The following is a 56,628-nucleotide window of genomic DNA, read 5'->3' as shown; positions in this document are numbered from 1 at the left end:
TTTGCGTCCCGGCAGCCTCAATGCGCACTTCTGCCGGCGAGTAATATTGGCCGGAAGCGGAGCGGTAGGTTTCATGCACCACCATGCCCTGCGTGAACAACCCGGCAAAGGGCTCGCTGACACGGGTCAATCCGACTTTTTTCATGGCGCGGGTGAAAAAGCGCGAATAGAGCAGATGCAAAATCGCGTGTTCGATGCCGCCGATATATTGATCGACCGGAAGCCAATGATCGACAGCCCCGGGAGTGGTCGGCGATGTTGCGTTGGTCGGGTCGGTGAAGCGGGCGAAATACCACGAGGAATCGACGAATGTGTCCATCGTGTCGGTTTCTCGGCGCGCCGCCTTGCCGCAGTGCGGGCACGCCACGTGTTTCCATGTCGGATGCCGGTCGAGCGGGTTTCCCGGCACGTCGAAGGTAACATCTTCCGGCAGCGTCACGGGTAGCTGACTTTTGGGTACAGGCACGGTGCCGCAGGCGTCGCAATGTATGACGGGGATGGGGCATCCCCAATAGCGCTGGCGCGATATGCCCCAGTCGCGCAGCCGGTAATTGACCTTGCGTCTGGCCTGCGGTTCGCCAAACAGCATGCGTGCTTCAAGCCTGTTGGCGACATCGGCGAATGCGGCATCCGGGCTTAAGCCGTCAAGAAAGCGTGAATTGATGATGAGCCCGTCGCCGTCATAGGCGGTGTCGGTGATGACATAGCTCGCGGGGTCCTGATCCGGCGGGCAGACGACAGGCACATTGCCAAGCCCGTAGAGATTGGCGAAGTCCAGATCGCGCTGATCATGCGCCGGGCAGCCAAAAATTGCACCGGTGCCATAATCCATCAGCACGAAATTGGCGATATAGACCGGCAGGCTCCAGTTTTCATCAAAGGGATGGCGCACGCGCAGGCCGGTGTCGAAGCCCTTCTTTTCAGCGGTTTCAACGGCGGCCACGGATGTGCCGATGCGTTTGCATTCCTCGACGAAGAGACGGGCCTGTTCATTTTGTTCGGCAACGGCCCGGGCGATCGGATGATCGGCGGCGACCGCGATAAATTTCGCGCCGAACAGCGTGTCCGGCCGGGTGGTGTAGACTTCGATTTCGCGCGCCGCCGCATTCGATTCGAGAGCGAAACGAACAAGCAGCCCCTCGGATTTGCCGATCCAGTTCTTCTGCATCAGCCGGACTTTTTCCGGCCAGCGGTCGAGATCATCCAGCGCGCTAAGCAATTCTTCGGAATAGTCGCTGATTTTCAGGAACCACTGCGTCAGTTCGCGCTGTTCCACCACCGCGCCAGAACGCCAGCCGCGGCCATCGATCACCTGTTCATTGGCGAGCACGGTCTGATCGACCGGATCCCAGTTAACCTTTGATTTCTTGCGGTCGATGAGCCCGGCTTCCAGAAAATCGAGGAACATGCGCTGCTGATGCTTGTAATAGCTTGGGTCGCAGGTTGCGATTTCCCGTGACCAGTCCAGCGAAAGCCCCATGCTTTTGAGCTGGTTGCGCATGGTGGCGATATTGGCATAGGTCCATTTTGCGGGATGCGACTTATTCTGCATGGCGGCGTTTTCAGCCGGCATGCCGAACGCATCCCAACCCATCGGATGCAGCACGTTGAAGCCCCGCGCGCGCTTGAAACGCGCCACGACATCGCCCATGGCATAATTGCGCACATGGCCCATGTGAATGCGGCCGGACGGATAGGGAAACATTTCCAGTACGTAATATTTAGGACGAGGATCGTCGTTCCGGGTCAGAAATGTCTGGTTTCCGCTCCAATAGGCCTGCCATTTCTGTTCGGCTTCACGGGCATTGTAACGCTCGGATTTCATAGCTTTCATCGCGCTCTGGAATGAACTAAACAAGGGTGGAATTGTGCAGCACTTGGCATCAAATTGGGCCAATGGTCAAATGTTTTGCCGCATATTTTGCGAAATTGAGGCTATGTGATGAGTGATACGGATGTGTCCCCGCCCCAAGCAACCACGCCGCGCGCGCGCTGGCAGAAGGTTCGCGACCAGATAGACCGTGCCGCCGCCGATTGCGGACGCCGGTCCTCAGACGTGCAGCTCGTCTGTGTTTCGAAGACACATCCCACAGAGGCGATCCGGCCTGTTCTGGAAGCCGGACAACGTATTTTTGGCGAGAACCGCGTCCAGGAGGCGCAGGCCAAATGGCCGGAGCTGCGGGCCGATTATCCGGATATCGAACTGCATCTCATTGGTCCGCTGCAAACCAACAAGGTTGCCGCAGCGGTGAGCCTTTTCGATGTCATAGAAACGCTCGACAGGCCGAAGCTGGCGCAGGCGCTGGCTGAAGAAGGTCGGCGGCAGGGGCGTATGCCGCGGCTTTATGTTCAGGTGAACACCGGCGCCGAGCCGCAGAAGGCCGGAATTTTGCCGCAGGAGCTTGATGCATTTCTCGAAACATGCCGCGCCCTGAACCTGAATATAGACGGGCTGATGTGCATACCGCCGGTCTATGAACTGGCCTCCCCGCATTTTGCCATGCTGCGGATGATGGCGCAGCGTCACAATCTGCCGGTTCTGTCGATGGGCATGAGCGCGGATTTTGAACTGGCGATCCAGCTTGGCGCGACCCATGTGCGTGTCGGCAGCGCCATTTTTGGCGAAAGAGGCAGGCCCGCACCCTAATGCGTGCAATCGAGCCATTCGCTGGCATGGCGCATGCGCGCCTCAACGATGCCGGCCAGAATAACCTGATGCCGGCTGGGTCGGCTGGCGTGGCGCTGCAACGGGTTGGGCAGGCTCGTGGCCAGCAGCGCGGCCTGGCGCGGCGTCAGGGTGCGGGCGGAGACATGAAATTCGTGACGCGCCGCCGCCTCGATGCCGTAAATATGGTCGCCCCATTCGGCAATATTGAGATAAATCTCAAGAATGCGGCGTTTTCCCCAGACGAAATCGAGAATGAGCGCCAGCGGCATTTCGAGCAGCTTGCGCAGATAGGAGCGCCCCGGCCAGAGCATCATATTTTTTGCAACCTGCATGGTCAGCGTTGAAGCGCCGCGGTTGGGGCCATGCCTGTGGTCAAGCACGAGTTCCAGCGCTGTCCAGTCTATGCCGTGATGCTGGCAGAACTGGCCGTCTTCCGACATAATGACGGCGCGGATGACATTGGGCGAAATCTGATCCAGAGGTACATAATCACGTATAACAGGCTCGGATCGGATCATTCCCGCCCACATCAGTGTGGACACGGGGCGGAACAGAAATCCCCCAATTAAGGTTAAACCCCAGAATATCATCGCAATGAGCATTCCGAAGATGAATAACCTTTTAATATAGTGTAGAAAAATATACAAAATCAGATATCTTCTATTTGGTTTTGGACATTGATTTCAATATTCAATCGTGATCGGAACAAGATGCAAAGGCAAATCCGGCTGCCTTGCGAATTTCTGGAGCGCATATATGGCAGGGGATAACATGCAGCCATTCCAGTCCGCTTTGGCGAATACAACGCTCGCGGTCGACAAGAGCCTGAAGGATTTGCTGAAACCGCAAGTGCTGGACGGAGAAATCAGCCGCCCGCAGCGCTTGCTTGATGCCATGCGCTATTCCAGCCTGAACGCGGGCAAGCGGTTCCGGCCGTTTCTGGTGATTGAGTCGGCTCGTCTGTTCGGCATCGATGAACCCGGCGTCGTAAGGGTGGCTGCAGCGCTGGAAATGATCCATTGCTATTCCCTGATTCATGACGATCTCCCCGCAATGGACAATGACGATCTGCGTCGCGGCAAATTATCCCTGCACAAGGCATTTGACGAAGCAACAGCAATTCTTGCGGGGGACGCCCTGCTTACCTATGCGTTTGATGTTCTGGCTGATCCAGCAACCCACGCCGACGCGCATATCCGCACCCGTCTGGTGATGGATATGGCGCGCAGCGCCGGGCTGGGTGGCATGGTCGGCGGCCAGATGTTCGATCTGCTGGCGGAGGCGGCGGAGGTGCCGCTGGAGCGTGAGGATATCGAGCAGCTGCAGGCCATGAAGACCGGCGCACTGATTCATTATGCGGTGCAGGTTGGCGGTATTCTGGCGCAGTGCAGCGAAAAGAACCAGCAGACCCTTTCCGAATTTGGCCGTCTTCTCGGCGCTGCCTTTCAGGTGGCTGATGATATACTCGATGAAACCGGCGACGAAGCCGTTGTCGGCAAGAAGGTCGGCAAGGACAGTGGCCGCAACAAGGCGACGCTGGTTTCCCTGCTGGGGCTGGAAGAGAGCCGCAATATCTGCGCAACGCTGGCCAAACGCGCGAAGAAAGCCTTGCAGGGCCTCTCTTGCCCCGGTGATAAAACTGTGCTTCTTCAGGCTGTTGACTTTGTAATTTCACGCCAGTCCTGAGTTATGTCCTTTCTTTCCCTGCTGCGACGAAGCCGTTTCCTGAGGCACCTCTGGTTGCGACCGAGGCTGCTGGCCAGTGTTCTGATCGGTATAGCGGCTGTTTGGTCCATGCCGGCGGCCTGGCATCTGGCGACGCGGCTGCTTCTGGGCTGGAACATTGCCGCATGGCTCTATCTTGGCGTGACCGTTCGGTACATGATCGGCCTTCCGGAGGAGCATCGTCGTTCTGCCGCCATTGCCAGCGATGAAAGCCAGTTCGTCATCCTGTCCGCAGCGGTTTTTGCCTCGTTCTTCTCCATGGCGGCCATATTCGCCCAACTCGCCAATCTGAAGGATGTTCACGGTGAATTGCGCTTGATGCATATCGGGCTGGTTGTCGGGACCATCGTCAGCGCATGGCTGTTCATTCATTTCATGTTTGCCCAGCATTATGCGCACCTCTTTCTGCTGAAGAAGGATTATGTCGAGCGCGATTCACTGGAATCGACCGGAGGCTTGCGCTTTCCCGGAGCGCCGAAGCCGAAATTTTCAGACTTTCTCTATTTTTCTTTCGTTATTGCTTCGGCGGCTGCCACTTCGGATGTTGAAATCTGGTCATCGTCCATCCGGCGCACAGCGACGATTCATTCGATCATCTCATTCTTTTTCAATACGGCCATCATCAGCCTGCTGATGAATATTGGTGCGGGATTAGCGGGCTGAACCAAAGCGCCGTTCAATATAATTCTGCACGATGGTCTTGAATTCGCTGCCGATATTGGGTCCGCGCAGGGTCATGGCCTTCTGCCCGTCGATAAAGACCGGCGCGCTTGGCGCCTCACCGGTGCCGGGCAGGGAAATGCCGATATCGGCATGTTTGGATTCGCCGGGGCCGTTGACGATGCAGCCCATCACCGCGACGTTGAGATTTTCAACGCCGGCATATCTGCCCTTCCATTCTGGCATCGAGTCGCGGATATAGTCCTGGATGTCGCGCGCCAGTTCCTGAAAGACGGTTGAGGTTGTGCGTCCGCAGCCGGGGCAGGCGGCAACCAGCGGGACGAAAGTGCGAAAGCCCATGGTCTGTAGCAGTTCCTGCGCCACTTTCACTTCCAGAGTGCGATCGCCGTTGGGCTCCGGAGTGAGCGAGATGCGGATCGTGTCGCCGATGCCGTCCTGCATCAGCACGCCCAGCGCCGCCGAGGAGGCGACAATGCCCTTCGAGCCCATGCCGGCCTCCGTCAGTCCAAGATGCAGCGCATAATCGCTGCGCCGCGCCAGCATGCGGTAAACGGCGATAAGATCCTGCACCGCCGAAACCTTGGCCGAGAGAACGATCTTCGATCTGGGCAGGCCGATTTCCTCGGCGCGTTCGGCAGAGAGCAGGGCGGACTGAACCATGGCCTCGCGGGTCACGGCCCGGGCGTCGATCGGTTCTGCCGAAGCGGCATTTTCATCCATCAGCTTTGTGAGCAGTTCGCCGTCAAGCGAGCCCCAGTTGGCGCCGATGCGCACCGCCTTGTCATATCTGGCGGCGAGTTCGATGATGGTTGAAAATTGCCGGTCTTTCTTGTCCTTGAAGCCGACATTGCCGGGATTGATGCGATATTTGTCGAGCGCTTCGGCGCAGGCGGGGTTTTCGGCGAGCAATTTATGGCCGATATAATGAAAATCGCCGATGAGCGGCACCTGAACATTCATCTGGGCCAGCCGATCGCGGATATGCGGCACAGCGCGCGCAGCTTCATCGCGGTCAACGGTGATGCGCACAAGTTCCGAGCCAGCCCGCGCCAGCGCCGCCACCTGCCGCGCCGTGCCTTCGATATCGGCCGTGTCGGTATTGGTCATGCTTTGTACGACGATCGGCGCGCCACCCCCCACTTTTACTGAGCCGATCATCACCGGAACGGTGAGATGTCTGGCCTTTGCCGCGGCTTCAATGTGGTTTTTGGCGAAATCGGTCATAAAAATGTTCCCTTTCACGCTGTTAAATAGGTCAAGATGAGATGAAAGTCATCTGCGGACATTAGAATCTTGCGCTTCTCCATGGTGCGCCGCACAATAAACAGAATCGCAGCCTATTTGTCACTCAAGAGAGGTTTCATGACACTCACATCACGTATTGCCGTCATCACCGGTTCCACATCCGGCATAGGTCTGGCCTATGCGCGGGCCTTTGCCGCCGAAGGCGCGCATATCGTCATCAACGGTTTTGGCGAAGCGGCCGCCATCGAGGCCGAGCGCGCGCGGATCGAGGCTGACTTCAAGGTCAGATGTCTCTATTCGCCCGCGGATATGACCAAGCCTGCGGAAATTGCCGCGATGATCCATGAGGCGGAGGCCAGCCTTGGTTCCGTCGATATTCTGGTCAACAATGCCGGTATCCAGCATGTTGCGCCGATTGAGGATTTTCCCGTCGAGAAATGGGATCAGATCATCGCGATCAATCTGTCCTCGGCCTTTCACACCATCCGCGCCGCCGTACCGGGCATGAAGGCGCGCAAATGGGGCCGAATCATCAATACGGCTTCGGCGCATTCGCTGGTGGCCTCGCCGTTCAAATCGGCTTATGTCGCGGCCAAGCACGGCATTGCGGGCCTGACCAAGACAGCCGCGCTGGAACTTGCCACATTCGGCGTGACGGTGAACTGCATTTCGCCGGGCTATGTCTGGACGCCGCTGGTGGAAAAGCAGATTCCGGCAACGATGGAAGCGCGCCACATGACAAAGGAGCAGGTCATCAATGATGTGATGCTGCTGGCGCAGCCGACCAAGCAGTTTGTCACATCCGAGCAGGTGGCCGCGCTGGCGGTCTTTCTGTGTTCGGATTCGGCCTCGCAGATCACGGGCGCCAATCTGTCGATGGATGGCGGCTGGACTGCAGCATGACAAAACGCATCAATCTCGCCTTGCAGGGGGGCGGGTCGCACGGGGCCTATACCTGGGGCGTGCTGGATGCCCTGCTGGAGGATGCGCGCTTCACCTTTGACGGGATCAGCGGCACCTCCGCCGGCGCGATGAACGCCGTCAATCTGGCCGATGGCCTGCGTCGCGGCGGCGCTGAAGCCGCGCGCAAGCAACTGGCAACCTTCTGGCGGGCGATCAGCATTGATGGCGGCCTGCCAGATGGTCAGCGGGAAATGGCCGATTTCGTCACCAGCTATTGGGGCGGACTCGGCCAGATGACGGCAACCCTGTTCGATGCCGCCAGTCAGTTCATCTCGCCCTATAATTCCAACCCGTTCAATCTCAACCCTCTGCGCGATGTTCTTGCGAAGAGCGTGGATTTCGAGGCGTTGCGCAATACGGATTCGCTCAAATTGTTCATTGCCGCCACCAATGTGCACACGGGCAAGGTGCGCGTGTTTCGGCGCCCCGAACTGACGATCGACATGGTCATGGCCTCGGCCTGCCTGCCGATGATGTTCAAGGCGGTGGAAATTGACGGCGTGCCCTATTGGGACGGCGGCTTCATGGGCAATCCGGTGCTGTTTCCGTTTTTTACGGAAACTGAGACACAGGACGTTGTGCTGGTGCAGATCAACCCCATTTCACGCGATCAGACGCCGCAGACGGTCACGGAAATCATGGACCGTATGAACGAGATCACCTTCAATTCGGCTCTTTTGCAGGAATTCCGCGCGGTGGATTTTGTTGCGCGGCTGATCGATCAGGGGCGGCTGAAAGGCACGCACTACAAGAAGATCCGGATGCATCTGATCGAGGCCGACGACGAATTGAAGGCATTGGGCGCAGAATCGAAAATGAACGCCGATTATGATTTTCTGCTCAAGCTGTTCGGCATAGGACAACGCGCTGGCAAGGCGTTCATTGCCAAATATTACGACGATATCGGCAAGCGCGGCACCTTGCAGCTCAAGGAAACGCTGGTCTGAGTTCAAAAGGCCCAGACTGAGGTGGTCTTGATCTCGGCATCTTCCAGGGCGCGGGTGACAGGCACCTGATATTGAGCAATGGCGTGCAATTTGCCGCGCGCCAGATAGCTGCGCCCCGGATCGCCGATCAGCACCTGCGCGCCGCGCCGGTGCAACCCTTCGAGCCAGCCGGTGACGCGTTCCGCCATGTCCCGCTCATAGGATACATCCCCGGCCAGCACCACATCCCAGCCCTGATCGGACCCGATGAGATCGGCGCATCCAGCTTCGATGACAACCTTGTTGAGCCGGGCATTGAGATGTATCGCCTGTATGGCGAATTCATCGATGTCGCAGGCATATACCCGTGCTGCGCCCGCCATTTTTGCGGCAATGGCGACAAGGCCCGAGCCCGAGGCAAAATCGAGCACGACTCGTCCGCGCACGATTTCGGGATGATCGAGAATGTAACGGGCCAGAGCCTGTCCTCCGGCCCAGGCAAAGGCCCAGAATGGCGGCGGCAGGCCGATTTCTCCCAGTTCGTCCTCGGTTTTCTGCCAGAGCTCCGTCGCCTCATGCGCCAGATGCAGGCGAATCTCCGGCGCATGCGGCACGGTTTCGATGTGGGTATGGCTCTGAATGAAGGCGGCGGGATCGGCAATGGACATGGGGTGTGTCTAACATGCGCCTCGTCGGACAAGAAGCGCTTTGACGGCTTGCCTATGGCCGTCATTGCGGTCATCTTGCCGCCATGTCCTCGAAAATATTTGACCGCTTCGCCCCCTGGCTTTTTGTCTTCATCTGGTCCACTGGCTGGATCTCCGCGAAATTTGGCGCGCTTCATGCTGATCCGCTGACCTTTCTGAGTTTTCGCTTCGGCTTTGCGGCTGTCATCCTCTTTCTCATGGCGCTGGCGGCTGGCGCCAGATGGCCGGTCAATGCGGGCCAATGGCTGCATAATTGTGTGTGCGGCGTCTTGATTCACGCGCTTTATCTCTCGTCCGTCTGGTGGGCGGTGCGGCAGGGCGTGCCTGCGACCATTTCCGCTCTGCTGGCGGCGGTGCAGCCCATTTTGTCCACCTTGCTTGCGCCGGTTCTCCAGCGGGAAAAGGTTGGTCTTCTGCGCTGGTTCGGGGTGATTCTCGGCTTTTTCGGCTTGCTGATCGTGCTTTCGCCCAAATTACTGGGGTTATCCGGCATTGATTTTTCGGCGCTCCGCTTTCCCATTCTTGTCAATTGCCTTGGCATGGTCTCGGTGACGCTGGGCACATTTTATCAGAAGCGTTTCGTCAGGAATGCCGACCTGCGGGTCATGACAACGCTGCAATATATGGGCGCGCTGGGTTTTACCCTGCCTTTTGCCTTCCTGCTCGAGCCGATGCGCATCGATTGGACGCTGACGCTGACGCTGACCATGATCTGGTCGGTTCTGGCCCTGTCGCTCGGCGCCGTCTTCCTGCTGCTGCTGCTTATCCGCCATGGGGCGGTGTCGCGCGCAGCGGTGCTGATCTTTCTTGTACCGCCGACCGCAGCCGTTCAGGCCTATTTTCTGATCGGAGAAAATCTGGCGCCGATGCAATGGCTGGGCATGGTGGTGACCGCGACAGGCGTCGCTCTGGCAATCAGAAAATAAATTGCGACTTTCGCTTATGTTGCGCCGCAGCAAGGATCGGTTAAGCTGGTACGGCGCAGCAAGGGGAACGCAATGATGAGTGATCTGCTGGAACTGGGGAAAATTGCCGTCACCCGGGCGGAAGGCCTGCTGGAACAGGCGCGTGCGGCGGTCAAGGCGCGTCTCATGGCTGGCGGGCAATTGTCCGGCGACCGGATGGACGCCGAACAGCATGCCGTTCACGGCCTCGCCTGGCTGGCGACCTATGTGCAGGCGCTGCGTGAAATGCTGGCCTATGCCGGGCGCATGCGTGCCGAGGGGCGGTTTGGCGAGGTTGAAACTCTGCTCACCCGGATCGGCATGGGCGAATATCTGGCGCAGATCATCGGCGGCATCGCGATGAATCAGGGCGAGATCATCCGTCTGGCGGATTTTGGGTTGACGCCGGCGCAGGTGGCTGCCTTTCAGAATGATGCCATCGCCGAATTGATCCGCACCGGCAACGAGCCGGAAAACCGCGCCCGGCTTGCGGCGCTCATCGATGCGCATAATGCCAATACGACCATCGGCGATTCGGGTCTCGATGAGACCATGGAGGCCATACGCGAGGAGATGCGCCGGTTTGCGCTCGCCGAAGTGCTGCCGCACGCGCATGAATGGCATCTTGCCAATGAATATATTCCGCTTCACGTGATTTCCGCCCTGTCCGATCTTGGCATATTCGGCCTGACCATTCCCGAGGAATATGGCGGCATGGGCCTTGGCAAGGTGGCTATGTGCGTGGTCTCCGAGGAATTGTCGCGGGCGTTTATCGGCGTTGGTTCGCTGGGTACCCGCTCGGAGATTGCCGCTGAACTCATTCTGTGCGGCGGCACGCAGGAGCAGAAAAACAAATATCTGCCGCAGATCGCATCGGGCAAACTCCTGCCGACGGCGGTGTTCACCGAGCCCAATACCGGCTCTGATCTAGCGAGTCTGCGCACCCGCGCGGTGCGCGAGGGCGACAGCTACAAGATTTACGGCAACAAGACCTGGATCACCCATCCTGTCCGCGCCGATCTGATGACCTTGCTGGCGCGCACCAATCCGGATGAGCCGGGCTACAAGGGTCTGACCATGTTTCTGGCGGAAAAGCCGCGCGGCAGCGATGCTGACCCATTTCCGGCCGAGGGCATGAGCGGCGGCGAGATTGAGGTGCTTGGTTACCGTGGAATGAAGGAATATGAAATCGCCTTCGACGGTTTCCGTGTCGCGGCGCAGAATGTGCTGGGCGGCGTCGAGGGGCAAGGTTTCAAGCAACTGATGCAGACGTTCGAATCGGCGCGCATCCAGACGGCGGCGCGCGCGGTCGGCGTGGCCCAATCGGCTCTGGACCTCGGCCTGAAATATGCCCGTGAGCGCGTGCAGTTCGGCAAGGCGCTGATCAATTTTCCGCGCGTTGCCGACAAACTGGCGATGATGGCGGTGGAAATCCACATCGCCCGGCAGATCACCTATTTCGCCGGAAAAGCCAAGGACGAGGGCCGGCGCTGCGATATCGAGGCGGGCATGGCGAAATTGCTGGCGGCGCGCGTCGCCTGGGCCGCTGCCGACAATGCGCTGCAAATTCACGGCGGCAACGGCTTTGCGCTGGAATATCCGGTATCGCGTGTGTTGTGCGACGCGCGCATTCTCAATATTTTCGAAGGCGCCGGGGAAATTCAGGCGCAGGTCATTGCCCGCCGCCTGCTGGAGAACTGATTTTTTTGGCGACATTTCCGGCGGGCTGCGATAGGCCTTGGCTATGCAGGCTGAAGAGCATATCGCCGATATTCTGGTGCCGGTCGCGGTGGATAATGCCTATTCCTACCGCGTTCCGGCAGGACTTGATCTGTCTGCCGGTGATTTTGTCCGCGTGCCGCTGGGGCCTCGCGAGGCGACCGGCATTGTCTGGACCTTGCGGCAGGGGCGCGGCGATAATCTGAAGGCCGTCCTTGCGCGCCACGATTATCCGCCGCTGCCGCAGTCTCTGCGCGCCTTCATCGAATGGGTGGCCAACTGGACGCTCGCGCCGCGCGGCTTGGCGCTGCGCATGGCGATCCGCGTGCTCGACCATGCTGCGCCGGAACGGGTGCGCCTTGGCCTGCGCCTCGCCGGGCCGTCGCCCAGACGCCTCACCGCCGCGCGCCAGAAGGTGCTTGAATGTTTCACCGCCGATGCGCTGATCGCCAAGGCTGATCTCGTGCAGCAGGCGGGATGTTCGGCGGCTGTTATCGATGGCCTGATCGATGAAGGCACGCTCCTGCCGTTGCCGATGCCGGAATCCGGCGTTGAGGAGCCGGATGCGGGTTTTGCCCAGCCGGTGCTTGAGCCGGCGCAGCAGCAGGCCGCCGATCATCTGCTGCGGCGCGTGGCGGAACGCAAATTTTCCGTCACCCTGCTGGAGGGCATCACCGGTTCGGGCAAGACGGAGGTCTATTTCGAGGCGGTGGCGCGTATCATTGCCGAAGGCGGACAGGTGCTGATCCTGATGCCGGAAATCGCGCTGACGTCGCAGTTTCTCAACCGGTTCATGCAGAGGTTTGGCGCGCCGCCTGTGGAATGGCATTCAGGCATTCCGGCGCGGCGGCGGGCGCGGATATGGTCGAGGGTGGCGGCCGGGGAGGCTCGTGTTGTTGTCGGTGCGCGCTCTGCGCTGTTCCTGCCCTTTCCCGATCTGCGCCTCATCATCGTCGATGAGGAGCATGAATCGGCCTACAAGCAGGAGGACGGCGTTTCCTATCATGCGCGCGACATGGCGGTGGTGCGCGGGCGCATCGAACAGGCTCTGGTCATTCTGGCCTCCGCGACGCCCTCGCTGGAAACGCAGGTCAATGCCCGGCAGAGCCGCTACGATCATCTGAAGCTGGAAAGCCGCTTTGGCGGGCGTCTTCTGCCGCAGCTCTCGGCCATCGACCTGCGCAGGGAGGGGCCTGCCCGTGGCCAGTGGATCGCGCCGCGTCTTGCGGCCGAAATCAGTGCGGCCATCGCACGCGGCGAACAGGCGCTGCTCTATCTTAACCGGCGCGGTTATGCGCCGCTCACCTTGTGCCGCGCCTGCGGCCACCGCTTTCAATGCCCGCAATGCTCGGCCTGGCTTGTGGAACACCGCTTCCGCCGGGCGCTGATGTGTCATCATTGCGGCCATGTCGAGCGGCGACCGGATATTTGTCCGGAATGCGATGCCGCCGATTCGCTTGCCGCCTGCGGGCCGGGCGTCGAGCGGCTGGCGGAGGAAGCAGCCAGCCATTTTCCGCAGGCGCGGATATTGGTGATGTCGTCCGACATTGCCGGCGGCGTCGAGCGTCTGCGTCAGGAAATGGCCGATATCGCGGCGGGCAGCTTCGATCTCATCATCGGTACGCAGCTTGTGGCAAAAGGCCATAATTTTCCGTTGCTTACGCTGGTGGGCGTCGTCGATGCCGATGTCGGTCTTGCCAATGGCGATCCGCGTGCTGCCGAGCGCACATTTCAGATTCTCGCGCAGGTGACCGGCCGCGCCGGGCGCGGCGCTCTGGCCGGGCGCGGTTTCATTCAGACCATGCAGCCCGATCACCCGGTTCTGCAGGCCATTCTGCACGGCGACCGCGAAGGCTTTTATGCCGCTGAGACGCAGATCCGTCTTGCCGGCGGTTTGCCGCCTTTCGGGCGGCTGGCGGCCATTATTGTCTCGGGCGAGGATCGTTCCGCAACTGAAAGCCACGCCAAGGCGCTGGCGCTCGCGGCGTCCGGCCTGCCGGATCAGGCGGGCTGGAGCCATGCGCCCAAAGACCCGGCGCATGTCGAGGTCTTCGGCCCGGCGGAGGCGATGGTGGCGATTGTGCGCGGGCGTCACCGCTTCCGCCTTCTGGTCAAGGCGACGCGCAAGGCCGATGTGCAGGGCTTTTTGCGCGCTGTGCTGGCGTCGGCGCCAAAGCCGCGCGGCTCGGTGCGGGTGGCGCTGGATGTCGATCCGCAAAGTTTTATGTGAAATTTGCAAAAATCGCGTAAGCTCCTGTCATGAAACAGGTGATTCTCTGCCTATTCCTGTTGCTGCCCGGCGTGGCGGCAGCGGACGAGTTTCAAAACTGCCTGCAGGATCTCAGGCCCGAGGCCGAGAGCAAGCATGTCAGCGCGGCAACATTCGATGCTGCCACTCAGACGCTGCAGCCCGATATGAAGGTGCTGGATAATCTCGATGCCCAGCCTGAATTCAAGATTCCCGTCTGGGATTACCTTGCCGGCCTCGTCGATGACGAGCGGGTGCGCGACGGCAAGGAGATGATGCATAAATGGGCCGGTACGCTGAACCGGGCGCAGCGCCGTTTCGGCGTGAGCAAATATGTCGTCACCGCTGTATGGGGGGTAGAGTCGGATTTTGGCCGTGCCATGGGCAAGCGCCCGCTTGTGCAATCGCTGGCGACGCTCGCCTGCTTCGGCCGGCGGCAATCGTATTTCCGCACCGAATTCATTGCCTTGCTGCGTATTCTCGATCAGGGCGGCATGGAGCCGGCGCAGCTGACCGGCTCATGGGCCGGCGCATTCGGGCAGACTCAGTTCATGCCCTCGACCTTTCTGCGCATGGCCGTCGACATGGAGGGCAAGGGGCACAAGGACATTGTCGCCTCGGTGCCCGATGCCCTGGGCTCAACCGCCAATTATCTGCATAAATCCGGTTGGAACCCGCATCTGCCCTGGGGTTTCGAGGTGATTTTGCCAAAGACATATCATGGGCCGAGCGGGCGAGGTCATAAACATTCAATGGCGTACTGGAAGCACAAGGGATTGCGCCGCGCCGATCACAGACCACTGGGCACGGGCATGGCCGGGCTGCTGCTTCCGGCTGGCTCCGATGGCCCGGCCTTTCTCGTAACCAAGAATTTTGACGCCATATATTCCTACAACGCCTCCGAATCCTATGCGCTCGCCATTGCGCATCTTTCGGACAGGTTGCGCGGCGGCGGCGGGTTTGTCACACCCTGGCCAACCGATGATCCGGGACTGTCGCGTGCCCAGCGCAAGGAGCTTCAGATCCTGCTCAGCCGCGCCGGTTACGATGTCGGCAATCCTGATGGCACGATTGGCGCTAAAACCCGGCAGGCTATTTCCGATTATCAATCGAAAAATGGAATGGATATTACCGGTCATCCCGGAATGCTGATCCTGCGGGCCTTGCGCAACTAGCTCGCGGATTTTTGTTTATACTTTCGTCTAGTTTTTTCGTCTATTGCGGATCGCCGCTCGTTTTTCCCGATTTTACACGCTAGATATCCGAAATATTGACGTATACACTTCTTCTGTACAAAAAGGACGAAAAGTCCGGCACCGGGTTTGGGAGGATTTCATGTGGTCTCAGGTTTATAATCCCTTGGGAAGCCCGCTTCTATCAACGATAGCAGCGGCCATTCCTGTCGTCTGTCTTCTGATTCTCATCGCTTCCGGAAAGATTCAGGCGCATATCGCGGCCCTGATCGCGCTGGCTGTCGGTCTTGTCGTCGCGACTGTGATTTTCACCATGCCCGCCGGTCTGGCGTTCCGCGCCGCAGGTCTGGGCGCGATCAGCGGTCTGTTTCCGATCGGCTGGATCATTCTGAACGTCATTTTCCTGTACCGGCTGACGGTGGAAAAAGGCTGGTTCGATATTCTGCAGCGCTCCATCGGCGGCATTACGCCTGACCGGCGCCTGCAACTGCTGCTTATCGCGTTCAGTTTCGGCGCATTTTTCGAAGGAGCCTCGGGCTTCGGTACACCGGTGGCTGTGACCGGCGCCATTCTGATGGGTCTTGGCTTCTCGCCTCTGGCGGCTGCGGGTCTCTCGCTCATCGCCAATACCGCGCCGGTGGCCTATGGTGCACTGGGCGCGCCGATTGCGGGCCTTGCGCAGGTGACGGGTTATGATCCCTTCGTGCTGGGCGCCATGGTTGGCCGCATCCTGCCGATCTTCTCTCTGATCGTGCCGTTCTGGCTGATCTGGGCTTTTGCCGGTTTCCGCGGCATGATTCAGATCTGGCCGGCTGTTCTGGTTGCGGGCATATCCTTCGCCATTCCGCAGTTCGTGATGTCGAATTTCCATGGTCCGACTCTGGTGGATATTGTCGCCTCGCTGATTTCAATGGCCTGCCTTATCGGCTTCCTGCAGATCTGGCAGCCGTCAGAACTCTGGCTTTCGCCTTCGCTTGGCGACCATGACACCTCGCATTCAACCGCTCCGGTGCCCGTGCCTTCGAAAGTGGCGGATGCTTCGGTAACGCAGGCGTGGCTGCCCTGGATCGTCCTCAGCCTCTGCGCCTTCGTATGGGGCACACAGACCTTCAAGGATATGGTCTATCCGGGCGGCAAATTCCCGAAATATCCGATCGAGGGTCTACACAACATGGTGGAAAAAGTGCCGCCGGTCGTGGCCAAGGCCAGCACGGAAGGCGCGGTTTTCCTGTTTAATATTCTCACCATGACAGGAACGGGCATCTTGCTCGCGGCGATTATCGCCGGCGTCATCATGCGCTTCTCGCCCATCCGTCTTGTGAAAGCCTATGTTGAAACCATCTGGGTGGTGCGCAACTCGCTGATCACCATCGCGGCCATGCTGGCCATCGGCTATCTCACCCGTTATTCGGGGCTTGACGCGACGCTCGGCCTGGCTTTCGCGCAGACCGGCGTGCTCTATCCGTTCTTCGGGACGTTGCTTGGCTGGCTCGGCGTGGCGCTGACAGGTTCCGATACGGCATCCAACGTGCTGTTCGGCGGATTGCAGAAGGTCACGTCGCAGCAGCTGGGCCTTTCGCCCATCCTGATGGGGGCCGCCAACTCTGCAGGCGGCGTCATGGGCAAGATGATCGATGCGCAGTCCATCGTCGTGGCTTCAACCGCGACCGGCTGGTACGGCCACGAAGGCACCATTCTGCGCTTCGTGTTCAAGCACTCCATCATTCTGGCCTGCCTCGTCGGGCTGGTGGTGATGCTTTACGCCTATGTCTTCACCGGTATTGTTCTGCAATAGCTGGCGGGCCTGCCTGAATAGAAAAACCCCGCTTCACAGGCGGGGTTTTTATTTTGTCAGAACCGCGGATTGGCCAGTGCTCTGGCGTGCTCATCCGCCGCAACGGGCGAGAATTTACCGGTTTCGGGGTCAAGAACCCGCAGTCGCCCGGTCATGACGTCAAAGTAAGCTCCGTGCAGATGCAACCGTCCGCGCTCGTTCAGGGTGCGCACGCATGGGAAGGTGAGAAGATTTTCGAGCGTCTGGCGCACGGACGCCTCGCCGAGGCGCTCCACATATTCCTCCATCGCCTCGCCGTCGCGCATCGGCATGGCCTTGGCGGTGGAACTGATCAGAGTCATCCATTTGCCGATGAAATCGCCCGGCGACAGCGGCCGCTGATAGGGATCGAGGTCGCTTTCCACATAGGCTTTCACGCCGCCGCATTTGCCGTGGCCCATGACCACGATATGCTCGACGCGCAGACCCATGACGGCGAATTCCAATGCAGCCGATGTGCCGTGATAATCATCGTTCGGGGCATAGGGCGGCATGATGTTGGCGACATTGCGCACCACGAACAGTTCGCCGGGATGCACATCGAAGATGACTTCCGGCGAAACACGTGAATCGCAGCAGCCGACGAGCATGATGCGCGGCTTTTGTCCACTTTCGGCCAGTTCGCGGAAACGCTGCTGCTCCCGGGAAAAGCTGGAGCCGAGAAATGACTGATATCCCTCGATAAGACGTTGCGGGAAGGTTTGCTCGGTCATCAACCTCTCCTTTCTGATTAGCCGGATCAGCTTGCGCCAAAGGACCTATGGTGCTGCACTGCAAAAGTGATTAAGTTGCAATCCGGTTTGAGGCAAGGAGTAAATGATGGTTCATCGTCCCCGCCGCTCGGCTCTTTATATGCCCGGCTCCAATGCGCGCGCGCTAGAAAAAGCCCGTACGCTTGACGCGGATGTCGTGATTCTCGATCTGGAGGATGCTGTTGCGCCGGATTCAAAGGAATTGGCCCGGGCGCAGGTCTGTGCGGCGGTGAAGGCTGGCGGCTTTGGGCGGCGCGAGGTGGTCGTGCGCATCAACGCCCTGTCCGGACCATGGGGAGCCGCTGATCTTGCCGCTGCAGCGCAATGCGGCGCAGCGGCCATTCTCGTGCCCAAGGTTTCCATACCGGGCGATGTCATGGTCTGCGCCCGCCTGCTGCGCGAACAGGGCGCGCCGGAAAGTCTGCGGCTATGGGCCATGATGGAGACACCGCTCGCGATGCTCAATGCCGGCGCCATTGCTGCCGTGGCACAGGATCCGCAATCTCGCCTCAGTGTTTTTGTGCTTGGCACCAATGATCTTGCCAAAGAAACCCGGGCCAGGCTGATGCCGGGCCGGGCGCCGATGCTGCCCTGGCTGCAGACTGTGCTGGCCGCAGCCCGGGCACATGGGCTTGATGTGCTTGATGGCGTCTTCAATGATCTAGCGGACGAAGCCGGCTATTTAGCCGAATGCGAACAGGGCCGCGATCTCGGCATGGATGGAAAAACCCTGATTCATCCCAATCAGATCGGCCCGTGCAACGCGGTTTTTGCACCTTCGCCGGAAGACGTGGCGCGCGCGCGCGACATCATCTCGGTGTTCGACCTGCCGGAAAACGCCAGCAAGGGCGCTGTTCAGCTCAACGGGCGGATGGTTGAACGGCTGCATGCGGATATGGCCCAGCGGGTACTTTCCATTGCCGAGGCCATTTCCGCAGCCTGATCTCAGGGCTTTTTGGCGCGCGCCATGCCTTCCAGCACCAGCTTCTGGGCATAGGCCGCGTCGCGCCAGCCTTTGAGCTTCACCCATTTGTTGGGCTCGAGATCCTTGTAATGCTCGAAGAAATGTTCGATCTGCTTGAGGGTGATTTCCGGCAGGTCGGTGTAGTTGTTGACGTTTTCATAGCGTCTGGTCAGCTTGCTGGAGGGTACGGCCACCAGCTTTTCGTCGCCGCCCGATTCATCTTCCATCAGCAGCACGCCGACGATACGGCAACTCATCACCGCGCCCGGCACGATGGCGCGCGTGTTGGCGATGATCACGTCGCAGGGGTCGCCGTCATCCGACAGTGTGTGCGGGATAAAGCCATAATTGCCGGGATAGCGCATGGACGTGTAGAGAAAGCGGTCGACGACCAGCGCGCCGGATTCCTTGTCCATTTCATATTTGATCGGCTCGCCGCCGATCGGCACTTCAATCACGACATTGACTTCTTGCGGCGCATTCTTGCCGATCGACAGTGCATTGAGGTTCATTACCAGCTCCGGGGATGATCAGATGCGAGATGAGTAGCGACCGTTATTGATTCATGCAACCCCAACAAGGGACTAAGACGGTTGCCTTGAGGCAGGAATCGCATTTTGGCTGGTTGAGAAGCAGGTTTCAGGGCGGATTGAATGCAAAGGCAAGGCGCAGACGACGTTCGCCAGCGAACATTTCATGAGCTTTCTGGACAATCTGTCCGCCCATGTGGAGATAGAAGCCGATAGCGCGCTCGTTGTCGGCGAGGGCCCAGACAATAAAATTATCCAGCCCGTTGTCGGCAAGGTCGCGCCGGGTCATTTCGAAAAGGCGGCGCCCAAAACCGAGCCCCTGAAATTCGGGCGCGAGATAAAGCTCGAAGATTTCTCCCGTGAACGGCGTTCCGCCAAGCCGGTTGCGGCCATATGAGGCGTAACCGCAGATGGTTTCGTCAAAATCCAAAACACTGATACGGGAGCCCTGCGCGATGGCGGAATACCACCAGTTGGGTCCGCGCCGCGCCAGCATTTTTTCAAGTTCGCGGCCCGGAATTATGCCCGAGTAAGCCTCCCGCCAGGCCGCATCATGTACGGTGGCGATATCTTCCGCGTCCTTGAGCCGGGCGCGCCGGATGATGGTAACGGAGGCGACCATAACAGAATGGTAGTTCGGTCCTGCCACTTTTTGCAAGTGCTCTTTTGCAGCCTCAGCCCAAAAGAAATTTGACCGTCAGCGCCGCGCCGGCAACGATCACGAAAATGCGGATGATATATTGTGGAATGAGGCGGGCCAATACGACGCCGTAATATCCGGCAATGCTGGACGAAACCATGATCACCAGCGCGCTTTTCCACAGCGTGATGCCCCAGATGATGAACAGAACCACCGAAAACAGCTGCACGAAACCGGCCCAGACATTTTTCGCCGCATTGATGAAGTGATAGTCGTCCGGCTCGGAAAGCGACAGCGAGGCCAGCATCATCACGCCCATGCCCGCGCCGAAATAGCCGCCATAGATGGAGACAACAGCCTCCAGAATGCGCGAGACAAGCCCCATGTGATGGGCGCCCTTGGTCATATTATGGCTGAAATGCCGAATCTGCGGCGAAAAGGCAAACAGAAGCGTGGCCAGACCAAGAAAATAAGGCACCAAGGCCTTGAAGGCGCTGGCTGGCGTCATGACAAGAAGCAGCGCGCCTGCCGCTCCGCCTATCGATCCGGCCACACCGAGCAGGGCATAGCGGCGCCAGTTCTGCCGCACTTCCGGCAGATAACCGGCCACGCTGGCGATATTGGCGGGAGAAAGGCCGACGGCGCTGGTCGCGTTGGCGACCAGCGGCGGGACTCCGGTGAAAACCAGTGCCGCGAAGGTGAAAAATGTGCCCCCGCCGGCTATGGCGTTGAGAGTGCCGGCCAGTGCTCCCGCAACGGCCAGCAGGCAAAAGTCAAACAGCGACATCAGATTTCGTCCGGCTCCAGATCATATTGTCATTGCGCCAATCTAGCGGCTGGAATGACGATGACCAGAGGCTTTCGTCTTCTGTGTACGGTCGAGCGGCTTCTGGTCGCGCGGTTGCTGCTGTCTCGGGCGCTGGTCCGGCCGTTTGGCATGGCCGCTCGGGCGGCCCGGCTTGTGCGCGGGCTTGGGCGAGGCATCAGCGGGCGCCGATGCGGCGGCGGACGGCCCCAGCGGATTTTCCACCACGGGGACGCTCTGTCGTGTCAGGCGCTCGATATCACGCAGATAGGCGCGCTCGTCGCGGCTGCAGAAGGAAATGGCCTGGCCATCGGCGCCAGCGCGCGCCGTGCGGCCGATGCGGTGGACATAGGATTCAGGCACATTCGGCAGATCGAAGTTGACGATATGCGTCACGCCGTCGATATCGATGCCGCGCGCGGCAATATCCGTAGCCACGAGCAGGCGCGACTGGCCGTTGCGAAAGGCCAGCAGCGCGCGTTCCCGCTGATTTTGCGATTTATTGCCGTGAATGGCGTCGGCCGGGTGGCCGGCGGCATTGAGATTGCGCACGATGCGGTCGGCGCCGTGCTTGGTGCGGCTGAAGACGAGCGTGCGCGGCATGTCTATCGCGCCCAGCAGATGATGCAGAAGCGTCTGCTTATGGCCCTGCTCGCAGAATATCACGCTCTGGTCGATGCGCTCCACTGTCGAGGAGACGGGTGTCACCGTGACGCGGGCCGGGTCTTTCAGCAACTGGCCTGAAAGATCGGCCATTTCGCGCGGCATTGTGGCCGAGAAGAACAGGTTCTGGCGCTGCTTGGGCAGGTGGGTGAGCAATTTGCGGATATCATGGATGAAGCCCATGTCGAGCATCTGGTCGGCTTCGTCGAGCACGAAGATCTCAACCTCGCTCAGGTTGACAGCGCGCTGATTGACCAGATCAAGCAGGCGTCCGGGCGTCGCGACGACGATATCGACGCCGTTCTGCATCTGGCGGATCTGGCGGCCGATCGGCATTCCGCCGAAGATCACGGCAGCCGTCAGCGGCAGGTGGCGGCCATAGGTGCGGAAGCTGGCCTCGATCTGGCTAGCCAGTTCGCGCGTCGGCGAGAGAATCAGGGCGCGGCAGGCCTTTGGCCCGGCACGGCGCGGTTTGACGCTCATGTGATTGAGGATGGGCAGAGCAAAGGCGGCAGTCTTGCCGGTGCCGGTCTGGGCCAGACCGAGGAGGTCGCGGCCCTTGAGTATTTCCGGAATGGCCTGTGCCTGGATGGGGGTGGGCGTGGTGTAGGATTCTCCGGCCAGAGCCTTGAGGATGGGGGCTATCAGGCCGATCGTATCAAAATTTTTCAAAATATTCTCTTCTTGTGAGCGTGCATGGACAAGGACGCGCCAAAACCATCCCCGATCCAAGAATCTGTCCGGATTCTCGGTCAGTGACGAATTCTGCGTGAGGAAACGTCGTGAGGGCGTGCAACGCATGCGGGCTGGCAGAAACCTTCGTTTCCGTCACGCGGCCCGGACCGCCTTTATAAGGCACGCTTGGCTATGAGCCGTTTAACCGATGATGTCAATGATTTGCTGCGCGGCAAATGAAATAATCCTCACGCCCGCCGGAGGCGGCGTTAAGGGATGCGGCATTTTCATCTGAAAATTGGAGCGGGCGAAGGGGCTCGAACCCTCGACCCCGACCTTGGCAAGGTCGTGCTCTACCACTGAGCTACACCCGCATCCGGCTGCCTGACGGCAACTGCGCAGCTATATGCCGCAACTCCTCGCAGATTGCAACAGTTCGAAATGATTTTTATAAAGTTTTTGTTGCGGGGCCTGAGGCCTTACCGCTAAAGCATCAGAAAATAACGTATTTTCAAGGGGCTCCCATGCCGGCCAACACACAGGATCTTTTCAAATTCCTCGATGAATTGCACATCGTCCATGAGACAATCGCGCACGAGCCGCTCTTCACTGTGGAGGATTCCCGCGCCGTTCACGCGGCCATGCCGGGCGGACACAGCAAAAACCTGCTGGTCAAGGACAAGAAAAGCCGGATTTTTCTGCTGGTTGCCGATGCCGATGCGCGCATCAACCTCAAGACGATCCATGAAAAGATCGGCGCTTCCGGCCGCGTGTCCTTTTGCAGTGCCGAAGTGATGAATGAGCTTCTTGGCGTCCAGCCGGGATCGGTGACGCCATTTGGCGTGATCAATGATAAGGATCATCAGGTGACGCTGGTGCTTGAAGCCAGCATGATGCAGCACGAGCGGCTCAATTTCCATCCGCTCGTCAATACGATGACGACGGGGATTGCCCGCGCCGATCTTGTCAGATTTGCCCGCGCAACCGGACATGAGCCGATGATTCTGGCTTTTGCCGATGCAGAAATTACCGCCGAGGCTTGAGATTTCGGTGGTGCCGTTCCATCTTAAAGAAGAGAGGCGCTGCCAAAGCGCCGGTGTGAAAGGTATGAAATGACGGATTTTCCCGCTCCGGCCAATGGTCATGTCAAAGCCACGACAACAGCCGCCTTTCGTGCTGATGTTCTGACCGAGTCGATGAAGCAGCCTGTCCTGGTTGATTTCTGGGCGCCATGGTGTGGCCCGTGCAAGCAGCTGACGCCTGTTCTGGAGCGCGTTGTCCAGGCTGCCGGCGGCAAGGTCAAGCTGGTGACCATGAATATCGACGAGCATCCGCAGATTGCCGGACAGCTTGGCGTGCAGTCCATTCCGGCGGTATTTGCGTTTCAGAAGGGCCAGCCGGTGGATGGTTTCATGGGCGCCCTGCCGGAAAGTCAGGTCAGGGCGTTCATCGAACGTCTAGTCGGCCCGCTCTCCGCCGATGTCGATGCGCTGCTGGCAGAGGCTGATGCTGCGCTGGCGTCCGGCGATCTGGCACAGGCTGGCGAAAAATACAGCGGCGTATTGGTCGAGGACGAAGCCAATATCAAGGCGCTGGGCGGTCTTGCGCGTACCTATATCGCCATGGGCGAGCCTGAACAGGCAGCCAATGTGCTCAAGCTTGTACCTGCGGGGAAGGAGAACGATCCCCTGATCACGGCTGTCAAAGCGGCACTTGATCTGGCGGCCAAAGCTGCTGAACTTGGCGACCTTGCCGGTTTGGAGCGGGAAATTGCCGCCAATCCGGACAATTATCAGGCGCGGTTCGATCTGGCGCTTGGCCTGAACGCGCTGGGGCGCCGTGACGAGGCCGTGGATCATCTCCTCCATATCATCCGGCGCGACCGCAGCTGGAACGAGGATGGCGCGCGCAAGCAGCTGATCCAGTTCTTCGAGAGCTGGGGTCCCATGGATCCCGCTTCGGTCGCCGGGCGGCGCAAGCTTTCCGTGGTTCTTTTTTCCTGAGCATGTTGGAAGCTGGGGTTCACTCATGATCAACGTTCCATATCAGGGCCCGCAGGATCTGCCGGATGTGATCCCCTTGTTTCCGCTGGGGGGAGCCTTGCTTCTGCCGCGCGGACAATTGCCGCTGAATGTCTTTGAACCACGCTACATGACCATGGTCGACGACGTGCTGCGCTCGCATCGTCTGATCGGCATGATCCAGCCGCAGGATGACGAGGGTGGTTCGGGTCTTTATGAAACAGGATGTGTGGGGCGTATAACCCAGCTTCAGGAAACGGGCGATGGCCGCTACAATCTGACGCTCACGGGCGTGGCCCGGTTTCAGTTGCGCGAGGAAATGGCGGCTTTGACACCCTATCGTCAGGGCCGTGTGGATTATACCTCGTTCTCGGGCGATTTTCAGGAGGCGGATGACACTCTTGTCGATCGCGACGGTGTTTTGCGTGCGTTGCGGCAGTTTGCCAAAGCCAATCGTCTGCGTATCGACTGGAAGGACATCAACGAGGCGCCGAACGAAGCGCTGGTCAATGCGCTGGCGATGATGAGCCCTTTCGGCATCAAGGAAAAGCAGGCCCTGCTTGAGGCCGGAGATCTGAAAACCCGCGCCGATGTGCTGATCGCCATTACGGAAATGGATCTGGCACGCGGCACGACACCGCATTCGACAATGCAATGACAGATCCGGCAATGACAGACCTGCCCCCCACCACGCCGGAGACGGGCATTGATCCCCGCCTGCTGGAAATTCTGGTCTGTCCGCTGAGCGGCGATGTCCTGAAATATGATCCGGTGCGTCAGGAGCTTGTTTCGCCGCGGGCGCGCCTCGCTTATCCCATCCGCGACGGCATCCCGATCATGATTCCCGCCGAGGCCCGCGTTCTTGAGGGCTAGGACGGCGGGACTCTGATGTTTCGCGTCTCATGACGCCTTGCGTCAAAGCGGTTCCCCGCGCAGCAACGCCGGCACATCGCCGGTCAGGCCCGCGGCCTGACTGATGAATGCGCGCTTCAGTCTGGGCATCCGGTTGACAAGCCCGAGACCCAGATCCCGTATGAGGCGCACCGGCAGGATATCATTGGAAAACAGGCGGTAGATCAGGTCGCAGGCCGTGCCCATCCGCACTGCATCGAAGCGCCGCGCCTGTTGATAGGCGGCCAGAATATCGGCACTGCCGGGATCAAGACCGAGCCGCATTCTGGCGACTATCAGTTCGGCAAGGCAGGCCACATCCCTGAGGCCGAGATTGAGACCCTGTCCGGCAATGGGGTGGATGACATGGGCGGCATCGCCGACAAGAGCAAGGCGCGGCGCAATGAACGATCTGGCCCATTGCAGATTGAGCGGGAAAGCCTTTGGCCGTTCCGCCAGCCTGAGTGCGCCAAAGCGCAGCGTGAACCTGCGCTCGAGTTCGGCCATGAAATCTTCTGCATCCAGTGCGAGGAGCGCGCGCGCATGGGCACGCCGGTCGCTCCAGACAATGGAGGCTCGGTTGCCGGTCAGCGGCAGGATGGCAAAGGGTCCGTCGGGCAGGAAATGCTCTTCTGCGCGGCCTTCATGCGGGCGTTCGAGCGCGATGGTGGCGACAATGCCCGTCTGGTCGTAGCTGTGACGGGTCACAGGGATGCGGGCGAACTCGCGCAGGCGTGAGGCGGCGCCATCGGCCGCGATAAGAAGCCGGGCGCTGATCACCCCGCTCTCCGTTTCAATTTCGATGAATTCCGGCTTAGCGGTGAATTGCCGCAATTTCTGCGCGACCAGAATCACGCCTTCCTCCCGGCAACGGGCGAGCAGCGCGTCCCGCAATTCGTCGTTGCGGATCATGCAGGCGAAGGGCTCATCCCCCTGTGGCGCGTCAAACTGCAGGAAAACCGGGCGCACCGGATCATCAAGGCGCGAATCGGTGCAGACCATCTGCAAGATGGGCTGTACATCCGTCAGAAGCGGCCAGACATGCAGCGCTTCCATCATTCTGCGAGGGCCTGCCGCCAGCGCGGATGCGCGTCCCGTGTCGTCGTGAGCTGCCTGATTCAGGCGCGGATCGAATATCCGGACATCGACCGCCGGTCCCAGCGCGCTCTTGACGGCGAGGGCAAGAGTCAATCCGGCAATGCCCGCGCCGCCAATAGCTATATCGCAGGTGGAAGAGACGGATTCGCGCCGATTTTGCATGTGACCTCGGAAATTGTTTCATATGATCTGTGCCATCATATTTGACCGGCTGCAACGAGGCGCTGCGCCGCAGACAGGAATTTGACCATGCAGAAACGCGTTGCCCTGATCACCGGCGCATCCGGCGGCATCGGTGCCGATATAGCGCGGGTGCTGGCAAAATCGGGCTATCATCTGGTGCTCGTGGCGCGCCGCCGCAATGCACTTGAGGGGCTTGCCCGCGAACTTGCCTTCACACCGGTGCTGGTGATCGCCGTCGATCTGGCGCAGGCGGGTGCGGCCGCGGAAATACGGGCGCAGGTAGCGGCATCGGGGCTGAAGATCGATCTGCTGGTGAACAATGCCGGTTTTGGCCTGCTTGGCTCGGCCGCCCGCCTCGACCGTGACGAGCAACTGGAGATGATCGATGTCAATATCCGTGCGCTGACCGACCTGACGCTGATATTTCTTCCTGATCTTATCGAAAAACGGGGTGAGATCTTGAATGTTGCCTCTGTTGCCGCCTTCGTGCCCGGCCCCGGCATGGCGGTTTATTATGCCAGCAAGGCCTTTGTCCTGTCCTTTTCCGAAGGGCTCGCGCATGAACTGCGCCACCAGAATGTGCGCGTCTGTGTGCTCTGTCCCGGGCCTGTCCATACCGAATTTCAGGCACGGGCCGGATTTTCTGCAGCGTTACCAAAAATTTACCATAATTTGACATCCTTTGACGTTGCCAGCCAGGCTGTCCGCGGCTTGCGCAGCGGCCGTCTTCTGGTCATTCCCGGTTTCGTCAACCGGCAGGCCGTGAGACTGGTGCGGTTCCTGCCCCGCCAATGGAGCGCGAGGCTGGTTGGCCGGCTGCAGTCAGGCCGATTGAAGGGATAGGGTGGTTTTCATGGCGGCGCCGATACTCGTTGTTGTGCATCAGGAAAATTCCAGCGCCGGACGGCTGGGACGGCTGCTTGCGGGCATGGGTCACTGTCTGGACATGCGTTGCCCGCGTTTTGGCGATCCGCTGCCGCAAAGTCTCGCGCATCATGCCGGCGCCATTATTTTCGGCGGGCCGATGAGCGTGAACGACCGCGACGAATATCTGCGCCGGGAGATCGACTGGATCGGCGTGCCGCTGCGCGAAAACAAGCCCTTTCTCGGCATCTGTCTTGGGGCGCAGATGCTGGCACGCCATCTGGGCGAGCGCGTCGGCCCGCACAAGGATAATGCGGTGGAGGCCGGATATTATCCCATCTATTCGACAGAAGCGGGCGAGGAACTGGCGCGCGATTGCGGCGCGGCTTTGCCGGATCATGTTTATCACTGGCATGGCGAGGGCTTCAGCGTGCCGCAGGGCGCGAGTCTGCTGGCGCGCGGCGATGAATTTCCCAATCAGGCTTTTCAATATGGCGCAAAGGCGTTCGGGCTGCAGTTTCACCCGGAAGTCACCTATGCCATGATGTGCCGGTGGGTGGTGATGGGCGGTGCGCGGCTTTCAAGCCCGCTGGCCAAGCCGGCCCAGCAGCATCTCGCCGATTGGTTTGTGCATGACGCTGCTGTGGCGCGCTGGAGCCGGGCTTTTCTTGCACATTGGCTCGGCGCGCCCGCCGGGGCCGGGGCCTAAGATTTTTCGCGGGGGCGAAGGGCGATGGCCAATTCCTCCAGCCCGCGGATCGTGACATCGCGCTGTGCAAAAGGTATGGCGATGCCGGCCTCCCGCATCCGGTTGAATATGGTGTAGTGCAGGTCGCTCTTGACCAGAGCCGCGGTCAGCACGTCGTCGACGAAGCAGATCAGCTGGAAATGCAGCGCCGAATCGCCAAATCTGGCAAACATCACCAGCGGCACCGGAATGGCCAGCACCATGTCGTGATCCTTGGCGCAGGAAATGAGCAGCGCGCGGACCTGTTCCGGATCGCAGTCATAGGGTGCGTTTACATCGATGGTGATGCGCCCCACCCTGTCGGTGCGCACCCAGTTCTTGACGACACCTGAAACAATATTGGAATTGGGCATGATGACCGTGGCGCGGTCGAAGGTTTCAATTTCGGTTGACCGGACATTGATGCGCCGGACGAAGCCCTGTTCCTCGCCCACGACGATCCAGTCGCCGACGCGGATGGCCCGCTCCCACAGCAGAATGAGGCCGGAGACGAAATTGCTGACGATGGATTGCAGGCCGAAACCGATACCCACAGACAAGGCACCGGCAACAATGGCAAATTTGTCGAAGCTGAGCCCGATATGCGAGAGCGCAACAGCGGCGGCTATGGTCACCCCCACATAGCCGAGGCTGGTGCGGATGGAATTGCGCAGGCCGATGTCGAGTTGGGTGTGAGGCAGGAATTTGGCATCCAGCCAGCGCTGCACGGCGCGCGTGGCCACAAAGCCGATCAGAAACAGCAGGATGGCGACAATAATGGTGGAAAGCGAAATATTGACGTCGCCCACCTTGAAGCCGAAGAAGGCGGCGCGAAGATAGCCTACCATGTCGTCCGACTGGATGCCCCAGGGCGCCAGCACCAGCATTCCGGCTGTGGCCATGACCGTGACGCGCAGCAATCCGGCCAGAAGGATGGCGATCTGGTCAAGGCTGTCGCGGCGGATGCCGACACTGGCAATGATCGACCGGCTGACGCGCGATTCGGATTGTGCCGCCGCGCTTATGCCTTCATCGATCAGCGCAAGAATCAGATAGAGCATGCTGCCGATACCGCTGATCCAGACGACCTGATCGATCAGAAAAGCAGCGAAGGCGACATAGCCGACAACAACCGCCAGAAGGACGGTTGCAATCATCGTCCATGCCAGAAGCCGCAGCAGGCCGTAATAGTCGCGGTCCGGACCGGCTGTTCCGTTTTTCTCGTTGAGTTCGTTGCCCTGCGGCGCGATGCTGCGCAGCGTCGCGGCCATGGACAGGGTTACGGCCACCGCGCCGCAGGCGCGCGTCGCCACCGAAAGCGGCAGGGTTGCGGCAATCACGTCGTTTATGGCCTCCAGCATCTTGGCACTGGAAACGATGGCCGCCACAATGGCGGCAAGCTGGGCAATGCGCAGGCTGTTGGCGCTGGACAGATCCAGCAGCCGCCAGTTCGGCCGTTTGGGCGCAAGCAGCGCCCGCGCCATGGCGAAGGTGATGGCGATGCGCGTCACGCCTTCATACAGGCTACGGCTGATCGGCATGATCCGGGGAGTCAGCAATTCATAAACGTCAAAAATCAGCAGAAGCCCGCTCACCAGCCCTATCGGCACGGCCGCGGTGACAATGGCGATGCCCAGCGCGGCTGTCACTTTTCGCAGGCGGGAGGGATTGGTCGCATCAGCATCCCGGTTGACCACATGCGCCGCCACCCGCATCAGTGGCCGGTATATCACAATGGCCGCTATGATCAGCGCAGCCAGAAAAATCAGTTCTATGAAGGAGAGCCGCCCGAGTGCGGTGCTGGCCCAGTCCGAACTCACTGTCTTGAAAGCGACAATGTCCAGCGGCAATTCCTTGGCCACGCGCAGCCACAGGTTGGGGCTTAATATGCTGGAATTGCGCGCCAGCAGCGCATAGGTGAACAGATTGTGACGCCGCACCCCGATCTGGGCTTTAAGCTGCTCGGCCTGCACCTCGAGCAAGCGGCTCTTGCGCACGGTTTCGTCGATCTGGTTGAACAGCTTTTCCTGATCGTTGCGTTCAGCGGTGACGCCGGGGCTTTCGGGCGGGTCTTTCTCGCCGGGCTTGGGCCCCAGCTGGTCGAGCCGGGATTTTATGGCAGCCAGTTTCGGGGTCAGTTCCTCGATAACGCTTTGTATCTTGGCGGCGGGCGCGTCAATCTGGGTGCGCAGATTGGCAAGCTCGGTGTCGGAGAGATCCTTGCGTTGCAGGCTTGCCTCGATCTGCTCGATGGCGAGGCGTGCGGTATCGATACGGTTCTGGACGGGGTCGGGCGCGGTCTGGGCAAAGACGCTGGCCGAAATCATGCAAAGTATCAGGCCAATGCAAATTTTCAGTCTCATCCCGTGGCGTCCTCGTAGCTGATTCGCGGCTTTAGTGTTGAGCATCACATTGGGGTTGCAATAGGGCGCGCGATGCACCATGACCTCATAGTGGCAATAGATGGTCAGAATGAGATTTTTATGCTCCGGACTCAATCGGATTTTATCAAACTGCGCGAGCAATTTGTCTGGCAGATCCCGAAATTTTACAATATCGCCGTCGATAGCTGCGATTCCTGGGCCGAAACGGAGCCGGAGCGTCCGGCCATCATCGAGGTGGATGCTGCTGGCGCGGTGAAAGTTCATAGCTATTTTGAACTCAGAGCCCGGTCCAATCGTCTTGCGGCAGCGCTGCGCCGCCGCAATCTGCGGCAGGGCGAGCGGGTGGCGATTCTGCTGCCGCAGACGCAGGCGGCGGCGGTCGCGCATTTCGCCATTTATAAGCTTGGCGCCATTGCCGTGCCGCTGGCCTCCGTTTTTGGTGTTGACGCGCTGGAATTCCGGCTGGCGGATGCCGGCGTGCGGGCCGTCATCACGCATGCGTCGGGCGCCGCGAAGCTGCGGCAACTGCGGGCGCGCCTTCCCGAACTGGAAATTATCATTTCAACGGATGGGCCCGATCATGCCGCCGGTGTGGAAGGTCTCGACGAGATCATGGCCACCGAGAGCGATTCTTTTTCGCCGGTGCGGACTCTGGCCGATGATCCGGCCCTGATGATCTACACATCCGGAACCACGGGCCAGCCCAAGGGCGCACTGCACGGGCACCGGGTCCTGCTCGGCCATTTGCCGGGCTTTCAGGTGAGCCATGAGGGCTTTCCGCAAAAGAACGATCTGATGTGGACCCCGGCAGACTGGGCCTGGGCCGGCGGCCTGCTCAATGCGCTGCTGCCCTCGCTGCATTTTGGCGTGACTGTCGTTGCCCGCAAATTCGATAAGTTCGACCCGGAAGAGGCTTTTGCGCTGATGGAGCGCCTTGGCGTGCGCAACGCCTTCATTCCGCCAACCGCAGTGCGGATGATGCGGGCCGTCGAGCGCCCCCGCGAGAAATATGATTTGTCTTTGCGCAGCATCGGCTCAGCCGGAGAAAGCCTCGGCGCCGAGCCGCTCATCTGGGGGCGCGAGGCGCTTGGGCTCACCATCAATGAATTTTACGGCCAGACCGAATGCAATTATGTGCTCGGTTCCTGCGGCGCCATGGGCATCGTCAGGCCGGGCGCAATCGGCAAGGCCCTGCCGGGGCATGATGTGGCCGTCATCCGCTTGGATGGTTCGCTCTGCGCGCCGGACGAACCCGGCATCATAGCTATCCGGCGGCCGGACCCGGTGATGTTCCTCGGCTATTGGCGGCAGGAGCAGGCCACACGCGCCAAATTCATCGGCGACTGGCTGGTGACTGGCGATCAGGGCCGGCAGGATGCGGACGGCTATGTGCGGTTTTTCGGCCGTGACGACGACGTGATCACTTCTGCCGGTTATCGTATCGGCCCCGGCGAGATCGAGGATTGCCTGATGCGCCATCCGGGCGTGCTCATGGCCGCGGTTGTCGGCAAGCCTGATGCATTGCGCACCGAGATCGTCAAGGCATTCTGCATTCTGCGCGACGGATTCACCCCGTCGCCAGAGCTGGCGGAGGATATTCGCGCCTTCGTGCGCGAGCGCCTGTCCGCGCATGAATATCCGCGCGAGATCAGCTTTGTGGATAGTCTGCCGCTGACCACCAGCGGTAAGGTCATCCGCCGTCTTTTGCGCGAACAGGCCTAGATATTGATCAGGAAGCCGTGTTTGAGCGGATCCTGCTCCTCAACGATAAACTGCGCCGTGCCGCTGTAGAAGGCGCGCCCTTCCACCCGCACATGCACGGCGGGAATCCCGTGAAAATCAGCCTGCCGGGTAATCGTGCCGGTGAAGCCCTCGCCTGTCGGACCAAATATGACGCGTGGTTCGCCGGTCTTTATGCGGCCTTTGAACATATCCAGAGCCATGCGGGCCGTGACGCCGGAACCTGTGGGCGAGCGGTCGATCTGCGTTTCGCCGAACAGGCAGAGATTGCGTGAAGGCTCGTGCGGGGCCGCGTCATCGGTGAGGATGACACCATAAAGGAACGAGAGATCGGGATCGGTGGGATGGGTCGGCGTGCAGGCGGCGCGCGCCGCCGCAAAGACCGCCTGCGCGGCCTTCACCAACACGGGCAGTTCCATTTCAAAACTCAGGCCAAGCTGCGCCGCCGGCAAAATGGCATAATAGGCGCCGCCGAAGGCGATATCACAGGTGATCTTGCCAAAGCCTGCCACGAAAAGCTCCAGATCGGCCTTATCAATAAAGGCTGCGACGCTCTCGAACGCCGTATGGGTGACAATCCCGTTGCTGAGCGTCGCATCCACCCGCACAAGTCCGCACGGCAGTTCAAGGCCGAATTGGGCGCTTTTGCCGTCATGTTGGACGAGGCCCTCGTCGATTGCCCAGCGTCCGATGGCGATGGTGGCGTGGCCGCACATGGTCGAATAGCCCGATGCATGGCAGAAAAGCGCCGCGACATCCGCGCCGGGCAGGCTCGGTCTCACCGGAATAACGCCATACATGCCGGCATGTCCGCGCGGCTCATGCATCAGCATGGTGCGCAGATAATCATAGCGCTGCGCCGCCTGCCGCCGTTTGTCGAGAATGGTGGCGCCCTCCAGTTCCGGGTAGCCGGAGCCGAATATCCGCACCGGCTCGCCCGCCGTATGCATGTCGGTGACGCTGATGAGCGGATCAGGACGACGGATGGCATGTGTCATGGTCAAAGCCTGTATTCGCCGGCGCAGATGCGCGCATGAATCTCGCCGGTCAGGGGGATGAAGGTCTTTTGCGCGCCATTGCTGACATAAAGCCTGTCGGCGATCATGGCCGGATCGAAGCCTTCCCTGACCAGTTCGACCTTGCGTTGCTTGAACGTGCCTGTGACCTCGACCTGGCCTGCAAGGCGGATGAACAGCGGCCGGGCATAATCGGGCAGGCTCCGGGCCAGATAGGCGTGGAAGGCGGCTGGATCGAAGGCTGAGTCATCCTGCGTGACCAGCAGAGCCATGCCGGCGCGCCCGTCCATGCCCGGCACGCTGACGCCATAGACATTGGCTTCGCGGATGCCGGGAAAGCTGGTTATGGCTTCCGCCACCTCGGAGGTGGCGACATTCTCGCCTTTCCAGCGATAGGTGTCGCCGATGCGGTCGATGAAATAGAAATAGCCATGCTTGTCCTGTTTCATCAGATCGCCGGAGCGGAACCAGGCATCGCCGGGCCTGAAGACATTGCGCAGGATCTTCTTGTCTGAGGCCGCCGAGTCGGCATAGCCCTCGAAGCGGGCCGCAGGCTTATCCGGATCATTGAGTATCTGGCCGATAATCTCGCCGACCTCTCCCGGCGCGCATTCGATGCAGAAGCCGGCGGCATCGCGCAGCGGCTGCTCGCGCTCCACATCGAAACGAACGATCTTGATGATGAATTTGCGTTTCAGCCAGGCCGGAATACGCCCTACCGCGCCCGGCTTCGAATCAAAATTGAATAGAACGACATTGCCTTCCGTCGCGGCATAGAATTCGCGGATTTCGGATATTGCGAAGCGGTTGCGGAAGGGCATCCACACATCCGGACGCAGGCCATTGCCATAGCACAGCCGGACATTATGGGCTTTGTCCTGCGGGCCGGGCGGAGTGTTGAGCAGATAGCGGCACAATTCGCCGATATAACAGAAAAGCGTGCATTTTTGACGGGCGATATCGGCCCAGAAGTCACGGGCCGAGAATTTCTCGCGGATGACGCAGCTGCCGCCCATGGTGAGTACGGCGCCGGGCGCGGTAATGCCGCCAACGGTGTGATAAAGCGGCAGGCAGTCATACATGCGGTCGCTGGCGCGCGCGCCGATGATGGCGGCATAGCCATGCATGGCCAGCAGCAGCCGGTAATGATTGATATTGGCCGCCTTGGGCAGGCCGGTGGTGCCGGACGTGTAGATATAGAGACATTTGTCGTTGATGTTCAGCGGCACGCGCTCGCCGGGGGCAAGATTTTCGGCCGAATGAGCGGCTAAAGCTGTCTCTATCCGCGGGTAGCCCTCTGCTTCTCCATGGACAAGAATGCGCACGTCCGGCTCCAGCAGCGCACGGGCGCTTTCAAGCTGGGGCAGCAGTTCCGCCGCGACAATCACGATCCGCGCTCTGACCGTATTGATGCAATGGGCGAGGGAATGCCCGACGAGATTGGTGTTGAGCAGGGCTGTTACGCCGCCGATCTTCGCCAGTCCGAGCCAGATGGAGAGATATTCCGGCCGGTTGGGCATCAGCAGGGCAACGACATCGCCCTTTTGCAGGTCTTGCGCGCGGCCCCAGCGGGCGTAGAGATTGGCGCGGGCATTCCAGTCGCGGTAGGTGAAGGACTCGCGTTCGCTGATCAGCGCCAGACGCTCGCCATAGGTTTGCGCCAGCTCTTCGGCCAGTTCGCGGATCGTGTGGTTAGGGTGCCTGACAATGGGTCTGGTGCGGCGCAACGCACCCGAAAAGCCGCGCAGATAGGCCCATTCGCTTGAAATTCTCGACAGAAGCGACAAGTGGCGGCCTCATGTTTGGATCAAACTCACTTCGTCGCCATCATAGCGCGACCGGAGCGGTTTCAAAATAGCTTGCATCAGGCCAGAAGGCCGCCGCTTTCCGGATTGAGCGGATTTCTGTGCAGGGCCTCGGCATCCGGCCTGTCGGTTGCCGGCTGGTCGTTGAAGGCCGCCCAGATCGCGGCGATGGTTTCCTCGGCGATATTTTGCACGATAAAGACGATGCGCGTGCGCCGGTCGGCATCCGGCCATTGCGCCAGACGCACCGGCGGATGAAAAATATGCTGGACGCCATGAATGACCACCGGCGCATCCGGATTGTCCGTCAGGCGGATGATGCCCTTGACGCGCAGCAGATTCGGCCCGTGCAGGGCTCGTAGCAATTCGAGGAAAATGTCGAGCCGGGCCGGATCAATGGCTTTCTCCGAAGTGAGGCAGAAGGCGCGGATCTCCGCATTATGGCGGTTGACGTCATGGTGGTGGTGATGCGGGTGCATCAGCTTTTCGGCATTGAGCCAGCGCCGCACATCGGGAATTTTCCGGTCCGGATCAAAGAGGCCGGCGCCGAACAGGTGGGACGGCGTTGCTTCGCCTCTGGCGGCGTCAAGCCGCGGCGCGGCGGGGTTGAGCGCTTCGAGTTCGGCGATAAGTTCGGGGCTGGCGGGGCCGATGTCGGTCTTGGTGAGGACGATGCGGTCGGCGACGGCAAGCTGCTTGCGGGCTTCCTTCTGCTGGCGCAGCGTTTCCAGTCCATTGGCGGCATCGATCACGGTCACCACCGAATCAAGCCGGAAATTGAGCATGAGAAGCGGATGGCTCATGATGGTGTGGAGGATGGGCGCGGGATCGGCGAGGCCGGTCGTCTCCAGAATGATGCGCTCCAGATCTGGCAATTCGCCAGACCGGCGGCGTTCGACCAGATTTTCCAGCGTATCGGCCAGATCGCCGCGGATGGTGCAGCACAGGCAGCCGGAGGAGAGCAGCATCATGTCGCCGCTCAGATTTTCGACGAACAGATGATCGAGCGGCACTTCGCCGAATTCGTTGATGATGACGAGCGTGCGGCTGAGGTTTTCGTCGGCCAGCAGGCGGTTGAGCAGCGTGGTCTTGCCCGCGCCGAGAAAGCCAGTGAGGAGAATGAGCGGGAGAGGCTGTGTCATGCGGGGCGCCGTGCCGGAGTCAGAATCGAGAGTATTATGCCGCACAGAACCATCAGGCCGCCCAGATATTGGGTCAGGCTGAGGATCTCATTCAGCAGCCAGCCGGAAAAGAGCGTGGAGATGATCGGCTCGAGGCAGAAGATCAGCCCGGCGGCGGTTGCGCCGAGCCGTGGCATCCCGACAAACTGAAAGACGATACCGATGGCTGCGCCCAGCGTTGCGGCACCCAGCGGCCAGAGCGCGGCCTCAAAATGCAGCAAAGGCGCGGGTCCGCCCAGCACGAGCGATGTTCCGATGGCGAAAGGCAGCATGATCACCTGAATCCAGAAAATCATCTTGAGGCCGCCGCCCGCCGGCGCGCGCGCGCCGAGAAAGAACTGGCTGGCTGCGGCAAGGCTTGCCGAACCCGCCAGCGCAAGGCCGCGCCAGTCGAGATTGGAGAAATTGGGGCCCACCGCCATGGCGATTCCGCTGAAGGTCAGCGCGCAGGCAAACCAGAGCAGAGGGCTAAGGCGCACATTTTCGATGAAGGGGCTGGCCAGAAGAATGACGAGCGGAAATGTATAGAACACCATTGCCGCCAGCCCGACAGGAATGAAGGCAATCGACGAGAGATAGGCGATGCTCACCAGCGCCGACACGAGGCCGAGCGCCAGAAGCCGGTTCCAGTCCTCGCGCTGCACCCGCACGGGAATTTTGCGATAGTGCAGATAAGAGCCAGCGAGAACAAGCGTGAACAGAACACGCACGGCAACCACGTCCGGCCCCGGCAGTCCAAGCCGCCCTGCAAGCCCCGCAAACGGCACATTCAGGCCAAAACAGACCGCCGCCGCCACAATCATGGCGACGCCTTCCGATTTACGGGCGGGAACAGCGATGGTCATTGGTTCACGAATGCGTCGGCAATTTGTGAACGGGCTTGCGGATTATCTTGACAGCCTTTTTGCCGGCCGTGGCATGCGCCGTTCTGGTCTGTACGGGCCGAGCCTTCGGTTCCGGCGCAGCGCCCGTCAGGCGCAGCGGCTTGGCGGCCGGATCGACGTGCAGCGGCGAATCGGAAACCGCGTCGGGGGCCGGTGGCGCATAGGCTGATGCCGTACTTGGTAAGGGCTTAATGGCGGGGTTTTCGGCAGACAGCACCTCGCCCGTCCAGCCTTGCGGCGGACCCAGATAGACCGAAACAGGCGTGAAGACGGGTTTCGGCAGCGACATGATTTCACTGGGCAGCGGATTTCCCGAACCTGCCTGTCCCTGCGCAACCGCTATCGGTGTGTCCATATCCTCGGTTTCCGCCGCGAGAATGGCATTTTTCGAACGCCGGGAGCAGGCAACGCCATGCATATCCGGCGGAGTGCCCGCAAGATCGGGAATCTGGCCGACCAGACTCTGGCTGTTGCCCTCATTGGCGAAACCGGCGTTGAACAGGCGCGCGGCCTTTTGCGTGCGTAATTTGGCAGTGGGCGAGCCCAGCACGACAGTGATCAGCTTATGGCCGTTCTGAGTTGCAGTGGCAACCACATTGAATCCGGATGCGCAGGTGAAGCCGGTTTTCATGCCATCCGCACCCGGATAGCGCCCCAGCAGGCCGTTATGGGTGGGAATCACTTTGCCGTCGAGATCCATCGCGCCGATGTCATAGAGATAGGAATATTGCGGAAAATCATGCAGCAGCGCCCGCGCCAGAATCGCGAGATCGCGCGCCGAGGAATAATGTTCCGGGTTTTGCAGGCCATTCGGATTGACGAAATGCGTGCTTCTGAGGTCGAGGCGCGCCGCCTGGCGGTTCATCTCGACGGCGAAATTGCCGACTGAACCCGAAATTGCCTCGGCAACGACCACGGCAATGTCATTGGCTGACTTGACCATGAGCATTTTCAGCGCATTTCCGAGTGTAAGTTCCGTGCCTGGTGCGAAACCCATTTTCGAGGGCGGCATCCGGCTGGCATAGGCCGAAACTTTCATCGGCGTGTCGAGGGTGAGATAACCATCGCGCACGGCGCTCAGCGCCACATAAACCGTCATTAGTTTTGTCAGCGAGGCGGGGTACCAGGGCTGTCCGGCTTCCTCGCTGGAGAGCACGGCCCCGGTATCGGCGTCGATCACGATGGAAGGCGTCGCCAGAGCGGCGGAACTCCAGAGCGCGGCTCCAAGCCCAACCATGCCAAGCCATCCGAATCGAAGACCAGTTTTCAATTTACTCATCCGTCTGCTGTGTCAGAACAAGGCCTGCGCCCGGCTGTTTCCAGCCTGCACCTTTCTTCTTTTACACTGTCTTTGGCAAGACGGCAAAACTAAGTCGCAATTTCACCCGGCGCAGATAAATATCAGCGCGGAGTTTGTAGGCTCCGGCCAGCGCGCCAAGCGCCCGGCAGGCGGGGAAAGGCAGCCTCCGCGCTGTTTCAGCCCGGACGGAAAGTGCCTAATTGGCGTGTCCGCCCGGATTGAGCGCCATGCGCAATTTTTCGACGGCGCGGTTCTCGATCTGCCTCACGCGTTCCTTGGAAATGCCGAGCTGCTCGCCCAGCACTTCCAGCGTCGGCGCCTCGTCGCGCAAACGGCGCTGCTTGAGAATGGTGAGTTCGCGCGGGTTGAGCTGCTTCAGCGCTTCATAAAGCGCCTTGTGGCGGCGGGCGGCGTCCATTGATTCGCCCAGCACTTCATCCTGCAGAGGCGCCTGATCGACAATGAAATCACCGCGCTCGCTGGCGCCGTCCTCGTCCGAGACCGGAGCGTTGAGCGAGATGTCCGAACCCGAGAGGCGGGCGTTCATCGATTCGACTTCGCGCGCTGGCACATGCAGCGCCGCGGCGATGGTGGCAAAAACCGAGCGCGCCTTTTCAGGCTCTGTCTGTTCTAGCTTGGCGCGAAGCCGGCGCAGGTTGAAAAACAAGGCCTTCTGGCTTGAGCTTGTGCCCGAGCGCACGATCGACCAGTTTTTCAGGATGAAATCCTGAATCGATGCACGGATCCACCAGGATGCATAGGTTGAAAACCGGACATCGCGCGACGGCTCGAAACGCATGGCCGCTTCCATCAGGCCGATATGTGCTTCCTGTACGAGATCGGCCATGGAGAGGCCGTAATTGCGGTAGCGCGCCGCCAGAGCGATAGCGAGACGGCTATGCGCGGCGGTCATCTGATGCAGGGCGTCCTTGTCCTGACTGGTTTTCCAGCGCATCGCAAGATCACGCTCGTCCTCACGCGCCAGATAGGGCGCATTCATTGCATTTTTGACGAAATGGCGGTCGAGATCGGATAATTGTGCTTTCATGGCGGCACCTCGCCATGGTTTACGCCGAAACGGTTTTATCGGATCAATACGCCTTTAGACTCATGCGATCACTATTCCGTGATGATCTTGTAGCTGGCGCCGGGTGTCAGCTGATTGATGTCATAAAGCCCGTTGAGCAGGCGAAAATGCTCTTCAGGCTTTTCGACGCCGGTCATTCTGGCGGTCATGCTGGCGAAATTGTCGCCCTGCGCCGCTTTGACGATGGTGATTTTCAGCGGCCGCACGGCGGCGGCTTCCTGCGGGGTTATGCGGCGGAAGCTGTTCATCGACGCGCTGAAGCGCTGATCCGTGTCGTTATCCAGTTTTCTGGTGGCGAAGATCAGGCGATAGACGTCGGTGTCAAACCGGATCACCGCCAGTTTGAACGTCCATCCGCTGTCCTGTGCCGTGGCGAAGACGGCGGGCAGGCCGTTGATGCGCCCCGAGGTGACGGACGCATCGTTGAGACCATCTACCCAGCCCGAGCGGACATAGGCTTCGAGACTTGTGCCGTCCGGCACCTGAATTGAGTCAAGGCGCAGCGAATCGGTGCCGCTGGCGCTCATGCCCAGAAGGGCCTGCGACGAATTCTCCAATATGAAGCCCGAAGGCGCCGAGAAGCTGAAATTCAGCTTGGGATGGATGAAACGGTTGTTGCGGATCACGCCTTCCGAAGGATCGTCGCCCCAGATGATCCCGTTGATGGCCGCGAGATAGGCGTCGCGTCCATCCTCGCCCGTGCCGGGCGGGCCGAACTGACGCGCCGTGGCGATAGCCTCGCGGATGCGCTCCGGCGTGGAAGGATGCGTGGACAATATATCGGGCCGGGCGACGGTGGCCGTCTGCCCGATCAGCGATGCGCGCAGGCTGGCCGAATGGCCGAGCGCCGTCAGGAAGCGTACCGCGCCATAGGGATCATAACCGGCCTTCGCCATGTTGTTGATGCCCATCCGGTCGGCCTCGAATTCCTGCGCACGGGAGAAGCTGGCCAGCGACAGGCGGCGGCTGGCCTGAACTTCCTGTCCCTTTTCGGGATTCTGGATAACGGCGGCGGCGCGGCTGACCAGCGCCGAATCCTTTTCAAGTTCGGCGCGCTGTGCGGCATGATGGGCGGTGACATGGGCAATTTCATGCGCCATGACCGCAGCCACTTCCGATGTGTCATTGGCCAGCGCCAGCAGGCCGCGCGTGATGTAAATGCGGCCGGACGGCAGGGCGAAGGCATTGACAACCGGCGAATTGAGCAGCGTCAGCTTGTAGGGCTCGGTCTTGACATCGCTGGCGTTGGCCAGCCGGTACAGCACGTCATTGAGCAGCCGTTCCGTCGGAGCGTATGAATATTCCCCGCCATACAGGGTTACGAGACGGCGGTGCTCCTGCTGCTCGGGAGTTTCAAAGCCGGTGGTGACCGGCGTGTTGCCGGGCAGCTGCACCGGTTTTGGCATCTTGCTGGCAGGGTTCATGCTGGCGCAGCCCGCCAGAATCAACGGCAGCACAAAAGCCAGGGCGCGCCATTGCCCCTGCCCGGATCGAAACAGAACTCTGTAGGCCATGCTTGATTTAATCATTGAACCCTGTGCGTCTTGATGTATCTATCCGATAAATTGACAAATTTTTCCAGCGTTAAGCGCAAATTTGTCGAAAGATGTTCCCGGCCCGGCTGATGGATGATCCGCAAATCGCGTGGTCATGCCGGAAACCGGTCCTGAAATCAGAGATTTGACGTGACAAAAACTGCACGAAAGCCGCATCCGGCGCTGAAAATGGTTCTCGAGATCGGCCCGCTGGTCCTTTTCCTGCTGGCCAATGCGCGCCCGGCGCTGTTTGCCCCGATCGCCGCACCGCTGCTGCCTGCGGCGCTGCTCAGCGGCGCCAGAAGCGGCATTTTCACGGCGACGCTGCTGCTGATGATCGGCGTGGCGGCGGCTTTCGTCGTATCGCTGATCGTCATGCGGCGCGTACCGGTCATGCCGCTGGTGACGGCCGTTGTCGTTACATTGTTCGGCCTGCTGACCTTTTATTTTCAGGATGCCGAATTCATCAAGATGAAACCAACATTTCTCGACGGCGCGTTCGGCCTGATCCTGCTGGGCGGGCTGGCCTTCGGGCGCCCGCTCCTGCCGGTGGTGCTCGACAGCGCCTTTGACCTGACCGATGAAGGCTGGCGCAAGCTGACATTGCGCTGGGGCTTGTTCTTTCTGGTTCTCGCCGGGCTGAACGAAATCGTATGGCGCACGCAATCCGACAATTTCTGGGTGAATTTCAAGGTCTACGGCACGATGGGCCTGACGTTCCTGTTCATTTTCTCGCAGATGCCGATGATCCAGCGGCATGATCCGAAAAAGGATCAGTGAAGCGCCTTGTAAATTTCCGGCTTCAGGGTCGCGTTCAGGCTCTCGGGTGTCAGCGGTCCGATGAATTTGTAGCTGATCGTGCCATCCGCCTTGATCACAAAGGTTTCCGGCACGCCATATACGCCAAAATCAATCGCTGTGCGTCCCGGCTCGTCCTTTCCAACCTTGTCGTAGGGGCGTCCGTTTTCGCTGAGAAACTGCAGGCTGTTGGCCGGTTTGTCCTTATAGGCGAGGCCATAGATTTTCAGGCCGGCCGCGCGCAATTCCGGATCGTCGGCAAGCTGCATCAGGCTGGCGTGCTCTTCCTGGCATGGCGCGCACCATGAGGCGAAAACATTGAGCACGGAGACGTGGCCGCTGGCGAGATCCGTATTGGAGAGGCCGTTGCCGTCTGCGGCCGGATCAAGCGGCGGCAGGCTGAACACCGGCACTTTCCTCCCGATCAGCGGCGACGGCAGGCGTGAGGGATCACCGGAGCCGAGCCGCACCAGAAACAATCCGGCCAGCGCCAGAAAAATCACGAGCGGCAAAAGCAGGAGGATGCGGGCAGGACTCATCTTATTCCTCAGTTTCGCCCGAAATCTCTTCGAGCGCGCGCTTCTGATGACGGTAATCGAGAATGACGCGGGCGATCATTGCCAGCACCACCGCAATCGTGAACAGATATGCCGCGAGAATGAAGCCGGAATGATCAGACACGCGCGTCTCCGTTGGCGGCGAGCATCGTGAGCCGGCGCACCTTGCGCCGCAGGATCTCGTTGCGAATGGACATCAGGTGCAGCGTGACGAACAGGAGCGTGAACGCCAGCGCCATCACAAGCAGCGCCTTGAGCATGGACACGTCGATGGTCGGCCCGCCCATGCGGAAAACGGATGCGGGCTGGTGCAGCGTGTTCCACCAATCGACCGAGAATTTGATGATGGGCAGGTTGATGGCGCCCACCAGCGTCAGGATGGATACAAGACGCGCCGCCTTGTTCTGATCCTCGATGGTCTGCCAGAGGGCGATCAGGCCCAGATAGAGCAGGAAGAGAATCAGCACGGAGGTCAGGCGCGCATCCCAGACCCAGTAAGTGCCCCACATCGGTTTGCCCCACAGCGAGCCGGTGACAAGACAGATCAGCGTAAAGCCCGCGCCCAGCGGTGCGCCCGCCTTCTGTGCCGCATCGGCCAGCGGATGACGCCAGACCAGCGTGCCCAGCGCCGCCAGCACCAGGCTGAAATAAATGAACGAGGCAAGCCAGGCCGCGGGCACATGCAGATACATGATGCTGACGGTCTCGCCCTGCTGATAGTCGGGCGGCGCCTTCCAGACCATGTAAAGGCCGATGGCGAAGCACAAAATCGTGGCCGCCGTCAGCGGCGCCAGCACTTTGCCGACGAGACGGTTGAAAAAGGCGGGATTGGCGATCGACCACATGAAGCTGGTTCTAGCGGGCTTGGCTTTATGATGCAATGCGGCAGATGCGCTTTGCAAACGGAGCAGGGAATGTTCTAGCGCTGGCGCAGCGCTGCGGCAGCGGCGAACGGCGCGCCGGCGATGGCGGCCAGACTCAGGGCGCCAAGGATGGCGAGCGGCGTGGTGAAGGCAATGGTGCCGCCAAGCGCGGCCTCCGCCGCTGAAACACCGAAGATCAGCACCGGAATGGTCAGCGGCAGCACAAGAACGGCCATGAGCAGCCCGCCGCGCCGCAGGCTGACCGTCAGAGCCGCGCCGATGGCACCGATCAGCGTCAGCGCCGGCGTGCCGACAAGCAATGTCAGCGGCAGGCTTGCGAGGCCTATGCCGTCCTGCGCCAGCATCAGGGCGAACAGCGGCGTGGCCAGCACGAGCGGCAGGGCCGTGCTCAGCCAGTGGGCGGCGCATTTGACGAGGACGACAAGTTCGAGCGGCAGGCTGGAGGTCATCAGCAGGTCAAGCGTGCCATCCTCCTCGTCGCTCTGGAAAAGCCGGTCAAGACCGAGCAGGGTGGCAAGCAGCGCCGCTATCCAGATCAGCGCCGGGCCGATTCGGGCCAGCAGGTTCATGTCCGGCCCAAGCGCGAAGGGGATGATGCTCACCAGAATCAGGAAAAAAACCAGACCGGTGGCGCTGCCGCCGCCGATCCGGCTCGCGACGCGCAGTTCATGCATGAACAGGGCGCGCACGGCTCTCATGGCTGGCCCCCCAGCGCGAGCTGGCGCGCGCTGAAGCCCAGATCGAGATGAGTCGCGGCAATGATCAGCCCGCCTTCACGCAGATGCCGCCCACAGATTGCGGCAAAAAGCGCCTGAGTCGCGGCATCGAGCGCCGTGGTCGGCTCATCCAGCATCCAGATCTCACGGCGCGCGACAAGAAGCCGCGCCAGAGCCACGCGCCGACGCTGCCCCGCAGAGAGATAGGCCACCGGTGCTTTTTCAACATGGGCAAGGCCAAGTTCCGCCAGCGCGGCCTTGGGGGGCAGATGCGCCGCGCCAAGCATCGCGGCCCAGAAATCCAGATTTTCTGCCGCCGTGAGGCTGGTTTTCATGCCGTCCTGATGGCCGATATAATGCGTCGATTCTGCCAGATTGGCATCTTTTGCGCCTTCCAGCCGGATTTTGCCGCGTGTGAACGGCAGGAAGCCCAGCGCGGCGCGGATCAGGCTGGATTTGCCGCTGCCGTTCGGCCCCGTCAGCGCCAGCGCCTCGCCGGCTTCAAGCGAGAAGCCGACCCCGGCAAACAGCCGGCGGTCGTTGCGCATAAGTTCCAGCTCTTCGGCCACTATCCGCAAGGCATGCTCCGCAAAGATTGATGAAACAATCGGCAATCAAGACTTTTGTTCGTGTAGCGGGTTTCATCGAAATTATCTATAAGGCCTTCAGCGCCGCAACTCATGAGGCTTGCGGCAGGATATTCACCCGATTGTGAAGGGATTGATAATGACCTCGCTCGACAGCTTCAAATGCCGCAGGAAACTCAAGGTTGGTGACAAGACCTATCATTATTTTTCGCTCAAGGCCGCGGAGAAGAATGGTCTGACCGGCATTTCCAGACTGCCCTTCTCGATGAAGGTGCTGCTGGAAAACCTGCTGCGTTTTGAAGATGGCCGCACCGTTACGAAGGCCGATGTCGAGGGCGTGGTGGAATGGCTCTCCAATAAGGGCAAGACGGAAAAGGAGATCGCCTTCCGTCCGGCGCGCGTGCTGATGCAGGATTTTACCGGCGTTCCCGCCGTTGTCGATCTGGCCGCCATGCGCGATGCCATGCTGACCCTCAAGGGCGATCCGGAAAAGATCAATCCTCTGGTGCCGGTCGATCTTGTCATCGACCATTCGGTGATTGTCGATGAATTCGGCAATTCAAAAGCCTTTGCCGCCAATGTGGTGCATGAATATGCGCGCAACGGCGAGCGTTACCGCTTCCTGAAATGGGGTCAGGATTCGTTCGACAATTTCCGCGTCGTGCCGCCCGGCACCGGCATCTGCCATCAGGTCAATCTTGAATATCTCGCCCAGACGGTGTGGACACGCACGGAGACCATCGCCAAGGGCCGCGGCAAGGGTACCAGCATCGAGGTTGCCTATCCCGACACGCTGGTGGGCACTGATTCGCACACGACCATGGTCAACGGCCTTGCCGTTCTGGGCTGGGGCGTCGGCGGCATCGAGGCGGAAGCCGCCATGCTCGGCCAGCCGCAATCCATGCTGCTGCCGGAAGTCATCGGCTTCAAGCTCACCGGCAAGCTCAAGGAAGGGCGCACCGCGACCGACCTTGTGCTCACCGTCACGCAGATGCTGCGCAAGAAGGGCGTCGTCAATAAATTCGTTGAGTTCTACGGCCCCGGCCTCAACAATCTCACGCTGGCCGACCGCGCGACCATTGCCAATATGGCGCCCGAATATGGCGCGACATGCGGCTTCTTCCCCATTGACGGCGAAACGCTGAATTATCTCACCAATTCCGGCCGCACCGAAGCGCGGATCGCGCTTGTCGAAAAATACGCCAAGGCACAGGGCATGTTCCGCCCGAGGAATGCCGAGGACCCGGTGTTCACGGATGTGCTGGAACTCAACCTTGCCGATGTGGTGCCGTCCATGGCCGGGCCCAAGCGTCCCGAAGGCCGCGTCAATCTGGAAGCTGTCGGCGCGGGCTTTGTCAGCGCGATGGAGACGGATTACAAGAAAATCGCCGAAATTTCGAAGAGGGTGAAGGTCGAGGGCAAGAATTTCGATCTCGGCCACGGCGATGTGGTGATTGCCGCCATCACCTCCTGCACCAACACCTCGAATCCGTCGGTGCTGATCGGCGCGGGCCTGCTGGCGCGCAATGCCGTGGCGCGCGGCCTCACCACCAAGCCCTGGGTGAAGACCTCGCTGGCCCCCGGAAGCCAGGTCGTTGCCGAATATCTGGCGAGCGCCGGTCTGCAGAAGGAACTGGACAGCCTCGGCTTCAATCTCGTGGGCTTCGGCTGCACCACCTGCATCGGCAATTCGGGGCCGCTGAACCCGGAGATTTCAAAGGCCATCAACGATAACGGCCTGATCGCCGCCGCTGTCCTTTCCGGCAACCGCAATTTCGAGGGCCGTGTCTCGCCGGACGTGCAGGCCAATTATCTTGCTTCGCCGCCGCTCGTCGTGGCCTATGCGCTTGCAGGAACGGTCAATATAGACCTGACCAAGCAGCCGCTCGGCAAGGACAAGAACGGCAAGAAGGTCTATCTTAAGGACATCTGGCCCTCTTCGAAGGAAATTCACGAGTTCATCGCCCGGAATGTCACCAGGAAGATTTTCAACGAGCGCTATGCCGACGTCTTCAAGGGCGATGCCAACTGGCAGGGCGTGCAGGCGCCGCAGGGCCAGACCTATGGCTGGGACATGGGCTCGACTTATGTGCAGAACCCGCCCTATTTCACCGGGATCACCAAAACCCCGGTTCCGGTCAAGGAAATCGAGAATGCGCGCATTCTTGCGCTCTTCGGCGACAAGATCACCACCGATCATATTTCTCCCGCCGGTTCGATCAAAGCCGCGTCCCCGGCTGGCAAATATCTGCTCGGTCATCAGGTCGCTCAGGCCGATTTCAACCAGTACGGCACGCGCCGCGGCAACCATGAAGTGATGATGCGCGGCACATTCGCCAATATCCGCATCAAGAACTTCATCAACAAGGCTGCAGACGGCACCGTGCCGGAAGGCGGAATGACCAAGCATTTCCCCGATGGCGAAGCCATGTCGATCTATGATGCCGCGATGAAATACGAGGTCGAAAAAACCCCGCTGGTGGTGTTTGCCGGGGCCGAATATGGCAATGGTTCGTCGCGCGACTGGGCGGCCAAGGGCACCAAGCTGCTGGGCGTGCGCGCTGTCATTGCGCAGAGCTTCGAGCGTATTCACCGCTCCAATCTGGTCGGCATGGGCGTCCTGCCGCTGACATTCGAGGACGGCACCAGCTGGCAGAGCCTTGGCCTCAAGGGTGATGAAACCGTGTCGATCAAGGGTCTCGGCGCCGATCTCAAGCCGCGCCAGAAGATGGAAGCCGTCATTACCTCCGCGGATGGCAGCGTGAAAAAGGTGCCTCTGGTCTGCCGCATCGCCACGCTGGAAGAGCTGGAATATTTCAAGAACGGCGGGATTCTGCACTACGTCCTGCGCCAACTCGCAGCCTGAGTGTTTCTGCTGCCGGATCTGCCGCAGCCCGGACAGGTCTGATTCTGATGCCCCTCGCCCCAAACGGCGGGGGGTTTTGTTTTGGAGAGTTGCTTTCACATCAATGTGACTGGCCCGTGTTCGCTCTTGTGGCGTAGGCTCATTGCGGAGGGTCGGATCATGCGTGCATATTTGAGCGTCATTTCGTTTGCGCTGCTCGTTGCGGCGCCGGCGCGCGCCGAAGGCCTGCATTCCGTCGTGGAGCTTTTCACCAGTCAGGGCTGTTCATCCTGCCCCCCGGCAGACCGCCTGATGGGCGAAATCGCGAGATCGCCGGACCGGCTCGTGCTGTCCTTTCCGGTCGATTACTGGGATTATATCGGCTGGAAGGACACATTCGCCGAACCGGCATTCACGGCGCGGCAGAAGGCCTATGCCGGCGTGCGCGGCGATGGCGAGGTCTATACGCCGCAGGCGGTCGTCGATGGGGTGAGTCACGTTGTGGGAAGCGACGCGGCGGCCCTCCGGGCGGCGGAAAACGAAGATTATGGTCATGCCGGCGCTCTGAGCGTGCCTGTGCGGCTTGATGCCACAGGCCAGGGCGTGCATGTCGAGGTCGGAGCCGGAACAGGCTCCGGCGCCGTCTGGCTGCTGAAGGTGGCGCGCGCGCGCGAAGTGGCGATCGGGCGCGGCGAGAATGCGCAGCGCACGGTTACCTATACCAATGTCGTGCGGCGCATCACGCGGCTGGGGGACTGGAACGGCGCGCCCGCGCGCTTCGATGTCAGCGCGGAGCAGTTGAAGGGCGACGGCGACGGCTATGCCGTTCTGCTGCAGGCGGGCAGCGCGGCCCAGCCCCGGGTTATCCTTGGCGCAGGCAAGAGCGACGGCCTCTGACGCATCTGGTCAGCCGGCGGGCCATTGTGCCGCGTCAGTTGCGCGGCAGACGCCGGATGAAATCCCAGACAACCTTGTTGGTTTCAACATCGCGATTGATGGCGCCGGCATCTTCGGACGGCCCGATCTTGCGCGTGCGGCCCGGCATGGCATGGCCTCCGTTCTCGATGCGAAGAAGCTCGACCGGCTGGTTGCAGCGCGGATATGTTTCGAGGAAGGCCTGAGAATTGTCCTTCTTGTCCTTGTCGTTGAGTTCTTTCACCACGCGAGAGCCGGTGCAGCCGGCATTGCGCGCGAAAATGCCGAGCGTGTCATCGGTGGACAGAAGACTGCCTGCATAATTGTTCAATGTGACCGGGCCGCCATTATAGGGGATGTATGGATCGGCGGTTCCGTTGATCAGCAGCAATGGCAGAGGCTTTGCCGGTTTGCAATCGGCCATCGAGTTGGGCAGGTTCGCCATCACGGCAACCGAACCGGCCAGCATGTCCCCGGCTTCGCAGGCAAAGCGCAGTGCCATTATGCCGCCGGATGAAACGCCGACAATGTAAACGCGGCGGGGATTGGTGATGCCGTAGCCGACCAGCTTTCTGATCAGCGCGCGAAGATAGTTGATATCGTCCTTTGACGAAGGCTGGCCGTCGAGTCCATTATGCCAGACGCCGTTCTGGGCATCGGGATAGACCGTGGCATAGCCATAGCTTGCCGCCAGCGGATCAAGCGCCAGCCGTCGCCGTATGCCTGCGCCGTTTTCAGAACTGTGCAATACGATGATCGTCGCGCGGGGCACGTGCTTGAGTCGCTTCGGCTCCGAAACTATGGCGCGCCGCAGATGTTCATTGGCTTCGAACGAGATCCGGAAATCGCCGGCGCGGGCCGGCGTGGTCAGCGCCGAGGCGACGATCCAGCATAAAACTCCGGCAAGAAAAAGCAGGCAAGAGCGTGGCATCGAGCTTGGTTGTATCTGCGGCATGGTTATCTTTCTACGCAATAAACAGTCTCAATAGCGGGAGATTGTAGGATCAAGCGGGGTCAAATACAATCGCTCTGCTTTGCGCTGGCTTCGCCCCCGGGGATGGAGGCGTTTTCGGGACGTGTCGCGCTCATGTCGCGTGACTATGGTAAATTCAAGGCCGTATCATCTGTCGCATTGATTATTCGCGTATATGGCGCATGTTTGTCCGAAAGTCGGAGTGCTCCTGCATTGCCCTGCAGCATGAGATGTTCTAGTTAGACATTAAAAATAATAAGCGAGGCTTGTCGCCATGACTGAAACTGCATCAAAACTTCCATCAACGCAGGAATTGTCGGCCCGCCGCCCTCTCTCGCCGCATTTGCAGATCTATCGCCCGCTGTTTACGATGATGATGTCGATTGTGCACCGCATCACCGGCGCGGGGCTTTATGTCGGCACGTTGCTGCTGGTCTGGTGGTTGTTGGCGCTGGCGGCCGGGCCTCATGCCTTTTCGGTTGCTCAGGCCTTCATGACGTCGGTCATCGGCCGGCTGATCCTGTTTGGCTACACCTGGGCTCTGCTGCACCATATGCTCGGCGGGATGCGGCATTTCATCTGGGACATGGGCTACGGTTTTGACGGCCCCTCGCGGGAATTGCTGGCGCGGCTCACGCTTGCCGGTTCGGTGATCCTGACCCTCGCGGTCTGGATCGTGGCCTATATCGTGCGATAGGAGAATTTGATGAACATGTCGTCCATGCGCACCGACAGGGCAAAAGTCACCGGACTGGGCTCTGCCCGGTCAGGAACCGGCCATTTCTGGCAACAGCGTCTGACGGCGCTGGCCAATGTGCCGCTGGCTCTCGGCTTCATCTGGCTGATTTTGTCTTCGCTGTCGAAAGATTATGCCGGAGTCAGGGCGGCGTTCGGCAGCCCGCTGGGTGCCTTGCTGCTCGTGCTGTTCGTCGGCTCGGGCGTTTATCACATGCGCCTCGGCATGCAGGTTATCATCGAGGATTATGTCCCCTCCGAGGGGCAGAAGGTGCTGCTGCTGATTGCCAACAATTTTTTCGCGGCGCTTGTCGCGGCGGCCTGCATTCTTGCCATTCTGAAGCTGAGCTTCACAGTCTGAAGGTTTGAAAATGACCACTGCCTATCCGATCACCGATCATATGTTCGACGTCGTCGTCGTGGGCGCCGGCGGAGCGGGCTTGCGCGCAACGGTGGGCTGCGCCCAAGCGGGGCTGCGCACGGCCTGTATCTCCAAGGTTTTCCCCACGCGTTCGCATACGGTTGCCGCGCAGGGCGGCATTGCCGCTTCGCTCGGCAACATGTCGAAGGACGACTGGCGCTTCCACATGTATGACACCGTCAAAGGCTCTGACTGGCTCGGCGATCAGGATGCGATCGAATATCTCGTGCGCAATGCGCCCGCCGCGGTCTATGAGCTTGAGCATTGGGGCGTGCCCTTCTCCCGCACTGAGGAAGGAAAAATCTATCAGCGGCCGTTCGGCGGCATGACCACGGATTTCGGCAAGGGCATCGCCCAGCGCACCTGCGCCGCCGCTGACCGCACCGGCCACGCACTGCTGCACACGCTTTATGGTCAGGCCCTGCGCAACAAGACTGAATTCTTCATCGAATATTTCGCCATCGACCTCATCATGAGTCCGGAGGGGCGCTGTCTCGGCGTTGTTTGTCTGAAGATGGACGACGGCACCATTCATCGTTTTCAGGCGGCGCAGACGATTCTCGCCACCGGCGGCTATGGCCGCGCTTACTTCTCCGCCACGTCCGCGCATACCTGCACCGGCGACGGCAATGCCATGGTGCTGCGCGCCGGCCTGCCGCTGCAGGACATGGAATTCGTGCAGTTCCACCCCACCGGCATTTACGGCGCCGGCTGCCTGATCACGGAAGGCGCGCGCGGCGAAGGCGGCTATCTGACCAATTCGGCGGGTGAGCGCTTCATGGAGCGTTATGCGCCATCGGCCAAGGATCTTGCCTCGCGCGACGTGGTGTCGCGGTCCATGACCATGGAAATCCGCGAGGGCCGCGGCGTCGGCAAGAACAAGGATCACATCTATCTGCATCTCGACCATCTCGATCCGGCGATCCTGCACGAGCGCCTGCCCGGCATCTCGGAAAGCGCGCGCATCTTTGCCGGGGTCGATGTGACCAAGGAGCCGATCCCGGTTCTGCCCACCGTGCATTACAACATGGGCGGCATTCCGACGAATTATCATGGCGAAGTGCTCAACAAGGTCAATGGCGATGCCGATACGGTGGTGCCCGGCCTCATGGCTATCGGCGAAGCGGCCTGCGTCTCGGTGCATGGCGCCAATCGTCTGGGCTCGAATTCGCTGACCGATCTCGTGGTCTTCGGCCGTGCGGCGGGTCTGCGCGCCGCCGAACTTGTCAAGCCCGGCGAGAAGCAGCCGTCGCTGCCAAAGGATTCGGCCGAGCAGGCGCTTTCGCGCCTTGACCATTTCCGCAATGCCGCAGGCGGCACGCCGACCGCCGAACTGCGCGGCCGGATGCAACGCACGATGCAGAGCAACTGCGCCGTCTACCGCACCGGGGACATTCTCGAAGAAGGCAAGACGCTCATTCATAATGTCTGGGCCGGCGCCGACGACATCGCCGTCACCGACCGTTCGCTGATCTGGAATTCCGATCTGCTCGAAACGCTCGAATTCGACAATCTGATCATTCAGGCTGTGGTGACGATGGAAAGCGCGCTCAACCGCAAGGAATCCCGCGGGGCGCAGGCGCGCGAGGATTATCCTGACCGCGACGACGTCAACTGGATGAAACATACTTTGGCCTATGTCGATTCGGCCAAGCGCAGCGTCACTCTCGATGACCGCCCCGTGCACGCCTATACGATGAGCAATGATATTGCGTATATCGAGCCCAAGGCGCGCGTCTATTAAGCAACTGACATGGCCGGATCTCCGGCCATGACCGAATTTTGGCCCGTCTTTGGGCGTGGATACGCGGCCCAAGCCCGCGCATGACGTGAGAAGCACAATGGTTGAACTGGCACTGCCGAAAAATTCCCAGATCAAGCCCGGCAAGGTCTGGCCTAAGCCGGCCAAGGCGACAAAGCTGAAGGAATTCCGCATCTATCGCTGGGACCCGGATACGGGGGAAAACCCGCGCATCGATACCTATTGGGTCGATCGCGAGGATTGCGGCCCGATGATTCTTGACGGCATCATCTGGATCAAGTCGAAAATCGATCCGACGCTGACTTTCCGCCGCTCCTGCCGCGAAGGCATCTGCGGCTCCTGCGCCATGAATATCGACGGAACCAATACGCTGGCCTGCACCAAAGGCATGGATGAGGTCTCCGGCGCGGTGAAAATCTATCCGCTGCCGCATATGCCGGTGGTGAAGGATCTGGTGCCTGATCTCACCCGTTTTTATGCGCAGCACGCCTCCGTGGAGCCCTGGCTGCATACAACGACGCCAGCGCCGGAAAAGGAATGGCGCCAGTCGCATTCCGACCGCGCCAAGCTCGACGGCCTGTATGAATGCATCCTGTGCGCCTGCTGCTCGACGTCCTGCCCGTCCTATTGGTGGAACGGCGACCGGTATCTCGGCCCCGCCGTTCTGCTGCAGGCCTACCGCTGGCTCATCGACTCGCGTGACGAGGCAACCGGCGAGCGTCTTGATTTTCTGGAAGATCCGTTCCGGCTCTACCTCTGCCACACGATCATGAATTGCGCGCAGGCCTGCCCCAAGGGGCTCAATCCGGCCAAGGCCATTGCCGAAATCAAGAAAATGATGGTGGAGCGCCAGTTTTAAAGCCGGGGCTGCCGACAGACGTGCTGCTGAAGAAAAACCCGGCTCGAGGCCGGGTTTTTTTTATGCTGCCTGATCGGCGGCGGGGGTGAACAAGCGCTTCTGCAAATCCAGAAAAGCCGTGGCAAAGGACGCCGTGTCCTCGAAGGCTTCCTGCATCAGCGTGAAGGGGGTCGGCGGGCGGCCGATCAGCTTGCCGGTGGTCTGGTCGGCCTCAAATGTGATGTCGGCCTTGAAGTGGCGGGCGAGATTCTGCATTGCCCGGTTCGAGGCCAGGCAGGACATGAAGAGTTCCCCGGCCTGACGGTTGCGGGCTGCATGAATGATGCGGGCCAGAAGTTCGGTACCCACGCCCTTGCGGCGCCATTCCTTCTCAACGCTGAAGGCTGCTTCAGCGGTGCGCGGGCCATTCATGTCATAAAGCTCGAAAAGCGGGCGAAATTCTCCGGCCCCGCGGATCAAGCCATCGACGAAATAGCCGAAGGTGATTCCGCTGACGGTGAAGCAATGCTCAGCATAATCCTTCAGGAATTCATCCGAGACAGCCATGCCGAAGCGGGAGTGACGGCTCTCGGTGTCGAGACGAAGCAGGTGCTCGCGAAAAAGCGGCAAATCGGCTGACCACAGGCGCCGGATATAACCAGCGTGAACATAGGTCGGTTCCATATCAGATCTCCAATCATATCTTCCTTAGGAACGTTCCAACCCTGAGCGAAATATATGCTGCAGTGCAGCAAATTGCAAGATATGCGTTCTTTTTTATACGACGAAAGTTAAAGCTCCCAATCTTTGGCTTTTACAAGCCTTGTTTCCTCCGATACTGCCATGCAAAAATATAATGGCTTATGACCATGGTCGATCTTTTCTTGGCTGCTCCGGCCTCTTACTTTCGCCGGAGATGCGGATCGTCAGTGCCCCGGCCCCGAATGGCCGGCTTAAGGGGAATGCAGTGTCGGATATACAGGTGCTGGAGCGCTATCTTGCGCTCGTCAGACAGGGTCATTTTGAACGGGATCAGGCGCAGGAGCGGGTGGCGCGTCAGCTTGACGCATTGGCTGGCGTGCTGGGTCAGCGTCGTCTCGCGCAAAAATCGAGTGCGCTCGGCTGGATGTTCGGTGCAAAGCGGCCGGCAAGTGCGACGAAAGGGCTTTATATCTGGGGTTCGGTCGGGCGTGGCAAAACCATGCTGATGGATCTTTTTTTCGAAGCTGTGCCTGAGCCGCGCAAGCGCCGCATTCATTTTCACGCATTCATGGCCGATGTCCATGCCCGGATTCATGCCTGGCGCCAGGCCAAGAAGGCGGGCGAATCGGGTCCCCAGTTCAAAGGAGACGATCCGATCCAGCCAGTGGCGAATCAGCTGGCATCCGAGGCTCTGGTGCTGTGCTTCGATGAATTCGCGGTTACCGACATTACCGATGCGATGATTCTCGGCCGTTTGTTTCAGGCATTGTGGGCGCAGAATGTCGTGGTTGTCGCCACCTCCAATGTCGAGCCGCAGCGTCTCTATGAAGGCGGGCTCAACCGCGCGCTGTTTTTGCCGTTTGTCAGGCTGATTCCGCAATATATGGATATTGTCGAACTTGATGCCGTGCGCGATTTCCGGCTTGAAAAGCTCAATGGCGGCTGCGTCTGGCACGTTCCGCCGGACAGGCAGGCGCTCGACAGGGCCTTTCTTGCCCTGACCGGCCGGACAGAAGGCAAACCTTACGATCTGCCCCTGCTGGGGCGCGTTCTGCACGTGCCGCAGGCCGCGGGCGGCGTTGCCCGCTTTTCCTTTGCGCAATTATGCGAGCAGCCGCTGGGCGCAAATGACTTTCTGGCGCTTGCGCGGCAGTTTCATACGCTCATCATCGACGATATCCGCGTGATGCGCTTTGATGAGCGCAATCTCGTCAAAAGGTTCATCACGCTGATCGATGCTCTCTATGACCAGCATGTCAAACTGATCGCCTCGGCAATGGAGCGGCCTGAGGCGCTTTATGTCGAGACCAGCGGCCGCGAGGCGTTCGAATTTTCCCGGACGGTCTCGCGGCTCATGGAAATGCAGTCGCATGATTATCTTGCGCTCGCGCATGGAAGCGCCGATTCTCATGGCTCTGCCGTGTCGACGGGATTGGTGGAAACATGAGCAAGCCCTATGCCGAGCCGCTCGATCAGCGCATTCTCGATGTTGCGGCCCGGCATGTGCGTGATTTTAGCGTCAGGCGCGTCACCATCGTTGGCATTGCCGACGAACTTGGCATGACGCACGCCAATGTCTATCGCTATTTTCCGTCCAAGATCGCGCTTTTCGATGAAATCACGGCTTCGTGGCTTAAAGTGCTTGAAACAGGTCTGCGCGATCTCGTCGACGCGCCTGATCCAGCCTATGACAAGCTTGAGCGTATTTTATCCCTCATGCATCGCACATATCGCAACAAGCTCGAGGAGGATCCGCTGATTTTTGACCTGTTCGCCGATGCTGTCGTGGAGGGACGGGGCGTTGCGCGCAAACATCGGAATCAGGTGCAGGGCGCCATGCAGCGCATTGTCGAGGAAGGCATCGCCAGCGGCGCCTTCGATCTGGCCGACCATCGCCGCGCGCTGGCGCTGGTTTTTGACGCCATGCACCGCTTCATTCACCCGGTGCCCATGCGCATGGACAAGGACATTCCCCGCGGCGCATTGGATATTCGCGTAGAGCGCCTCACGCGTCTGGTTGTGCGGGCGATCGTCAGCGGGCGGTTGTAGCCGGATGTGCCTTGTTTATGACAAAAATCAGGAGGAACCTGATCTCTCAATGGCAGAATTACTTGTTACAAATTACATTTTTTGTATTTTGTAACAACTTGTTTTCCTGTCGTATCCAGCGGATACTGGTGGTCTAATTCCTTGCTTTAAAAGCACAATCTCATTGTTGAGACAAAAATAAGCCCGGAATTTGACAAGCCCTATAACGGCTTGCCATCAATGATCCGAGGAGTCAAAAGAGCCGCGAACAACTTCCGGCACAAGCTAAGGACGGTCACATGTCTCGTAAAAAGATTGCTCTCATCGGTTCAGGTCAGATTGGCGGAACACTCGCCCTGCTGGCCGGCATCAAGGAACTTGGCGACATTGTACTTTTCGATATTGCCGAGGGCGTGCCTCAGGGCAAGGCGCTCGATATTGCCGAGGCTTCGCCGGTCGAAGGTTTCGACGCGCATCTTTCCGGCGCCAATTCCTATGAGGGCATTGCCGGAGCCGATGTGATCATTGTTACCGCCGGTGTCCCGCGCAAGCCGGGCATGAGCCGCGACGATTTGCTCGGCATCAACCTCAAGGTGATGGACTCGGTTGGCAAGGGCATTGCCGAACATGCGCCCAACGCTTTCGTCATCTGCATCACCAACCCGCTCGATGCGATGGTCTGGGCCTTGCGCAAGGCCTCGGGCCTTCCGGCCCACAAGGTGATCGGCATGGCCGGCGTGCTGGATTCGGCCCGCTTCCGCTATTTTCTTGCCGAGGAATTCAAGGTTTCGGTCGAAGATGTCACGGCCTTCGTTCTGGGCGGCCACGGCGACGACATGGTGCCGAGCCTGCGCTATTCAACCATCGCCGGTATTCCGCTGCCCGACATGGTCAAGATGGGCTGGACCACGCAGGCGCGGCTGGACGCCATTGTCGAACGCACCCGCAAGGGCGGCGGCGAGATCGTCAATCTGCTGAAGACCGGATCGGCGTTTTATGCGCCCGCCTCGTCGGCCATCGCCATGGCCGAAAGCTATCTCAAGGACAAGCGCCGCGTGCTGCCCTGCGCGGCTGAGCTGAACGGCGAATATGGCGTCTCGGGGCTCTATGTCGGCGTGCCGGTGATCATTGGCGCCAATGGCGTGGAAAAAATCGTCGAGGTTTCGCTCGACGCGGCCGAGAAGGTCATGTTTGAGAAGTCCGTCGCCTCTGTGAAGGTGCTGGTCGAGGCCTGCAAGACAATCAATCCGGCCTTCGCCTGATCTCCAC

General features: G+C 60.1%; 53 protein-coding genes and 1 tRNA gene (1 of these 54 only partly in view). 28 read left to right on the top strand and 26 right to left on the bottom strand.

Translation table 11 applies throughout. The features are described 5' to 3' along the window. Positions 1-1,825, bottom strand: partial view of a leucine--tRNA ligase gene (gene leuS, locus AC0N03_RS04645; protein WP_474287705.1) — the 5' portion only. The gene continues 779 nt to the left of window position 1, outside the view; only the first 1,825 of its 2,604 coding nucleotides appear in the window; it begins with the start codon at positions 1,823-1,825; its stop codon lies beyond the left edge, outside the window. Positions 1,826-1,957: 132 nt separating this feature from the next. Here leuS and AC0N03_RS04640 point away from each other — a divergent pair, with 132 nt between their 5' ends. Next, positions 1,958-2,647, top strand: a complete 690-nt coding sequence (locus AC0N03_RS04640; RefSeq protein ID WP_474287390.1) for a YggS family pyridoxal phosphate-dependent enzyme — start codon at positions 1,958-1,960, stop codon at positions 2,645-2,647. Here AC0N03_RS04640 and mtgA read toward each other — a convergent pair. Next, on the bottom strand, positions 2,644-3,270 hold the full coding sequence (gene mtgA, locus AC0N03_RS04635; RefSeq protein WP_474287388.1) for a monofunctional biosynthetic peptidoglycan transglycosylase: 627 nt from the start codon (positions 3,268-3,270) through the stop codon (positions 2,644-2,646). The two genes, AC0N03_RS04640 and mtgA, sit on opposite strands and share 4 nt — an antisense overlap. A 154-nt stretch (positions 3,271-3,424) precedes the next feature. On the opposite strand from mtgA, the gene AC0N03_RS04630 reads away from it, so the two are divergent. Then, the gene (locus AC0N03_RS04630) at positions 3,425-4,354 is read left to right on the top strand and encodes a polyprenyl synthetase family protein (RefSeq protein WP_474287387.1); all 930 of its coding nucleotides are present in this window, start codon (positions 3,425-3,427) and stop codon (positions 4,352-4,354) included. Positions 4,355-4,408: 54 nt separating this feature from the next. Beyond that, complete coding sequence (locus tag AC0N03_RS04625; RefSeq protein ID WP_474287386.1) at positions 4,409-5,056, top strand: DUF1345 domain-containing protein; 648 nt, start codon at positions 4,409-4,411, stop codon at positions 5,054-5,056. Here the strand turns inward: AC0N03_RS04625 and ispG are convergent. After that, positions 5,045-6,298: a flavodoxin-dependent (E)-4-hydroxy-3-methylbut-2-enyl-diphosphate synthase gene (gene ispG / locus AC0N03_RS04620; protein WP_474287384.1), complete on the bottom strand. Its 1,254-nt coding sequence runs from the start codon at positions 6,296-6,298 to the stop codon at positions 5,045-5,047. The genes AC0N03_RS04625 and ispG overlap by 12 nt on opposite strands. A gap of 138 nt (positions 6,299-6,436) precedes the next feature. Between ispG and AC0N03_RS04615 the strand changes: the two genes are divergently transcribed. Continuing rightward, positions 6,437-7,222, top strand: coding sequence for a 3-hydroxybutyrate dehydrogenase (locus tag AC0N03_RS04615; protein WP_474287383.1), 786 nt, complete (start codon positions 6,437-6,439; stop codon positions 7,220-7,222). After that, entirely contained in the window at positions 7,219-8,229 is a 1,011-nt protein-coding gene (locus AC0N03_RS04610; protein WP_474287382.1) for a patatin-like phospholipase family protein, read from the top strand. The genes AC0N03_RS04615 and AC0N03_RS04610 overlap by 4 nt, the downstream gene beginning before the upstream one ends. Before the next feature lie 2 nt (positions 8,230-8,231). Here AC0N03_RS04610 and AC0N03_RS04605 read toward each other — a convergent pair whose 3' ends face one another. Then, a complete protein-coding gene (locus tag AC0N03_RS04605; protein WP_474287381.1) occupies positions 8,232-8,876 on the bottom strand; it encodes a class I SAM-dependent methyltransferase in 645 nt (214 codons plus the stop codon). Positions 8,877-8,959: 83 nt separating this feature from the next. Between AC0N03_RS04605 and AC0N03_RS04600 the strand changes: the two genes are divergently transcribed. The 5 genes from AC0N03_RS04600 (at position 8,960) to AC0N03_RS04580 (ending at position 16,814) form a co-directional block, all read left to right on the top strand. Next, positions 8,960-9,841, top strand: coding sequence for a DMT family transporter (locus AC0N03_RS04600; RefSeq protein ID WP_474287380.1), 882 nt, complete (start codon positions 8,960-8,962; stop codon positions 9,839-9,841). A gap of 75 nt (positions 9,842-9,916) precedes the next feature. Continuing rightward, on the top strand, positions 9,917-11,560 hold the full coding sequence (locus AC0N03_RS04595; protein WP_474287379.1) for an acyl-CoA dehydrogenase family protein: 1,644 nt from the start codon (positions 9,917-9,919) through the stop codon (positions 11,558-11,560). A 43-nt stretch (positions 11,561-11,603) separates the two neighbouring features. Continuing rightward, on the top strand, positions 11,604-13,808 hold the full coding sequence (locus AC0N03_RS04590) for a primosomal protein N' (protein WP_474287378.1): 2,205 nt from the start codon (positions 11,604-11,606) through the stop codon (positions 13,806-13,808). A 29-nt stretch (positions 13,809-13,837) separates the two neighbouring features. Then, positions 13,838-15,001, top strand: coding sequence for a lytic murein transglycosylase (locus AC0N03_RS04585; protein WP_474287377.1), 1,164 nt, complete (start codon positions 13,838-13,840; stop codon positions 14,999-15,001). 160 nt (positions 15,002-15,161) lie between these two features. Continuing rightward, positions 15,162-16,814 (top strand): L-lactate permease, encoded by a 1,653-nt coding sequence (locus AC0N03_RS04580; RefSeq protein ID WP_474287375.1) that lies wholly within the window; start codon positions 15,162-15,164, stop codon positions 16,812-16,814. Positions 16,815-16,870: 56 nt separating this feature from the next. On the opposite strand, the gene AC0N03_RS04575 is transcribed toward AC0N03_RS04580, so the two are convergent. Next, entirely contained in the window at positions 16,871-17,566 is a 696-nt protein-coding gene (locus AC0N03_RS04575) for a carbonic anhydrase (protein WP_474287374.1), read from the bottom strand. A gap of 106 nt (positions 17,567-17,672) precedes the next feature. On the opposite strand from AC0N03_RS04575, the gene AC0N03_RS04570 reads away from it, so the two are divergent. Then, positions 17,673-18,548: an HpcH/HpaI aldolase/citrate lyase family protein gene (locus tag AC0N03_RS04570; protein WP_474287373.1), complete on the top strand. Its 876-nt coding sequence runs from the start codon at positions 17,673-17,675 to the stop codon at positions 18,546-18,548. A 2-nt stretch (positions 18,549-18,550) separates the two neighbouring features. Here the strand turns inward: AC0N03_RS04570 and ppa are convergent, their stop codons facing one another. The 5 genes from ppa to AC0N03_RS04545 form a co-directional block, all read right to left on the bottom strand. Further along, positions 18,551-19,081 carry an inorganic diphosphatase gene (gene ppa / locus AC0N03_RS04565; protein ID WP_474287371.1) on the bottom strand — a complete coding sequence of 177 codons (531 nt, stop codon included), beginning with the start codon at positions 19,079-19,081 and terminating at the stop codon, positions 18,551-18,553. 127 nt (positions 19,082-19,208) lie between these two features. Further along, positions 19,209-19,721: an N-acetyltransferase family protein gene (locus tag AC0N03_RS04560; protein ID WP_474287370.1), complete on the bottom strand. Its 513-nt coding sequence runs from the start codon at positions 19,719-19,721 to the stop codon at positions 19,209-19,211. Positions 19,722-19,773: 52 nt separating this feature from the next. Next, a complete protein-coding gene (locus tag AC0N03_RS04555; protein WP_474287369.1) occupies positions 19,774-20,526 on the bottom strand; it encodes a sulfite exporter TauE/SafE family protein in 753 nt (250 codons plus the stop codon). A gap of 42 nt (positions 20,527-20,568) precedes the next feature. Further along, on the bottom strand, positions 20,569-21,879 hold the full coding sequence (locus tag AC0N03_RS04550) for a DEAD/DEAH box helicase (protein ID WP_474287368.1): 1,311 nt from the start codon (positions 21,877-21,879) through the stop codon (positions 20,569-20,571). Between the two features lie 302 nt (positions 21,880-22,181). Next, positions 22,182-22,256: transfer RNA gene (locus tag AC0N03_RS04545), tRNA-Gly, on the bottom strand. Between the two features lie 150 nt (positions 22,257-22,406). On the opposite strand from AC0N03_RS04545, the gene AC0N03_RS04540 reads away from it, so the two are divergent. From AC0N03_RS04540 to AC0N03_RS04525, 4 genes are all read left to right on the top strand, one after another. Beyond that, positions 22,407-22,925, top strand: coding sequence for a prolyl-tRNA synthetase associated domain-containing protein (locus AC0N03_RS04540; protein ID WP_474287366.1), 519 nt, complete (start codon positions 22,407-22,409; stop codon positions 22,923-22,925). Between the two features lie 69 nt (positions 22,926-22,994). Beyond that, positions 22,995-23,885, top strand: coding sequence for a thioredoxin (gene trxA, locus AC0N03_RS04535; RefSeq protein ID WP_474287365.1), 891 nt, complete (start codon positions 22,995-22,997; stop codon positions 23,883-23,885). A gap of 25 nt (positions 23,886-23,910) precedes the next feature. Then, positions 23,911-24,561, top strand: coding sequence for an LON peptidase substrate-binding domain-containing protein (locus tag AC0N03_RS04530; RefSeq protein ID WP_474287364.1), 651 nt, complete (start codon positions 23,911-23,913; stop codon positions 24,559-24,561). Between the two features lie 11 nt (positions 24,562-24,572). Next, entirely contained in the window at positions 24,573-24,776 is a 204-nt protein-coding gene (locus tag AC0N03_RS04525) for a Trm112 family protein (protein ID WP_474287363.1), read from the top strand. A 42-nt stretch (positions 24,777-24,818) separates the two neighbouring features. On the opposite strand, the gene AC0N03_RS04520 is transcribed toward AC0N03_RS04525, so the two are convergent. Beyond that, the gene (locus tag AC0N03_RS04520) at positions 24,819-26,054 is read right to left on the bottom strand and encodes an FAD-dependent monooxygenase (protein ID WP_474287361.1); all 1,236 of its coding nucleotides are present in this window, start codon (positions 26,052-26,054) and stop codon (positions 24,819-24,821) included. An 87-nt stretch (positions 26,055-26,141) separates the two neighbouring features. Here AC0N03_RS04520 and AC0N03_RS04515 point away from each other — a divergent pair, with 87 nt between their 5' ends. Together AC0N03_RS04515 and AC0N03_RS04510 are read left to right on the top strand one after the other, a co-directional pair. Further along, a complete protein-coding gene (locus AC0N03_RS04515; protein WP_474287360.1) occupies positions 26,142-26,918 on the top strand; it encodes an SDR family NAD(P)-dependent oxidoreductase in 777 nt (258 codons plus the stop codon). A 10-nt stretch (positions 26,919-26,928) separates the two neighbouring features. Then, positions 26,929-27,648, top strand: a complete 720-nt coding sequence (locus AC0N03_RS04510) for a glutamine amidotransferase (RefSeq protein ID WP_474287359.1) — start codon at positions 26,929-26,931, stop codon at positions 27,646-27,648. Here the strand turns inward: AC0N03_RS04510 and AC0N03_RS04505 are convergent. Next, on the bottom strand, positions 27,645-30,029 hold the full coding sequence (locus tag AC0N03_RS04505; RefSeq protein ID WP_474287358.1) for a DUF3772 domain-containing protein: 2,385 nt from the start codon (positions 30,027-30,029) through the stop codon (positions 27,645-27,647). The genes AC0N03_RS04510 and AC0N03_RS04505 overlap by 4 nt on opposite strands. 120 nt (positions 30,030-30,149) lie before the next feature. On the opposite strand from AC0N03_RS04505, the gene AC0N03_RS04500 reads away from it, so the two are divergent. Further along, positions 30,150-31,772: an acyl-CoA synthetase gene (locus AC0N03_RS04500; RefSeq protein ID WP_474287357.1), complete on the top strand. Its 1,623-nt coding sequence runs from the start codon at positions 30,150-30,152 to the stop codon at positions 31,770-31,772. Here the strand turns inward: AC0N03_RS04500 and AC0N03_RS04495 are convergent. From AC0N03_RS04495 to AC0N03_RS04465, 7 genes are all read right to left on the bottom strand, one after another. Next, positions 31,769-32,788 (bottom strand): proline racemase family protein, encoded by a 1,020-nt coding sequence (locus tag AC0N03_RS04495; protein ID WP_474287356.1) that lies wholly within the window; start codon positions 32,786-32,788, stop codon positions 31,769-31,771. The two genes, AC0N03_RS04500 and AC0N03_RS04495, sit on opposite strands and share 4 nt — an antisense overlap. A 2-nt stretch (positions 32,789-32,790) precedes the next feature. Then, positions 32,791-34,593, bottom strand: a complete 1,803-nt coding sequence (locus AC0N03_RS04490) for a long-chain-acyl-CoA synthetase (RefSeq protein WP_474287354.1) — start codon at positions 34,591-34,593, stop codon at positions 32,791-32,793. Positions 34,594-34,670: 77 nt separating this feature from the next. Further along, complete coding sequence (locus AC0N03_RS04485; RefSeq protein ID WP_474287353.1) at positions 34,671-35,753, bottom strand: CobW family GTP-binding protein; 1,083 nt, start codon at positions 35,751-35,753, stop codon at positions 34,671-34,673. After that, on the bottom strand, positions 35,750-36,637 hold the full coding sequence (locus AC0N03_RS04480; protein WP_474287352.1) for an EamA family transporter: 888 nt from the start codon (positions 36,635-36,637) through the stop codon (positions 35,750-35,752). The genes AC0N03_RS04485 and AC0N03_RS04480 overlap by 4 nt, the downstream gene beginning before the upstream one ends. Positions 36,638-36,641: 4 nt before the next feature. Beyond that, complete coding sequence (locus AC0N03_RS04475) at positions 36,642-37,913, bottom strand: D-alanyl-D-alanine carboxypeptidase family protein (protein ID WP_474287351.1); 1,272 nt, start codon at positions 37,911-37,913, stop codon at positions 36,642-36,644. Positions 37,914-38,172: 259 nt separating this feature from the next. Next, a complete protein-coding gene (locus tag AC0N03_RS04470; RefSeq protein ID WP_474287350.1) occupies positions 38,173-39,024 on the bottom strand; it encodes an RNA polymerase factor sigma-32 in 852 nt (283 codons plus the stop codon). Between the two features lie 71 nt (positions 39,025-39,095). Further along, the gene (locus tag AC0N03_RS04465; protein ID WP_474287349.1) at positions 39,096-40,577 is read right to left on the bottom strand and encodes a M48 family metalloprotease; all 1,482 of its coding nucleotides are present in this window, start codon (positions 40,575-40,577) and stop codon (positions 39,096-39,098) included. A 171-nt stretch (positions 40,578-40,748) separates the two neighbouring features. Between AC0N03_RS04465 and AC0N03_RS04460 the strand changes: the two genes are divergently transcribed. After that, positions 40,749-41,378: a septation protein A gene (locus tag AC0N03_RS04460; protein ID WP_474287348.1), complete on the top strand. Its 630-nt coding sequence runs from the start codon at positions 40,749-40,751 to the stop codon at positions 41,376-41,378. Here the strand turns inward: AC0N03_RS04460 and AC0N03_RS04455 are convergent. From AC0N03_RS04455 to ccmA, 5 genes are all read right to left on the bottom strand, one after another. Next, complete coding sequence (locus AC0N03_RS04455) at positions 41,372-41,935, bottom strand: DsbE family thiol:disulfide interchange protein (protein WP_474287346.1); 564 nt, start codon at positions 41,933-41,935, stop codon at positions 41,372-41,374. The two genes, AC0N03_RS04460 and AC0N03_RS04455, sit on opposite strands and share 7 nt — an antisense overlap. 1 nt (position 41,936) lies before the next feature. Beyond that, positions 41,937-42,077, bottom strand: coding sequence for a heme exporter protein CcmD (ccmD, locus tag AC0N03_RS04450; protein ID WP_474287345.1), 141 nt, complete (start codon positions 42,075-42,077; stop codon positions 41,937-41,939). Further along, a complete protein-coding gene (locus AC0N03_RS04445) occupies positions 42,070-42,798 on the bottom strand; it encodes a heme ABC transporter permease (RefSeq protein ID WP_474287344.1) in 729 nt (242 codons plus the stop codon). Before AC0N03_RS04445 ends, ccmD begins: the two co-directional genes overlap by 8 nt. A gap of 74 nt (positions 42,799-42,872) precedes the next feature. Continuing rightward, entirely contained in the window at positions 42,873-43,535 is a 663-nt protein-coding gene (gene ccmB, locus AC0N03_RS04440) for a heme exporter protein CcmB (protein WP_474287343.1), read from the bottom strand. Further along, a complete protein-coding gene (ccmA, locus tag AC0N03_RS04435; RefSeq protein WP_474287704.1) occupies positions 43,532-44,122 on the bottom strand; it encodes a heme ABC exporter ATP-binding protein CcmA in 591 nt (196 codons plus the stop codon). Before ccmA ends, ccmB begins: the two co-directional genes overlap by 4 nt. Positions 44,123-44,279: 157 nt before the next feature. Between ccmA and acnA the strand changes: the two genes are divergently transcribed. Beyond that, a complete protein-coding gene (acnA, locus tag AC0N03_RS04430; RefSeq protein ID WP_474287342.1) occupies positions 44,280-47,006 on the top strand; it encodes an aconitate hydratase AcnA in 2,727 nt (908 codons plus the stop codon). Positions 47,007-47,165: 159 nt separating this feature from the next. Further along, the gene (locus tag AC0N03_RS04425; RefSeq protein ID WP_474287341.1) at positions 47,166-47,882 is read left to right on the top strand and encodes a DUF1223 domain-containing protein; all 717 of its coding nucleotides are present in this window, start codon (positions 47,166-47,168) and stop codon (positions 47,880-47,882) included. Positions 47,883-47,916: 34 nt separating this feature from the next. Here AC0N03_RS04425 and AC0N03_RS04420 read toward each other — a convergent pair whose 3' ends face one another. Then, on the bottom strand, positions 47,917-48,855 hold the full coding sequence (locus tag AC0N03_RS04420) for a CE1 family esterase (protein WP_474287340.1): 939 nt from the start codon (positions 48,853-48,855) through the stop codon (positions 47,917-47,919). Positions 48,856-49,147: 292 nt separating this feature from the next. Between AC0N03_RS04420 and sdhC the strand changes: the two genes are divergently transcribed. From sdhC to AC0N03_RS04400, 4 genes are all read left to right on the top strand, one after another. Next, positions 49,148-49,570 (top strand): succinate dehydrogenase, cytochrome b556 subunit, encoded by a 423-nt coding sequence (gene sdhC / locus AC0N03_RS04415; protein ID WP_474287339.1) that lies wholly within the window; start codon positions 49,148-49,150, stop codon positions 49,568-49,570. Between the two features lie 15 nt (positions 49,571-49,585). After that, positions 49,586-49,969 (top strand): succinate dehydrogenase, hydrophobic membrane anchor protein, encoded by a 384-nt coding sequence (gene sdhD, locus AC0N03_RS04410; protein WP_474287703.1) that lies wholly within the window; start codon positions 49,586-49,588, stop codon positions 49,967-49,969. 10 nt (positions 49,970-49,979) lie between these two features. Then, complete coding sequence (sdhA, locus tag AC0N03_RS04405; protein WP_474287337.1) at positions 49,980-51,773, top strand: succinate dehydrogenase flavoprotein subunit; 1,794 nt, start codon at positions 49,980-49,982, stop codon at positions 51,771-51,773. Between the two features lie 97 nt (positions 51,774-51,870). Continuing rightward, positions 51,871-52,650, top strand: a complete 780-nt coding sequence (locus AC0N03_RS04400; protein ID WP_474287336.1) for a succinate dehydrogenase iron-sulfur subunit — start codon at positions 51,871-51,873, stop codon at positions 52,648-52,650. Between the two features lie 60 nt (positions 52,651-52,710). Here AC0N03_RS04400 and AC0N03_RS04395 read toward each other — a convergent pair whose 3' ends face one another. Next, positions 52,711-53,313: a GNAT family N-acetyltransferase gene (locus AC0N03_RS04395; RefSeq protein ID WP_474287335.1), complete on the bottom strand. Its 603-nt coding sequence runs from the start codon at positions 53,311-53,313 to the stop codon at positions 52,711-52,713. 238 nt (positions 53,314-53,551) lie between these two features. Between AC0N03_RS04395 and zapE the strand changes: the two genes are divergently transcribed. The 3 genes from zapE to mdh all read left to right on the top strand — a co-directional run bounded on the left by zapE (position 53,552) and on the right by mdh (position 56,621). Further along, positions 53,552-54,778 (top strand): cell division protein ZapE, encoded by a 1,227-nt coding sequence (gene zapE / locus AC0N03_RS04390; protein ID WP_474287701.1) that lies wholly within the window; start codon positions 53,552-53,554, stop codon positions 54,776-54,778. Further along, positions 54,775-55,380, top strand: coding sequence for a TetR/AcrR family transcriptional regulator (locus tag AC0N03_RS04385; RefSeq protein WP_474287334.1), 606 nt, complete (start codon positions 54,775-54,777; stop codon positions 55,378-55,380). The genes zapE and AC0N03_RS04385 overlap by 4 nt, the downstream gene beginning before the upstream one ends. Before the next feature lie 278 nt (positions 55,381-55,658). Then, positions 55,659-56,621, top strand: coding sequence for a malate dehydrogenase (mdh, locus tag AC0N03_RS04380; RefSeq protein WP_474287333.1), 963 nt, complete (start codon positions 55,659-55,661; stop codon positions 56,619-56,621). Positions 56,622-56,628 lie beyond the last annotated feature (7 nt).

The organism is Methylocystis sp. sgz306128, from assembly GCF_056032725.1.
The sequence above is the reverse complement of the archived record's forward strand: the minus strand, read 5'-3'. Positions and strand labels throughout refer to the sequence as shown.

Coding starts and splice junctions, on each gene's coding strand:
- mtgA (WP_474287388.1), bottom strand. CDS start 3,270: ATGCTCATTGCGATGATATTCTGGGGTTTAACCTTAATTGGGGGATTT.
- AC0N03_RS04630 (WP_474287387.1), top strand. CDS start 3,425: ATGGCAGGGGATAACATGCAGCCATTCCAGTCCGCTTTGGCGAATACA.
- ispG (WP_474287384.1), bottom strand. CDS start 6,298: ATGACCGATTTCGCCAAAAACCACATTGAAGCCGCGGCAAAGGCCAGA.
- AC0N03_RS04615 (WP_474287383.1), top strand. CDS start 6,437: ATGACACTCACATCACGTATTGCCGTCATCACCGGTTCCACATCCGGC.
- AC0N03_RS04610 (WP_474287382.1), top strand. CDS start 7,219: ATGACAAAACGCATCAATCTCGCCTTGCAGGGGGGCGGGTCGCACGGG.
- AC0N03_RS04605 (WP_474287381.1), bottom strand. CDS start 8,876: ATGTCCATTGCCGATCCCGCCGCCTTCATTCAGAGCCATACCCACATC.
- AC0N03_RS04600 (WP_474287380.1), top strand. CDS start 8,960: ATGTCCTCGAAAATATTTGACCGCTTCGCCCCCTGGCTTTTTGTCTTC.
- AC0N03_RS04595 (WP_474287379.1), top strand. CDS start 9,917: ATGAGTGATCTGCTGGAACTGGGGAAAATTGCCGTCACCCGGGCGGAA.
- AC0N03_RS04590 (WP_474287378.1), top strand. CDS start 11,604: ATGCAGGCTGAAGAGCATATCGCCGATATTCTGGTGCCGGTCGCGGTG.
- AC0N03_RS04585 (WP_474287377.1), top strand. CDS start 13,838: ATGAAACAGGTGATTCTCTGCCTATTCCTGTTGCTGCCCGGCGTGGCG.
- AC0N03_RS04580 (WP_474287375.1), top strand. CDS start 15,162: ATGTGGTCTCAGGTTTATAATCCCTTGGGAAGCCCGCTTCTATCAACG.
- AC0N03_RS04575 (WP_474287374.1), bottom strand. CDS start 17,566: ATGACCGAGCAAACCTTCCCGCAACGTCTTATCGAGGGATATCAGTCA.
- AC0N03_RS04570 (WP_474287373.1), top strand. CDS start 17,673: ATGGTTCATCGTCCCCGCCGCTCGGCTCTTTATATGCCCGGCTCCAAT.
- ppa (WP_474287371.1), bottom strand. CDS start 19,081: ATGAACCTCAATGCACTGTCGATCGGCAAGAATGCGCCGCAAGAAGTC.
- AC0N03_RS04560 (WP_474287370.1), bottom strand. CDS start 19,721: ATGGTCGCCTCCGTTACCATCATCCGGCGCGCCCGGCTCAAGGACGCG.
- AC0N03_RS04555 (WP_474287369.1), bottom strand. CDS start 20,526: ATGTCGCTGTTTGACTTTTGCCTGCTGGCCGTTGCGGGAGCACTGGCC.
- AC0N03_RS04540 (WP_474287366.1), top strand. CDS start 22,407: ATGCCGGCCAACACACAGGATCTTTTCAAATTCCTCGATGAATTGCAC.
- trxA (WP_474287365.1), top strand. CDS start 22,995: ATGACGGATTTTCCCGCTCCGGCCAATGGTCATGTCAAAGCCACGACA.
- AC0N03_RS04530 (WP_474287364.1), top strand. CDS start 23,911: ATGATCAACGTTCCATATCAGGGCCCGCAGGATCTGCCGGATGTGATC.
- AC0N03_RS04525 (WP_474287363.1), top strand. CDS start 24,573: ATGACAGACCTGCCCCCCACCACGCCGGAGACGGGCATTGATCCCCGC.
- AC0N03_RS04520 (WP_474287361.1), bottom strand. CDS start 26,054: ATGCAAAATCGGCGCGAATCCGTCTCTTCCACCTGCGATATAGCTATT.
- AC0N03_RS04515 (WP_474287360.1), top strand. CDS start 26,142: ATGCAGAAACGCGTTGCCCTGATCACCGGCGCATCCGGCGGCATCGGT.
- AC0N03_RS04510 (WP_474287359.1), top strand. CDS start 26,929: ATGGCGGCGCCGATACTCGTTGTTGTGCATCAGGAAAATTCCAGCGCC.
- AC0N03_RS04505 (WP_474287358.1), bottom strand. CDS start 30,029: ATGAGACTGAAAATTTGCATTGGCCTGATACTTTGCATGATTTCGGCC.
- AC0N03_RS04500 (WP_474287357.1), top strand. CDS start 30,150: ATGCTCCGGACTCAATCGGATTTTATCAAACTGCGCGAGCAATTTGTC.
- AC0N03_RS04495 (WP_474287356.1), bottom strand. CDS start 32,788: ATGACACATGCCATCCGTCGTCCTGATCCGCTCATCAGCGTCACCGAC.
- AC0N03_RS04485 (WP_474287353.1), bottom strand. CDS start 35,753: ATGACACAGCCTCTCCCGCTCATTCTCCTCACTGGCTTTCTCGGCGCG.
- AC0N03_RS04480 (WP_474287352.1), bottom strand. CDS start 36,637: ATGACCATCGCTGTTCCCGCCCGTAAATCGGAAGGCGTCGCCATGATT.
- AC0N03_RS04475 (WP_474287351.1), bottom strand. CDS start 37,913: ATGGTTGGGCTTGGAGCCGCGCTCTGGAGTTCCGCCGCTCTGGCGACG.
- AC0N03_RS04470 (WP_474287350.1), bottom strand. CDS start 39,024: ATGAAAGCACAATTATCCGATCTCGACCGCCATTTCGTCAAAAATGCA.
- AC0N03_RS04465 (WP_474287349.1), bottom strand. CDS start 40,577: ATGGCCTACAGAGTTCTGTTTCGATCCGGGCAGGGGCAATGGCGCGCC.
- AC0N03_RS04455 (WP_474287346.1), bottom strand. CDS start 41,935: ATGAGTCCTGCCCGCATCCTCCTGCTTTTGCCGCTCGTGATTTTTCTG.
- AC0N03_RS04445 (WP_474287344.1), bottom strand. CDS start 42,798: ATGTGGTCGATCGCCAATCCCGCCTTTTTCAACCGTCTCGTCGGCAAA.
- ccmB (WP_474287343.1), bottom strand. CDS start 43,535: ATGAGAGCCGTGCGCGCCCTGTTCATGCATGAACTGCGCGTCGCGAGC.
- acnA (WP_474287342.1), top strand. CDS start 44,280: ATGACCTCGCTCGACAGCTTCAAATGCCGCAGGAAACTCAAGGTTGGT.
- AC0N03_RS04425 (WP_474287341.1), top strand. CDS start 47,166: ATGCGTGCATATTTGAGCGTCATTTCGTTTGCGCTGCTCGTTGCGGCG.
- AC0N03_RS04420 (WP_474287340.1), bottom strand. CDS start 48,855: ATGCCGCAGATACAACCAAGCTCGATGCCACGCTCTTGCCTGCTTTTT.
- sdhC (WP_474287339.1), top strand. CDS start 49,148: ATGACTGAAACTGCATCAAAACTTCCATCAACGCAGGAATTGTCGGCC.
- sdhD (WP_474287703.1), top strand. CDS start 49,586: ATGTCGTCCATGCGCACCGACAGGGCAAAAGTCACCGGACTGGGCTCT.
- sdhA (WP_474287337.1), top strand. CDS start 49,980: ATGACCACTGCCTATCCGATCACCGATCATATGTTCGACGTCGTCGTC.
- AC0N03_RS04400 (WP_474287336.1), top strand. CDS start 51,871: ATGGTTGAACTGGCACTGCCGAAAAATTCCCAGATCAAGCCCGGCAAG.
- AC0N03_RS04395 (WP_474287335.1), bottom strand. CDS start 53,313: ATGGAACCGACCTATGTTCACGCTGGTTATATCCGGCGCCTGTGGTCA.
- AC0N03_RS04385 (WP_474287334.1), top strand. CDS start 54,775: ATGAGCAAGCCCTATGCCGAGCCGCTCGATCAGCGCATTCTCGATGTT.
- mdh (WP_474287333.1), top strand. CDS start 55,659: ATGTCTCGTAAAAAGATTGCTCTCATCGGTTCAGGTCAGATTGGCGGA.